The 48,246-nt window shown below is 72.8% G+C and carries 32 protein-coding genes; 10 read left to right on the top strand and 22 right to left on the bottom strand.

What is annotated here, in order from left to right; translation table 11 throughout:
* Positions 1 to 167: 167 nt before the first annotated feature.
* The 5 genes from ACFWI4_RS33675 to ACFWI4_RS33655 all read right to left on the bottom strand — a co-directional run bounded on the left by ACFWI4_RS33675 (position 168) and on the right by ACFWI4_RS33655 (position 9,261).
* The gene (locus tag ACFWI4_RS33675) at positions 168 to 3,107 is read right to left on the bottom strand and encodes a hypothetical protein (RefSeq protein ID WP_387204142.1); all 2,940 of its coding nucleotides are present in this window, start codon (positions 3,105 to 3,107) and stop codon (positions 168 to 170) included.
* Between the two features lie 2 nt (positions 3,108 to 3,109).
* Positions 3,110 to 4,957, bottom strand: coding sequence for an HSP90 family protein (locus ACFWI4_RS33670; protein WP_387204139.1), 1,848 nt, complete (start codon positions 4,955 to 4,957; stop codon positions 3,110 to 3,112).
* Between the two features lie 94 nt (positions 4,958 to 5,051).
* The gene (locus ACFWI4_RS33665; protein ID WP_387204136.1) at positions 5,052 to 6,038 is read right to left on the bottom strand and encodes a hypothetical protein; all 987 of its coding nucleotides are present in this window, start codon (positions 6,036 to 6,038) and stop codon (positions 5,052 to 5,054) included.
* A 114-nt stretch (positions 6,039 to 6,152) separates the two neighbouring features.
* On the bottom strand, positions 6,153 to 7,652 hold the full coding sequence (locus tag ACFWI4_RS33660) for a CAP domain-containing protein (RefSeq protein WP_387204133.1): 1,500 nt from the start codon (positions 7,650 to 7,652) through the stop codon (positions 6,153 to 6,155).
* 160 nt (positions 7,653 to 7,812) lie between these two features.
* Positions 7,813 to 9,261, bottom strand: coding sequence for a histidine kinase dimerization/phospho-acceptor domain-containing protein (locus tag ACFWI4_RS33655; protein WP_387204130.1), 1,449 nt, complete (start codon positions 9,259 to 9,261; stop codon positions 7,813 to 7,815).
* Positions 9,262 to 9,413: 152 nt separating this feature from the next.
* Here ACFWI4_RS33655 and ACFWI4_RS33650 point away from each other — a divergent pair, with 152 nt between their 5' ends.
* Genes ACFWI4_RS33650 through ACFWI4_RS33630 form a run of 5 tightly spaced genes read left to right on the top strand, consistent with a single transcriptional unit; the run spans position 9,414 to position 14,929 of the window.
* Positions 9,414 to 10,043 (top strand): hypothetical protein, encoded by a 630-nt coding sequence (locus tag ACFWI4_RS33650; protein WP_387204127.1) that lies wholly within the window; start codon positions 9,414 to 9,416, stop codon positions 10,041 to 10,043.
* Positions 10,044 to 10,048: 5 nt separating this feature from the next.
* Complete coding sequence (locus ACFWI4_RS33645; protein WP_387204124.1) at positions 10,049 to 10,831, top strand: ABC transporter ATP-binding protein; 783 nt, start codon at positions 10,049 to 10,051, stop codon at positions 10,829 to 10,831.
* Positions 10,818 to 11,480: an ABC transporter ATP-binding protein gene (locus tag ACFWI4_RS33640; RefSeq protein ID WP_387204121.1), complete on the top strand. Its 663-nt coding sequence runs from the start codon at positions 10,818 to 10,820 to the stop codon at positions 11,478 to 11,480. Before ACFWI4_RS33645 ends, ACFWI4_RS33640 begins: the two co-directional genes overlap by 14 nt.
* Complete coding sequence (locus ACFWI4_RS33635) at positions 11,477 to 14,122, top strand: FtsX-like permease family protein (protein WP_387204118.1); 2,646 nt, start codon at positions 11,477 to 11,479, stop codon at positions 14,120 to 14,122. Before ACFWI4_RS33640 ends, ACFWI4_RS33635 begins: the two co-directional genes overlap by 4 nt.
* A 60-nt stretch (positions 14,123 to 14,182) precedes the next feature.
* Entirely contained in the window at positions 14,183 to 14,929 is a 747-nt protein-coding gene (locus ACFWI4_RS33630) for a response regulator transcription factor (RefSeq protein WP_387204115.1), read from the top strand.
* 90 nt (positions 14,930 to 15,019) lie between these two features.
* Here the strand turns inward: ACFWI4_RS33630 and ACFWI4_RS33625 are convergent, their stop codons facing one another.
* From ACFWI4_RS33625 to ACFWI4_RS33605, 5 genes are all read right to left on the bottom strand, one after another.
* Positions 15,020 to 16,516 carry an MFS transporter gene (locus ACFWI4_RS33625; protein ID WP_387204112.1) on the bottom strand — a complete coding sequence of 499 codons (1,497 nt, stop codon included), beginning with the start codon at positions 16,514 to 16,516 and terminating at the stop codon, positions 15,020 to 15,022.
* 116 nt (positions 16,517 to 16,632) lie between these two features.
* Positions 16,633 to 18,168, bottom strand: coding sequence for a hypothetical protein (locus ACFWI4_RS33620; RefSeq protein ID WP_387204109.1), 1,536 nt, complete (start codon positions 18,166 to 18,168; stop codon positions 16,633 to 16,635).
* 58 nt (positions 18,169 to 18,226) lie between these two features.
* The gene (locus ACFWI4_RS33615; protein ID WP_387204106.1) at positions 18,227 to 19,801 is read right to left on the bottom strand and encodes a serine/threonine-protein kinase; all 1,575 of its coding nucleotides are present in this window, start codon (positions 19,799 to 19,801) and stop codon (positions 18,227 to 18,229) included.
* Positions 19,798 to 21,555: an FHA domain-containing protein gene (locus ACFWI4_RS33610; RefSeq protein ID WP_387204104.1), complete on the bottom strand. Its 1,758-nt coding sequence runs from the start codon at positions 21,553 to 21,555 to the stop codon at positions 19,798 to 19,800. Before ACFWI4_RS33610 ends, ACFWI4_RS33615 begins: the two co-directional genes overlap by 4 nt.
* An 8-nt stretch (positions 21,556 to 21,563) precedes the next feature.
* Positions 21,564 to 23,003, bottom strand: coding sequence for a hypothetical protein (locus ACFWI4_RS33605; RefSeq protein WP_387204101.1), 1,440 nt, complete (start codon positions 23,001 to 23,003; stop codon positions 21,564 to 21,566).
* Positions 23,004 to 23,480: 477 nt separating this feature from the next.
* On the opposite strand from ACFWI4_RS33605, the gene ACFWI4_RS33600 reads away from it, so the two are divergent.
* Positions 23,481 to 24,293, top strand: a complete 813-nt coding sequence (locus ACFWI4_RS33600; protein ID WP_387204098.1) for a metallophosphoesterase family protein — start codon at positions 23,481 to 23,483, stop codon at positions 24,291 to 24,293.
* 492 nt (positions 24,294 to 24,785) lie between these two features.
* Positions 24,786 to 29,057, top strand: a complete 4,272-nt coding sequence (locus ACFWI4_RS33595) for a discoidin domain-containing protein (protein WP_387204095.1) — start codon at positions 24,786 to 24,788, stop codon at positions 29,055 to 29,057.
* A 105-nt stretch (positions 29,058 to 29,162) separates the two neighbouring features.
* Here the strand turns inward: ACFWI4_RS33595 and ACFWI4_RS33590 are convergent, their stop codons facing one another.
* The 3 genes from ACFWI4_RS33590 to ACFWI4_RS33580 are packed head-to-tail and all read right to left on the bottom strand — an operon-like array spanning position 29,163 to position 34,655.
* Complete coding sequence (locus ACFWI4_RS33590; protein WP_387204092.1) at positions 29,163 to 30,722, bottom strand: mucoidy inhibitor MuiA family protein; 1,560 nt, start codon at positions 30,720 to 30,722, stop codon at positions 29,163 to 29,165.
* Positions 30,723 to 30,728: 6 nt separating this feature from the next.
* On the bottom strand, positions 30,729 to 32,828 hold the full coding sequence (locus tag ACFWI4_RS33585) for a DUF4139 domain-containing protein (RefSeq protein ID WP_387204089.1): 2,100 nt from the start codon (positions 32,826 to 32,828) through the stop codon (positions 30,729 to 30,731).
* Positions 32,829 to 32,864: 36 nt separating this feature from the next.
* Entirely contained in the window at positions 32,865 to 34,655 is a 1,791-nt protein-coding gene (locus ACFWI4_RS33580) for a helix-turn-helix domain-containing protein (protein ID WP_387204086.1), read from the bottom strand.
* 143 nt (positions 34,656 to 34,798) lie between these two features.
* Here ACFWI4_RS33580 and ACFWI4_RS33575 point away from each other — a divergent pair, with 143 nt between their 5' ends.
* A complete protein-coding gene (locus ACFWI4_RS33575; RefSeq protein WP_387204083.1) occupies positions 34,799 to 36,196 on the top strand; it encodes an MFS transporter in 1,398 nt (465 codons plus the stop codon).
* Between the two features lie 32 nt (positions 36,197 to 36,228).
* A complete protein-coding gene (locus ACFWI4_RS33570) occupies positions 36,229 to 37,914 on the top strand; it encodes a tannase/feruloyl esterase family alpha/beta hydrolase (RefSeq protein WP_387204080.1) in 1,686 nt (561 codons plus the stop codon).
* Between the two features lie 154 nt (positions 37,915 to 38,068).
* On the opposite strand, the gene ACFWI4_RS33565 is transcribed toward ACFWI4_RS33570, so the two are convergent.
* The 9 genes from ACFWI4_RS33565 to ACFWI4_RS33525 form a co-directional block, all read right to left on the bottom strand.
* Positions 38,069 to 39,787, bottom strand: coding sequence for an acyl-CoA dehydrogenase family protein (locus ACFWI4_RS33565; RefSeq protein WP_387204077.1), 1,719 nt, complete (start codon positions 39,785 to 39,787; stop codon positions 38,069 to 38,071).
* A gap of 66 nt (positions 39,788 to 39,853) precedes the next feature.
* The gene (locus ACFWI4_RS33560; RefSeq protein WP_387204074.1) at positions 39,854 to 40,456 is read right to left on the bottom strand and encodes a PadR family transcriptional regulator; all 603 of its coding nucleotides are present in this window, start codon (positions 40,454 to 40,456) and stop codon (positions 39,854 to 39,856) included.
* A gap of 259 nt (positions 40,457 to 40,715) precedes the next feature.
* The gene (locus tag ACFWI4_RS33555) at positions 40,716 to 41,030 is read right to left on the bottom strand and encodes a DUF3040 domain-containing protein (protein ID WP_387204071.1); all 315 of its coding nucleotides are present in this window, start codon (positions 41,028 to 41,030) and stop codon (positions 40,716 to 40,718) included.
* A gap of 67 nt (positions 41,031 to 41,097) precedes the next feature.
* A complete protein-coding gene (locus ACFWI4_RS33550) occupies positions 41,098 to 41,571 on the bottom strand; it encodes an Asp23/Gls24 family envelope stress response protein (protein ID WP_387204145.1) in 474 nt (157 codons plus the stop codon).
* Positions 41,572 to 41,764: 193 nt separating this feature from the next.
* Positions 41,765 to 42,223: an RrF2 family transcriptional regulator gene (locus ACFWI4_RS33545; protein ID WP_385407943.1), complete on the bottom strand. Its 459-nt coding sequence runs from the start codon at positions 42,221 to 42,223 to the stop codon at positions 41,765 to 41,767.
* A gap of 46 nt (positions 42,224 to 42,269) precedes the next feature.
* A complete protein-coding gene (locus ACFWI4_RS33540) occupies positions 42,270 to 43,559 on the bottom strand; it encodes an acyl-CoA dehydrogenase family protein (protein WP_387204068.1) in 1,290 nt (429 codons plus the stop codon).
* Between the two features lie 530 nt (positions 43,560 to 44,089).
* The gene (locus tag ACFWI4_RS33535; RefSeq protein ID WP_387204065.1) at positions 44,090 to 44,524 is read right to left on the bottom strand and encodes a hypothetical protein; all 435 of its coding nucleotides are present in this window, start codon (positions 44,522 to 44,524) and stop codon (positions 44,090 to 44,092) included.
* 158 nt (positions 44,525 to 44,682) lie between these two features.
* A complete protein-coding gene (locus tag ACFWI4_RS33530) occupies positions 44,683 to 46,095 on the bottom strand; it encodes a hypothetical protein (RefSeq protein WP_387204062.1) in 1,413 nt (470 codons plus the stop codon).
* Positions 46,096 to 46,230: 135 nt separating this feature from the next.
* Positions 46,231 to 47,478: a cytochrome P450 gene (locus ACFWI4_RS33525; protein ID WP_387204059.1), complete on the bottom strand. Its 1,248-nt coding sequence runs from the start codon at positions 47,476 to 47,478 to the stop codon at positions 46,231 to 46,233.
* 426 nt (positions 47,479 to 47,904) lie between these two features.
* On the opposite strand from ACFWI4_RS33525, the gene ACFWI4_RS33520 reads away from it, so the two are divergent.
* The gene (locus ACFWI4_RS33520; protein WP_387204056.1) at positions 47,905 to 48,108 is read left to right on the top strand and encodes a hypothetical protein; all 204 of its coding nucleotides are present in this window, start codon (positions 47,905 to 47,907) and stop codon (positions 48,106 to 48,108) included.
* The last annotated feature ends 138 nt before the right edge of the window (positions 48,109 to 48,246 follow it).

The raw sequence follows: 48,246 nt of genomic DNA, 5'->3' as shown, positions 1-48,246 counted from the left end.
GACGCGCCTGGCCGGACAGGTCCTGGTGGCACCCCACCGCCCCGCCGCGATCCACGGCGACGGGGAGGCTCGGCGCCGTGAGGGCGCCGCGCCCTGTGGGCGGGCGGTCCGTTCACTCCGCCCTCGGCCCGGGAACCCGATCCCGCCCCTCCGGTTCCGCCGTCGTGTCAGGCCTCGTCGCGCAGGCGTGAGGCCAGGGCGTTGAGCGGCTCGGCCTCCGCGGTGTGGCCGTCGGCGGTCAGGAGGGCCGTCGCCGCGTCGAGGCGGGCGAGGGCGGGGGAGACCCGCTCCAGGTAGACGCCCTCCACGGCGCCCGCGAAACGGACGCACTCGGCCCACTCGCCGGCCCGCTCGTCCTCCGGTCCCGGCTCGCCGAGCAGCGTGATGGCCTTCTCCAGCGCGGCCAGCGCGGCCTCGTACTCACCGGCGTAGGCGTTCACCCGCCCGTACTCGTAGGCGAGGGCGGAGTCCAGGGAGCGGCCCCGTGCCTCGTACTCCGCCTCGCGGGCCTCGTCGGCGATCCGGCCGGCGTCGGCGAGGAAGGCCAGGGCGTCCGCCAGACCCTCCGCACCGCTCTGCTGGGCCCGGAGACGGGCGAGTTCGCGCAGGCAGTTGCTGAGCTGTTCGTGGCGCGGTGCCCGCGCGTGGGCGGCGAGCGCCTGGGCGAGGGCCTCACGGGCGGGCCCGAACTCGCCGCTCTCGCCCAGGAGTACGGCGGCCTCGGCGGCGATCATGGCATGGCTTCCCGGGTCGTCGTCCCAGCCGGCCGACTGGGCCGCGAGGGCGACGAGTTCCGCCGTGGCGGCCTTGAGGTCCTCGCCCGCGTGCAGTGCCCGGGCCCGGATCAGACGCAGCTGGGCCAGCAGCCGGTCGTCCAACTCTCCTGCCACGACGTCCGGTTCGGCCATCAGGGAGTCGAGCAGGGCGATGCAGTCCTCGACCCGGCCGAGGTCGAGGCTGAGCTGGGCCGCGTTGCTGTACGTGCAGTACGCCTCCGTGCGGCTGCCGTGGCGCAGGTCCAGCTCAGCCGAGCGCGTCAGATGGCGCAGTGCCGCCTCGGGGCGGCCCAGCCGCATGCAGACCTCGGCCAGGTGACCCTGGAGGCGGCTGGTGTCGACGGTCCGGGCCGGCCAGTCGGCGGCCAGCCGTACCGCCTCGCTCAGGCTCGCGTGCGCGGCCTCCGCGTCCCGCAGACCGATCTGGAGCCGCCCTCGCAGGCCGAGCGCCCGGGGCAGGTGCCAGGCGGGGCCGTCCTCCCGCAGCCGGCCCACGAGCTCGTCGACCGTGGTCACGGCGGTCGGCAGGTCGCCGGCCAGGGCGTGCGTTCCGGCGCGGAGCAGCAGCCCGCCCGACACCTGCCCGGCGATGCCGTGCCGGGTGGCGAAGTCGACCAGCAGGTCCACCTCGGGGAAGACCGGCGCGGCGTGCTCCTCGCTTCCCGAGCTCTGGAGGCGCAGACCCAGAGCGGTGGCCCGCAGGCGCAGCAGCCGGGCTTCGTGGACCGGCGTGAGGCCGGGCGTCTCCTCGTGCAGGGCGACCATGGAGGCGTGCGCGGCGGTCAGCGCGGCGGCCTTCGCCCCGGCCCCGTCGTCGACGCCCCCGTCGTCGACGCCCTCGGCGGCGGCGAGCAGAGCGCAGGCACGGGCGAGCGCCGCCTGCCCGGGAGCCCCGGCGTCGTCGTAGAGACCCGCCGCCTCCTGGTACCGGCTCTCGGCGGTCGCGAACTCGTCCTTGTCGCCAGCCCTGTTGGCCTCCTCGTCCAGCAGGTCCGCGCGGAGCAGTACGAGGGGGCCCACCTCCGGGTCGTCGGGGTGGGCGTAGTCGTCGGCGGCGGTCAATCCGCGGAGGCGGGCCCAGAGGGCCGGTGCCTCGGGGTGTCCCTGGTCGTCCAACGCCCGCGCCCGCAGGATCAGTTCGGTGAGCGACTCGGGTGCCCGGGCCGTCGTACGGGTGGCGGGCGCGGCGGCCGGGAGGGCCGTGGCGAGGTCGTCGAGGCTGCGGGGGCGCAGGGTCAGCTCCAGCGTGTCCAGGAGCGGGGCGGCCTCGATCCGGGCCCTGCGGCGGTCGCCGTGGGCGGTGGTTCCGTTGCGGGCGTCGAAGCGGGCGGCGAGGTCGTCGGCGCGGACCGCGACCTCGGCGCGCAGGCCGGCCACCGTCCAGGTGCGGCCCGGGTAGCCGACGGCGGGCAGTTCGCCGTGACCCAGCCGCTCCACCCGCCGCAGCAGGACCTCCACGCCGGTGAGGAAGTCGAGTGTGTCCCTGGGGGAGTCGACGTCCTCGAACAACCCCCGGTTCTCGGCGAGCAGTTCGAGCCCGCGGGCCTCGTTGCCGGTCAGCGCGCAGAACTCCAGGTGACGGCCGACCTCCCCGGCCATCGACGGGTTGCGGCGGCAGGCGCGGTATCCGGCGAGGTGCAGCTCGACGGCCCGCTCGACGGCGCCCGAGCGCAGCAGCGGCAGCAGCGCGTGCGAGACGGAGCGGGCCGGTTCCTCCTGGCAGGAGTCCTTCCCGGCCAGGACGGGTTCCCAGACGCGCAGGGCACGCTCGTCGTCGCCCGCGCCGAGGTGGTACAGGGCGCGCTCGCAGATCTCGCAGGCCTCGCAGTCGCTGAGCCGGGTGCGCGGGCGGCCCGCCCACAGTTCGAAGGCGAGGGCGGTGTCCTCACCTATGTGTGCGGCGAGTTGGTACGCCTGCCCGTAGTACGGCTGGAGGCCGAGGTCCGCCTTCTCGTAGCGGTCGCGCATCTCCGACTGCCACTGGCGCAGGCTGGCCAGCGGGATCTCGGGAAGCGCCAGCAGAGCGTTGGCCACCCACTTGAACCGCCAGAACAGCGTGTGGCGCAGGCGCTCGTCGAAGACGTCGGGCTGCTCGTCGAACAGGTTGAGCAGACGGGCGAAGACGACGGGCGACTTCCGGGGTTCGGAGCCGTAGGTGTACGCCTCCTGGAGTTCGAGGAGGGCCTGGATCAGGGGTACGGGCTCCGCGAACTGCTCGGCCGCCTCGACGAGTTCCTCGGCGGTGACGGTGCGGGTGCGGCCGTAGGGGCGCCGGTCGTTCTCCTGGAGGGCCTTGAGCAGCTCGTCGGTGGTCTGGGGTGCGGTCGGCATCGTCAGCTGTCCTTGCGGAGGGCGTGGGCGAGGAGGTCGAGGAAGGAGCGGTTGATGAGGCTCGACTCGGCGGGCCTGAGCGGGCGCCTGGACAGCATCGCGGCCTGCCCGTAGAGCGCTTCGGCACTGGTGCGGGCCAGCTCGGGCTCGGTGATGGTGACGGCGGTGCGGACCAGCGGATTCAGCTGGTTGAGGATCAGCTGGGCCCGCGGGGCCTCCTGCCGCAGTGCGCCGAGGATGTCTCCCCACACACCGCCCTCCTGCTCACGGGCGAGCTGGGAGCGGGTGCGCTCGTGCCGTGCCTCGCGGCTGTCGACCAGGAGCGCGGGCGCGGAGGCGGGCTGGAAGGTCCGCAGGGCGACGTCGCAGTCGAAGACGGCGAGGGCGTCACGGGCCTGGGCGAGATAGGCCGCCGCGGCCAGTTCGGTCTCCCGGTCGACGGGGTCGAGGTGGGCGGTCAGCGTCGCCGGGTCGAGGTCCGCGACGCTCGTCCCCGGCCTGACCTCCGGGAGCCGGTGGACCAGTTCACGGTCGTACGTGTAGCCGCCGTTGACGACGCCGAGGCCCGCGGCGGAGGCGATCGCGGCGACCTGCCGGAACTCCTCCACGCTCGACGTCACGAGCACGGTCCGGTGCGTCCGCGCGAACTCGTCCAGCGTCGCGTGACCGTCGGTGGTCTCGAACGGCAGCCACGGCAGCAGCATCCGCAGGATCTCGTCGTCGTGCACCGCGAGCGACTTGACGGCCAGATGGTGGGCCTGGAGGAAACGGGCGAGCAGGTCCGGGTCGCTGGCGGCGGCCCGGGCGATCCAGTCGCGCAGCCGCTCGGCCAGGGCGTCCCGGACGGCGGCGAGGGTGTCGTCCTCGTACAGGGCCTCGCGGGACGCCGTCGGGCGCAGGCTCTCGGCGTCCACGACACAGCGGACGAAGAACGCCCACTCGGGCAGGATCTCCTCGGCCTGCTCCGACAGCAGCATGCCCTTGACGTGCACGCGGTGTCCGTGGCGGCGCCCGGCGGGCACGGTCTCGGGCAGGACGCAGGCGATGCCCTTGAGGCCCACGGCCGGCAGGTCCAGCTCGATCGTGTCCAGCGGCTTGAAGCCGAAGACCCGCTCGCCGTAGGCGGCCAGGGCGCGTGAACGGGCACCGGGAGTGGGATGGGCGCCGGCCCAGGGCGCGGGCTCGGGGTTGACCGGCGTTCCCGTGCCGCCCGTACCGTCCGTGAAGGTCACCGGATGGCGCAGCAGGGAGCCGAAGTGCCGTGCCAGCGCATGGACCTGCGGGGGCCGGGTCCACTCGCCGGCATCGGCGCGCGGTGTCAGGGTGACGGTGGTGCCGGGACGGGGGCGGGCGGACGCGGGCAGGGTACGGACGGTGTAGCTGCCGTCGCCGCGTCCCCGCCACTCCACGGTGGGAGCGTCGGGCGTGCGGGCGGAGCGGCTCAGGACGTGGATCTCGTCGGCGACCAGGAAGCACGACAGCAGACCGATCCCGAACTGGCCGATGAAGTCGGCGCGTTGCTCGGCGATCTTCTCGGCTCGCTTGCTGCTGCGCCCGATCGTGGCGAGGAAGGTGTGCACGTCGGCCTCGGTGAGACCGACTCCGTCGTCCTCGACCCGAACCTCCGAGCCGTCGGCGTACAGCCGGATGCCGAAGACCTCGGCCGGGGTGTCCGGTTCGAGCGAGTGCCGGGCGGTCAGCGCGTCCACCGCGTTCTGGAGGAGTTCGCGCAGATAGACGCGGGGGCTGGAGTAGAGGTGGTGGGAGAGGAGGTCGACGAGGCCGCGCAGATCCACCTGGAAGGTGCGGTCGTCGCCGGCCGGGATCGCGGAGGTGTCGGGCAGTGTCATCGGGCAGTCCACAGGGGAGAGGAGGCGGATGGCGGGCTCGGCGCGGATGGCGGGCTCGGCGCGCGCTCGGGCGCGCGGCGGGATCGGTGGGGGCTCAGACGCGGCGGAGGCCGAGGGCGAATCGCTGCTCGGGATCGGCGAAGTAGGTCCACGGCCAGCCGGTGTAGGCGCCGTCGAGCTCCTGGAAGACGCGGCCGGCCGTGTGGCGTTCCCCGGCCAGGGACAGGGCCATGGCGAAGAGGTTGAAGTCGTGCTGCCAGCCCGGCCGTCGTACGTAGGCGGGGTGGAGGATGCTGTGCTCGGCGGCCTTGCTCAACTCCTCCTGGATCGCGGGGTCTTCGAGGCATCCCCGGCGCTCCGACTCGACCCGGTCCTCGATGTGCGCCATGGCCACCACGCAGCCGAGACGGTGACCCTGCGGGGCGCGTCCGATTGCCTCGCGCGCGAACGTCAGCGCCTGTCCGGGCTCGCCGCCCCAGCGGGGCTGCAACTGCGACACCCACTCGATGTGGGTCTCCAGGTCCAGCGGGTCGCGGCGCAGCGCCGCGTCGAGCCGGGTCTCCTTCACGGCGGAGGACAGCGACATGCCACGGGCGGAGGTCATGAGCCGGCGCCAGGGGGTGATCCACTCCGGGCGCAGCTCGGCGGCCTCAAGCAACTGCTCCTCCCCGATGAGGAGTCGCTCGTGGAAGACGCGCCACTGGTCCTGCGTGACGTCCACCGCGCGGGCGGTCGTGCGCGCCTCCCAGCCCCACTTGACGTGGCGCGTTCCGGATATCAGGAGCGCCGTCGCCCGGTGCTCCTTGTCCTCCTCGACGGCCTTCCCGATCCAGTTCTGCACGCCGTCCAAGTCGCCCAGTTCGGCGAGGACCTGATGGTCACGGCCCGGATCGAACGGGGCCAGCGCCGCCTTGACCGCCTCCCAGTCGCCGTCCTCGGCCGCGCCGACCAGCGCGCACACCCGCACGTCTCCGAGCGTGCGCAGCGTGTGCATCCCGTTCCTGCCTCTGCGCAGCACCGGGAGCGCGTACGGATCCGCCGCCGTCCGCCCCGCATTTCTGCCCAAAAGCTTGCCCCACATGCCGTGCCCTCCCCTGGTCCCGCATGATCGTTGCGTGCAGCATAAACGGCACCGCTGACACCGTTGCCACAGAGTTTTCACAGGCGTTTCAGGGGAGCCGGCCGGCCGCGTGTCCTACTTGGCGACGGAGAAGGACCAGCGGATCGTCTCCTTCTGGGTGACGACGGTCGCGCTGTACTTCGCCCCGCGCTTGAGCGGCTTGGCCGGGACGACCACGGCCGCGTTGTAGAAGTCCAGCTCGTCCCTCACCTGTGCCTTGGTGCCCGCATTGGTGTTGCGGTAGGTGTCCGAAGTGAACGAACACACCGGCACCTTCTTGCCGTTCTCGGTGAGGGTGACACTCCGGAGCTTGGGCTTGTAGCCGACCAGCCGCTTGTCGAGGCCCTCGAAGCCCGGATCGCCGACGGTGACCCACAGGGGGGTGCCGGACTTCCCGGCCGCGTAACCGGTGCAGGCCGTGTACGGCGAGGGCGTCTCGTTGGGCCCGTTGGTCTCGTAGGCGGGCAGCACCTGCCCGTTGCCCGGGAACATCTGGACACGGTTGTTCCGGTACAGGATCGCCTCGGCCGCGTGGTTGCCGTACAGGTAGACGTCCTCGGCGGTGTAACCGCCGGAGCGGTAGGTGCCCATGCCGACCACGGCCTCGCGCTTGCTGAGCAGGTCGATCGAGTGGAACGGGGCGGTGGACAGGCCCTCGACGCTGAGCTTGGCGAGGTCCGTCTTCGCCGGAACCCCGGTCTGGAGGGCGATCAGTGAACCCTGGGCCACGTCGTTGCCCTTGGCGCTGTAGTAGGGCTTGCCCGCGGTCTCGCAGTGGCACATGACGTGGTTGACCGCCATGTAGCGGGCGTGCAGCGCCGCGTCCTTGTTCGCCTGCGCGTCCCAGGCCACGGGACCGGCGCCGGCCTTCGCCCGGAGCGCGTTCAGCGTGGTCAGCCACGCCGGTGCCGTGCCGGCGACGTGGATCCGGACCGTGTTGCTCACGGTCGCGGCGAGACCGTAGTCGGGCTGCGCGATAGTGCTGAGGCGGAACTCGTAGTCGCCCGTCGCAGGCGCCCACAGGAGCGCCTGCTTGTAGTAGTACGCGGTGCCGTCGACCGTCGACCAGGTGGTGCCGCCGACCCGTCGGCGCTGCAGCACGCCGTTCAGCTGATAGGTGCTGACGCCCTTCAGCTTGGCGTACTGCGCCTGGTACGGCGCGGTGGTGGCCGGGGTCAGGGTGAGCGTCGGCTTGGGGGGTATGAAGACCGGCCGGATCTCGGTGGACGTGACGAAGTCGCCGTCCGCGTCGAGGACGTCGACCTCCAGAAGGGCGTTGCTCTTCAGCGGGAAGGCGATGTCGGCGGCGCCGGCCTCGTCCGTCGTCCCGGTCAGCGGGCTGTCCGACTCCCATTCCGCGAACACCGAGACGGTGGCGCCGGGTACGGGGGCGCCGGTGCTGGTGTCGACGACGACCGCGTGGACGCCGAACGTGCCGCCCGCGGCCAGCGCCGTGGTCGGGCCGGTCGCGGTGACCTTCCAGTCCGCCTCGTCGGCGACGGCGGTGCCGGCTCCGGCGAACGGCGCGAGCAGGCCGATGCCGGCGGCCGCGATGAGGGTTCGTCTCAGGCGCATCGGGTCACCCCGGCGGGTATCACGCGGTCTGCGCGAAGGTGCACGTGTCGTCCTCGTGGATGAGTTGTGATGGTTCGATGGAGAGGTTCCTATCAGAGGTTTTCGGCCATGATCAAGAAGCGGGGGCCGAACCTGGCGGGACTCCTGGGCGGGACGGCCTCTAGCGGGCGGGATCCTGCCCGCCGTCCCGGCCATCGCTGCCGTCGCCGTCCCGTCCGTTCCCGTAGTACTGCCGGTCTTGCTCCTCATGCCCGTCCTGCCGCTTCCCGCCGACCTCGCCGCCCTGTTCGCCCCGGCGGGTCCGGCCGCCCTCGGTGTCCTGGCCGATGGGGACGAGGAGCACGAACGTGGCCGGATCCGCCCGGGTCACCGAGAGCCGTCCGCCGAACGAGACGGCCAGGTCACGGGCGAGCGCCAGCCCGATGCCGGTCCCGGAGCCCCCGCCCGAGTGTCCGCGGTCGAACACCCTCGCGGGATCCCCGTCGATGCTTCCCTCGTCGGCCACGTCGAAGGCGAGGGCACTTCCCAGATCGCGCGTGCCGATCCGGACCGTGCCGCGCCCGTGGACCCTGGCGTTGTCGAGGAGGATGCCGAGCACCTCGGAGACGGGCCCGCCGGGCACACGTACATCCGTGGGCACGTCATCGGCCGAACTCACCAGGCGTCTGCCCTCCCGCGCCAGGAGCCCGTGCCACCGTTCGGCCGTCTCCCGGACCACCTGGTGCGCCGGAACGCGGGTCGCGGCCGAGAGGGCCCAGCCGTGCGGGCGGGACAGACGCAGCAGCTCCTCCACCGTCCGGTGCAGACGCTGGGTCGTGGCCAGGGCCTCGGACACGACCGGCCGCAGAGCTCTCGTGTCGTCCTGGTCGAGCCCCGCCTCCAGGGCGAGTTGCAGCCCCGCGAGCGGGGTACGCAGCTGATGGGAGGCGTTGCCCGTGAAATCGCGTTCTTGACGCAGCAGTTCGGACAGACTGTCGAGCATCTCGTTGTGGGTGCGGGCGACCCGGTCGATCTCGGGGATGCTGCTCCCTTCGGCCCGCCGGGACAGATCGCCCTCGGCGACGGCCTCGCAGTGGCGTGACAGGTCTTCCAGCGGGGCTGCCAGCACCCGCGCCTGACGACGGGCGACGAGGACCGCGACACAGACCGCCACCAGGGCCACGCCCAGCAGCACGCCCCAAGCCGCCAGGACTCGGCGCTGCACCGCGCCGGCAGGCGAGGACGCCCGGACCACGCCGATCACCCGCTCGGCGTGCGAGACCGGCACGGTGACGACGATCTGCCCGTCCTCCCCGCTCCGGACCGGCTTCCCGTCCAGCGCCCGCCGGACCGCGGTGTCACCGGCCGCCGGACCGTCGCCCGCGCGCAGCCGGGCCCGCGGGTCGTACAGGCCCAGACGTCCGCCGCGCGGGGGAGAGGGCAGTTCGACGGGGTCGCCGGTGGCGTAGTCGGGGCTCACGTGCACCGCGCCCGCCAGTGCCGCTCGCTCCAGTGCGTCCCGCTGCGCCGTGTAGAGCGACGACCGGATCACCAGTGCCAGGGGAGTGGCGAGGAGGACCACGGCGACCAGTGCGGTGGTAAGGGCCACGCGCACCACTCGCTGTCTCATGGCTTCATGATGCGGGCCCGCCGCCCGGTCCGACGCGACGCGGCGCGGCTTTTGCCTCCGTCTAACCCTCGCCGGCCGGAACGTTAACCCGTCGGTCCCTAGCGTCGCTGTCATGGCCGGCGGACACGGCACGCAGGAGAGAGGCAGCAATCATGGGACGAAACACACGGGCGGCCGCGGCCGTCGCGGTGACGATCGCCGGAGCGGCGATCGCCGGCTGTTCCGGCTCCGGCGCGCACGGCTCGCCGCCGACGGCCTCCACGGCGAACAGGGCCGGGCAGGCCCAGGCCGCGCCCACCGAGTCCAATCCGCCCGGCGACATCCCCGACAACCAGGTCTACGTCCCCTACCGGCCGGCCGGCGGCTCCTTCAACGGCTTCACCGTGAAGGTCCCCGAAGGCTGGGCACGCACGGTCAAGGGCGACACCACGACGTTCACGGACAAGCTGAACACCGTCACCGTCACCTCCGCGCCCGCCTCCGCCGCGCCGACGACCGCTTCGGTCAACGCCACGGTCGTTCCGGAACTGCGCGCACGGACACCGAAGTTCGCCGCCCCGAAGGTCTCCGAGGTGACCCGGCACGCCGGACACGTCGTTCTGCTGACCTACCAGGGCGACTCGGCCAAGGACCCGGTCACCGGCAAAGTGGTGCGGGACGCGTTCGAGCGGTACACCTACTACCGCTCGGGCCACGAAGTGAACGTGACCCTGACCGGCCCGGTGAACGCCGACAACGTCGACCCGTGGCGCATCGTCAGCGACTCCGTCACCTGGCGGTGAGACGAGTGACCGGAACCCCGCGCGCCGCCAACCGCCCACGCCCCCCGGACGACGAGGTCCTCACCGCCCGCGAGCTGTACCGCTTCTACCGAGCCGGCGAGGAGGAGACACTCGCGCTGCGCGGGGTGTCGCTGGCGGTGCGGCGCGGCGAGACGGTTGCGGTGGTCGGGCCCTCGGGGGCGGGCAAGTCCACCCTGCTGGCCTGTCTCGCCGGGCTCGACGAGCCCTCCGGAGGCGAAGTCCGCGTCGACGGCGTCCGCATCAGCCACCGGCCCGAGACGGAACGGTCCCGACTCCGGGCCCTCCACATCGGTGTGCTGCTCCAGACCCGCAATCTGCTGCCGCATCTGAGCGTGCGCGACAACATCCGGCTGCCGCAACGGGCGAGCGGCCGCAAGCCGGCCGTGACGGCCGACGACCTCCTGGCGCAGGCGGGGATCGGCGAGCGGGGCCGCGCACTGCCCCGCCAACTGTCCGGTGGGGAACTCGCGCGCGCCGGACTCGCCGTCGCCCTGGCGAACTCGCCCGCCGTACTCCTCGCGGACGAACCGACCGGTGAACTCGACGGCGAGACCGAACAACTCGTGCTCGCGATGCTGCGGCAGCGGGCGGCTGAGGGCTGCGCGGTGCTGATCGTTACGCACAGCGCGGAGGCCGTCCGGGTCGCCGACCGGGCCATCACCCTGGACGACGGCAAGGCCACCGACACCTCGACATCCGTAACCACCGACACCTCGACATCCGTAACCACCGCCACTTCGGGAGGAGTTGAGGATGCAGACCGATGAGTCACTCGTGACCTGCACCGACACGGCCCTCACCTTCGGCCGGGACGCTCGGGCGGTGGTGGCGGTGCACGGAGCGAACCTGACGATCCGTCCCGGCGAACGGCTCGCGATCGTCGGATCGTCCGGCTCGGGCAAGAGCTCCCTGCTCCATCTGATCGCCGGGCTCGAACGAGCCACCACGGGAACCGTCACCCGGGCCCCGGGCCTTGAGCCGAGTGACATCGGGCTCGTCTTCCAGAACGACAGCCTCATCCCCGCGCTGAACGTGGCCGAGAACGCCGCGCTCCCCCTGATCCTTGCCGACCGCCCCGAGAACGAGGCCCGGCGGACCGCTCTCGCGGCACTCGCCCGGGTCGGCGTCCGGCACCTGGCCGACCGGCTTCCCGAGGAGATCTCCGGAGGCCAGGCCCAACGCGTGGCCGTCGCCCGCGTCCTGTCCCAGGCCCCCCGTCTGATCCTCGCCGACGAACCCACCGGCCGCCTCGACCACGCCAGCGGCGCCCGCGTCCTGGACGCCCTGCTGACCACCGCGGACCTCGCGCGGGCCGCGCTCGTCGTCACGACCCACGACCCGTCCGTCGCCGCGCGGCTCGTACAGCGCCGCACCATGCGCGACGGCCGACTGCTCGCACCGGAGGAGACGTCATGATCACCGCATGGGCGAAAGGCCTGACCCGTCACCGCGCCGGACGGCTCCTGGCCGCCCTGGCCGGCGTCGCCCTGGCCGTCGCCCTCGTCGCGGCCCTCGGCTCCTTCCTCACCGCGTCGCAGGCGACCATGACCCAGCGAGCCCTGCGGTCGGTGGCCGTCGACTGGCAGGTCCAGGTACAGCCCGGCGCCGACCCGAACACCGTCCTGTCCCTGGTCCGCGGAACCCCCGGCACACGGACGGCACTCCCGGTCGGCTCCGCCCGCACCACCGGCTTCAGCGCCCAGGCGCACGGCAGCACCCAGACCACGGGGCCCGGAATCGCGCTCGGCCTGCCCGACGGCTACCGCGACCGGTTCCCCGACGAGATCCGCACCCTCACCGGCTCCCCGACGGGCGTCCTGCTGGCCCAGCAGACCGCGTCCAACCTGCACGCGGCCCCGGGCGACACCATCACCATCGGGCTCCCCGGAGTCGGCCGCCGCCAGGTCACCGTGAACGGAGTCGTCGACCTGCTCCAGGCCGACTCCCTGTTCCAGACCGTCGGCGCGCCCAGCCAGTCCCAGCCCACCGCGCCACCGGACAACGTCGTCCTCCTGCCCGCCGACCGGTTCGCGGCGCTCACCCACGGCGCCACCGCGACGACGACCCAGATCCACGTCGCCCGCGACCACAGCCACCTGCCCGCCGATCCCGCGGCCGCCTTCACCACCGTCACGGGCGCCGCCCACCATCTGGAGGCCCACTCCACGGGCACCGCGCTCGTCGGCGACAACGTCGGAGCCGCCCTGGACTCCGCCCGCCAGGACGCCCTGTACGCGCAGGTCCTCTTCCTCTTCCTCGGCGTCCCCGGCGCCGTCCTGGCCGCAGCGCTGACCGCCGCCGTCGCCTCGGTCGGCGGTGACCGCCGCCGTCAGGAACAGGGACTGCTGCGCCTGCGCGGACTGCGCCCCGGGCAGATCACCTCGCTCGCGGCCCTGGAAGCCGCCCTGATCGGCCTGCTCGGCGGCCTCCTCGGACTGGGCACGGCCGCCCTCACGGGACATCTGGCCTTCGGGGCCGCGTCCTTCGGCGCAGGTACCGGCACCTGGGCGATCTGGTACGCGGTGGCCTTCGCCCTCGGGGCCGCGGTGGCGGCCGGAGCCGTCCTCATCCCCGCCCTGCGTGATCTGCGTACCGTCACCGTGACCGACACCCGCAAGGAGAACAGTGCCCGGCGCAACCCGTGGTGGATGCGCTACGGCCTCGACCTCGCCCTGCTGATCGGTTCGTGGCTGGTCTTCCGCGCCTCCTCCGGCAACCAGTACGCGCTGGTCCTCGCGCCCGAGGGCGTCCCCACCATCTCCGTGTCGTACTGGGCCTTCCTCGGCCCCGTACTGCTGTGGATCGGCACCGCCCTGCTCGTGTGGCGCCTGACCCTGCTGGCCCTTCACCACGGGCGGCCCGCGCTGGCCCGGCTCGCCCGCCCCCTGACCGGGAACCTGGCCGGCACCACCGCGGCCACCCTCTCGCGCCGAAGCCGCACGCTTGCACGATCGGTGGTCCTGCTCGCCCTCGCCGTCTCCTTCGCCGTGTCCACCGCGGTCTTCAACGCCACCTACCAGCAGCAGGCCGAGGTCGACGCCCGGCTGACCAACGGCGCCGACGTGACCGTCACCGAACCTCCGGGCGCCCACACACCGCCGAGCGCGGCAACGGCCCTGCGCGTCGGGGGCGTACGGCACGTCGAGCCGCTCCAGCACCGCTTCGCCTACGTCGGACCCGACCTTCAGGACCTCTACGGGGTCCGCCCCGACACCGTCACGCGAGCGACCTCGCTCCAGGACGCCTACTTCGCCGGCGGGACCGCGCGGCAGCTCATGCACAGCCTGGCCCAGCGCCCGGACAATCTCCTGGTCAGCGAGGAGACCGTGCACGACTTCCAGCTCCGTCCCGGCGACACCCTCAACCTCCGCGTCCAGGACGCCCGGACGAAGGCCCTGCGCACGGTGCCCTTCCACTACGCCGGGGTCGTCAAGGAATTCCCGACCGCCCCCAAGGACAGCTTCTTCGTCGCCAACGCCTCCTACATCGCCAAGACCACCGGCAGCGACGCGGTGGGCGCCTTCCTCGTCGACACGGGCGGCAGCGGGCAGCGGCAGATCGCCGCCCACCTGCGGTCGCGGCTGGGCAGCAGCGCGACCGTCACCGACCTGACCCAGACCCGGGGCACCGTAGGCACCAGCCTGACCTCCGTCGACCTGGCCGGCCTCACCCGTATCGAACTCGTCTTCGCGGTCCTGCTGGCCGCCGGAGCCGGAGGACTGGTCCTCGCCCTCGGACTCGCCGAACGGCGCCGCACCTTCGCCATCGCCACCGTCCTCGGCGCGACGAGACGGCAACTGCGCGGGATGGTCCTCACCGAGGCGCTCCTGCTGGCCGCGACCGGCCTGGCCACGGGCGCACTCATCGGCTGGGCCCTGTCGCAGATGCTCGTCAAGGTCCTCACCGGTGTCTTCGACCCCCCGCCGGCCACCCTCGCCGTCCCGGGCGCCTACCTCGCCCTCACCGGGATCGCCGCCGTGACCGCCGTACTGGCAGCGGCCCTCAACGGCATCCGCACCTCCCGGCGCCCCGCCGTGGAGGAACTGCGCGACCTGTGAACCACGCCCCGACGACCCGAAACGCTCGAAGAGATCACCGAGGGACCTAGGCTGTCGACCATGGGCACGTCCACGGCACCGGACCGGAACCGCCTGCGCGTACTCGTCGTCGAGGACGACGCAACCATCGGCCACCACCTGGAGACCGGCCTGCGCGGCAACGGCTACGCCGCGACCTGGATGCGCACCGGAGCCGCGGCGCTCACCGAGGCCGGCACCTCGTCCACGTCCTCGTCCACCTCCTACGACGCCGTCCTGCTCGACCTCGGACTGCCCGACATCGACGGACTGGACGTCGCCCGGGACCTGCGCGCACGCTTCCCCGACCTGCTGATCGTCATCCTCACCGCACGCACCGACGACATCGACATCATCGCCGGTCTGGAGGCGGGCGCCGACGACTACCTGGTCAAGCCGTTCTCCCTGACCGTGCTGCTCGCCCGCCTGCGCGCCCATCTGCGCCGACGAGCCGTCACACCCGCCGAGCAGACCCCCGTACGGCTGCACGACCTCGTCGTCGACGCGAAGGCCCGCCGCTGCACCCTCCACGACGAGGAGATCACCCTGCGGCCCAAGGAGTTCGAGCTGCTGGCCATGCTCGCCCGGCACCTGGGAGAGGCGGTCGCACGCGAGACCCTGATGGCCGAGGTATGGGACGAGAACTGGTTCGGCCCCACCAAGACCCTGGACGTGACGATGGCCGGCCTGCGTCGCCGCCTCGCCCGGGCGGCCGAGACGGCGGCGCACCCGTGCCGGCTGCCGCGGATCGTCACGCTCCGGGGCCACGGCTACCGGCTGGAGCTCTGACGGCGGCACCCGGAGAAGTCCGTCCGACAGCGGCGGGGACCTCGGCTCCTGCACCGAGGTCCCCGCCGTTTCCGCGCATGGCGCGGGCGGTCAGCCACGGCGTACCGCTTCCTTCGCGTCGCCCTCCTCGTCGCCCCGCCGGACCGGTGCCGGGGCCCGGTCCGGCTCGGGGTGCGCCCGGCGTACGCGCAGGTCGGCGACGGCCAGGAGCAGGGCGATCACACTCATGCCGACGGCGGTGAGCAGTCCGAGCTGAATGGCCGTCACGGAGTGGCCGTGGGGGACCTGGTGCGCGAAGTACACCGCGCCGACCACGGCGATGCCGGCCGCCGAGCCGATGCGCTGCCCGGTCTGGAGCACCCCGCCGGCGGCGCCCGCGCGCTGCACGGGGACCCGGGTCAGGGTGAGCGTCGTATTGGGCGAGACCGTCAGACCCGAGCCGATCCCGCCGACCACCATGGGCAGGGCCGTGGCCCACCCGACACTGGACAGCGGCACAAGCTGCACCGCCACGACCACCCCCAGCAGACCCACCACCACCGCGAGCAGCCCGAACACGACCAGTTTGCGGCCGTGGCGCATGACCAGCCGGCCCCCGAGTGCGGCGCCGACCGCGGACGCGGCCGCGAACGGCAGCACCGACACACCGGCCGCCAGCGCGCTGTATCCGGCCGTGTTCTGGAGGAACAAGGAGTAGACGAAGAAGACCGTCGTGAACCCCGCGAAGTACGTCAGGCTGATCAGGGACCCGAGCGTGAAGGAGCGCAGGGAGAACAGGTCCAGATCGACCAGCGGGGCCCGCCCGCGCAGCTTCTGACGTCCCTCCCACACCCAGAACGCGATCAGCAGCAGGGCGGCCACCGGCAGCAGGGCCCACTTCAGCCGTCCGGTCCACTGCTGTTCCTGGACCAGGGGAAGCATGAGCGCGAGCACGGCGGCACCGAGCAGCAGGACACCGAACGGGTCGAACTCCTCCCGCCTCCCCGTCGACGGGAAGCGGGGCAGCAGGCGCAGTCCCGCGGCGAGCGCGGCCACCCCGATGGGCAGGTTGACGAAGAACACCCATCGCCAGCCGTCGTCGGTGCCCACGGCGTCGATCAGGACACCTCCCACCAGCGGGCCGGCCGCCGTCGAGACCCCGATGACACTGCCCAGCAGACCGAACGCCTTCGCGCGCTCCGCGCCCTGGAACATCTGCTGGATCAGCCCCGAGGTCTGCGGGGCGACCAGACCCGCCGCCGTGCCCTGGACCAGCCGGAACAGCACCAGCCACGCGGCACTGGGAGCGAGCCCGCACGCCCCCGAGGCCAGCGTGAACAGCGCCAGTCCCACCAGGAACGCCTGGCGCCGCCCGCGCATGTCGCCCAGCCGGCCCGCCGGGACGAGCACCAGCCCGAAGGCCAGGGCGTACCCGGAGACCACCCAGGACTGCGCGGCCTCCGAGGCGGCCAGCCCGTGCTCCATCGAGGGCAGCGCCACGTTCACGATCGAGGTGTCGAGCAGCGAGATGAAGCCCGCCGTCAGACAGACGGCGAGCGCCTTCCACCGTCGCTGGTCGGGGGCGGGCGGGGCTTGGACAGTGGTCATGGGGTCACGCTAAGCAGCCACCCCGCCCAACGCCTGGAAGGAGCCGTTCCGCGCGCGTCGTAGCGGCCGTCGGACGTGGCGGCAACGGAGGTGACCGGGCCCGTCGAGAGGGTGTGTCAGGAGCAGGAGTAGTCGAACGTCGCCTCCGCTTCGGGCAGCGTGTGCCGCTGCGCTATCCGCAGGCGGGCGGTCCCCCGGAAGGCGCCGGGACCGCGGACCGTCCAGCGGAGGTGCACGGTGACCCTGTCCTGGCCCCGGCGGGCCGTGCGGACGAGCTCGCCGGAGTCGGTGCCGTCGCTGCGCAGCCAGCGGTACGTCACCGGGCCGCCCCGGCCGTCGGTGGTGATGACGCCGACCAGATCGGCGGTCTGCCCGCAGTGCAACCGTGCCGCGGGCGCCCGGACCTCGACGGCCGTGACCGTCGGGGCGGGGGAGGGGCGGAGCAGCAGCCAGAGGAGGACGGCCGCGGCGGTGAGGAAGGCGGTCGTGGCGATCCGGGTTCCCCGTCTGCGACGGCGGGGGCGGCGGCCGCCCGGTGGCACGGGTGCGAGTACGGGTGCGGTGTGCCACTGGGCGCGGAGGGCGTCCTGGTCCTCGGCGGGGATTCCGGGGCCGAAGCGCAGGACGATCTCGCCGTCGCTCTCGCCGCCCGGGGTCGGCGCAGCCGAGGGGGCGACGGGGGTACGAAGGCGCTTGCCGAGGACGGTGGCCTGGTCGTCCGAACCGGTACGGGTGCCCGTGCGCGTACCTGAGCCAGTGCCAGTGCCAGTGCCAGTGCCTGTGCTTGTGCTTGTGCTGGTGTGGGGGCGGGTGCGGCTCGGCAGGGTGAGTCGGTCGTTCGGGGCGGCAGGCCCGGGGTCGTCCACCGGCGGGACCGCGTCCCCGGGACCCGGCGTCGGTGCGGTGGTGGGCTCCGTGGCCGCCACGGCGGCCGCGGCCACCGCCGCGCGGAGCTCCGTATGGCGCAGAAAGTCCGCCGGGAGCGCCGCTCGTCCGGCGGCCAGCGCGGCCCGGGCCGCCGCGAGTCCCTCGGAACGGGCGAGGGCGGAGCAGCGCGCGAACAGGGCGGCCGCGGGGGAGCCGGCGACCGCCCAGGCCTCGGCCAAGGCGCGGGACAGGTCGGCCCAGGCCGCGAGGTCGGCCTCGCGGCGCCCGGAGTCCGGCGCGTCGCCCAGGACCGTGCCCAGCGCGGCCTCGGAGAGCAGGGCGACGCCGTCCGGGGCGAGGACGACGGCCTCCGGGGCCAGTGCACCGTGGGCGAGGCCGGCCGCGTGCAGGGCGAGCAGGGTCTGCGCGGTCTCGTTGAGGACACTGGCCGCGCTGCCCGCGTCGGGGCCCGGATCGCCGAGGGCGAGCAGGTCCGTGAGCGTGGGGGCCGGTGGCCGGGCGGTGATCAGCCACACCTCGCCCGCTTCGGCGACCAGGTCGACCGCGCCGAGCACCCCGGGCAGCCGGAGCCTCGCGACGGCGAGCACGGCCGCCGCGAGCCGTTCACGTGTGCCCTCCGGTGCGAGCAGGGCCCGGTCGACGCACAGCGCGCCGAGCTCGGACTCGCCGGACCCGGCCGGGAGCAGCGCGTGCCAGGTGCCGTGGCGGGAGTCCCGCGTCCAGCCCGACAGGGGGCGCCCGGCGACCGTGGTGGTTGTCGTCATGTGGATCCGTTCCCGCGCCGGTCCGCACGCGTCGTCGCTCGTCGGCCGGCGTCGTGGTTCAGCACGGCGGTGCGTCCAGGGAGGCTGTGCGCGGTCCGTTCGCTGCGGCCGGCGTGCTCGTGAGCGTGACCATCCAGGAACCCCGGCACGGGTGGTTGGAGAAGTCCGCCTCGAACGTCACCGCGTAGTGCGTACCGCCGGACAGCACCTTGGCCTCGTTGCCGTAGGGATCCGCGGGTGAGTCGACGTAGTAGTCCGCGGTGAGGGTCAGGGGCCCGGTCCCGGTGGTGTCGACGCCGACGTCGGCGATCAGCGTGCCCGGGGTCTGCCCCCGCTGCCAGGAACCGATGGTGATCGTGACCGTGCCGGCGGTCGGCTCGGCCGGGGGCGCGCTCGTCGGTGGCGTCGGCTCAGCGGACGACGCCGTACTCACGGAGACGGACGGCGAGGCCGACGGGATCCCCGGAGTGGTCGAGGGGGTGACCGACGGCGAGCTGCCGGCCGTGGGCGGGACGGCGGTCGGTGACCCGGACGACGAAGAGGCCGCGTCCGTGGGCGCGTCGGTCCCCGACGGAACCGAACTCGCCGTCGTCGTCGCCGTGTCGTGCGGGCGGGCCGCCACGGCCGTCGCCCCGCCCGCCACCACCGCCAGCGCGGCCGCCCCGACGGCGGCCTTCCACCCGCCGCGCTTCACCCGCTCCAGCAGGGTCAGGGCGCGGGCCGGAGCGTCGAGCGTCGCCGTCGCCGTGAACGGGAACAACAGGGCCAGCAGCGCGGTGAGTTCGGCAAGTCGGCGGCGGCCCCGTTCCTCCCAGCCGGCGCCGTACCCCTCGGTGGCGGAGCGTTCCAGCTCCGTGAGGAACGCCTCGATGCCCGGCCGGTCCGCCGGGTCCTTCGCCAGGCCTTCGCGCAGCAGTCCCCGCACCGCGTCGGGCACGCCCTCCAGAGGGACCGGAGCCCGCAGATGCTGCAACCGCAGCGCGCTCACGTCGTCGCCGGTGAACGGCCGGCGCCCGGTGAGGCACTCGTGGAACACGGCCGCCGCGGCGTACACGTCGCCCGCCGGTCCCGCCGGTTCGCCGTTCCACTGCTCGGGTGCCATGTAGGCGGGTGTGCCGGCGGCCTCGGTCTCGCGTCCGGCGCGCACCGCGATGCCGAAGTCGGCGAGCGAACTGGTGCCGTCGGCGCGGACCAGCACGTTCTCCGGCTTGTAGTCGCGGTGGACGACCCCGGCCGCGTGCGCCGCGCCGAGGCCGAGCAGCGAGCCCTTGAGCAGGACCAGGGCGGCCTCCGGGCCCGTCGCCCCGTGCCGGCGCAGCAGTTGGCGCAGGCTGACGCCGTTCACCGCCTCCATCACGATGGCGGCGCCCCCGCGCGCCTCGACGTACTCGTACAACCGCACCACGCACGGGTGCCGCACCCCGCCCAGCAGCCGGGCCTCGGCGCGGAAACGGACGAGGAACTCCCGGTCGCCGCGCAGGCGTTCACCGAGGTACTTGACCGCCACCGGTACCCCGGTCGCGGTGTGCCGGGCCAGGACGACCCGTCCGCCCGCCCCCTCGCCGAGGACGCGGACGGGTTCGTAGCCGGGAACGGCCCAGTCGCCGCCGGTCCCCTCCGGATCCTGTGTCACGCCGTTCCCTCCACGACCGCCCCCACCGCGGGCGAGGGCGCCGCTCCCTTCGCGTCACGTCGGCGCCGCGCACGGCGCGTCAGCCACCGCACCGGCGCGGACCACACGGGGAACGCCACCAGGGCGACCACGGCCGCCTCGATCACCGTGGTCCACCCAGAGGACAGTCGGCCGTCCAGCACGTCGCCGATCCGGGAGCGCCAGGCCATGAGCGCGAGGACGAGGAAGCCGTACGTGCCCACGACGACCGCGAGACCGTACGCGGCCATCCCCGCCTGCCGCGGTCCCGGCCTGCTGCCCGAACGCAGGTCCCGCCACAGCCCCTTGCGGAAGTACGCGCTCGCCTCCTCGCGCAGCCGCGGCACGCGCAGGGCGTCGGTCAGGGCCTGGTAACCGTCCAGCGGCATCAGGGGGTTGAAGTTGTAGAGGGTGTTCAGATAGAGGCCGAAGGCCAATTGGAAGAGGACGGCCGAGGCCGCTCCGGCGGGCAGGAACGCCGCTCCGGCCGCGCACCAGCCGGCCAGCGCCGCCGTGGACAGGGGACCGGACAGCGCGACGACGACCCGTGACCAGCGGGTGCCGAACCACATGTCGCTGGTGTCCACGAACGCGAACGGCATGCCCATCATGAACAGGAACCCGCCGCGCCTGACCTTGCGGCCGTACGACGTCACGGCCAGCGCGTGCGTCAACTCGTGGACGATCAGGGCGGACACGTATCCGGCGGCCAGGAGCACCGGGCCCCAGACGCCGGCCCCGCCGAAGTCCAGCAGGTGCTGCCGGCCCTGCGCGACGAAGAACGCGGCGAGGCCGCCGGCCACCGACAGCCAGACCAGGGCCACGCCGGTGCGGGTGAAGAAGCGCCAGCCGAAGGCCTGGTAGAGGCGGGTGACACTCCGGTCGAGGCCGGGGACCGAGATCTCCAGCTTCAGCAGCGCCCGGTACAAGGCCCGCCCGGCCCGGCGCCAGCCCCCGCGTTCCGTGTCCCCGGCGCGGCCGGGCAGGCCGCGCAGCAGGCCCGCGTCGGCGAACGCGGCGAGCGCCGCCTCGATGCGCGGCAGGGCCAGCTCGCCGAAGCGGTCGGCGTACGCGAACAGCAGGTCCCGTACGGTGTTCTCGCCGTCGACGGCGTGCCAGAGGAAGACCTCTCGCTCGTCCAGTTCCAGATAGACGCCGGTGCGCGTGTTGTTCAGCACCCAGCGGGCCTCCCCGCGGTCGGCGGGCAGCTGCTTGAGCGCCCAGCCGGAGCGGCGGCGGGGACGTACGGTCAGCGGACCGTTCGCCTCGGGCGCCGACTCCGCTGCCGCTGAGGGGAGTTGGGTGAACTGAGTGCCGACGACCTGGGTGCGCTGGCCGATGTGGGCCCCGCGGGGCTGCTCGAACACGAGGCGTACGTCGCCGACGGACAGCTCGGTGCCGTCGGCCAGGTGGGCCGCGCCGCCGTGCAGGTCGACGCCCGCGACGGCCGTGCCGTTGAACGAGTCCAGGTCCTCGATCCTGAAGCCCGACTCCGTGCGGACGATCCGGGCGTGGCGGCGCGACACGCTGGCGTCGTCCAGGACGACGTCGCTGTCCGTGCCCCGGCCCAGTGTGGTGACCGGGCCGGTGAGCGGGACGAGCAGGCCGGGGTCGTCGAGGCCGCGCAACTGGGGTGCGGCGTAGGACGTCGGTGCCGCGCCGCGGCGAAGCGTGCCGCAGTGCAGGCAGTACGGGAAGTCGCGCCGCACATGGACGCGGCAGGCGTGGCAGAGCATGCGCCGGATCAGCCCGCGCCGGAGCCGCTGAGAGACGTTCCGCCGGAGAAGCCGTTGTCGGTGCCGGTGGTGGGCGCGGAGGGGGAGAGGTGGGTGGAGATGCCGTCGAGGCCTGGGGTGTTCACACCGCCGCGCACATGCTCGGCGCCGCCGAGGAGACCCGCGCGGCCACCGCCGCCGTCCTCGCCGCCGCCGGGTTCTCCACCGCCGCCGGGCCGGCGTCCGGTGTTCTCCTGGCTGCCGCCGCCGCCGCTGCTGCCGTCGTCGCCGCCACCCGGTTCACCGCCGCCGCCGGGGCGCCGCCCGGTGTTCTCCTGGTCGCCGCCGCCGCTGCCGCCTTCGCCTCCGCCTGATCCGCCGTCGTGACCGTGGCCGCCGCCGTCCTCGCCGCCGCCTCCACCGCCGTCGCCCCCGCCGGAGCCGCCTTCGCCCCCGCCGCCGGAGCCGCCGTGACCGGAGCCGCTGTCACCGGTTCCGCCGCCGCCCTCACCGCCGCCTTCGCCGCCGCCGGGTCGGCGTCCGGTGTTCTCCTGGTCCCCGCCACCGCCGCCGCTGTCCCCGCCGCCCCCCTCGCCGCCGCCGCTGTCCCCGCCGCCGTCACCGCCCTCGCCGCGGTCGTGGATACCGTCGTGCCCGAAGTGGCCGGCGTCTCCGTGGCCTTCGCCACCGAAGCCGCCGCCGTCCCCCGCGTGTCCCCCGAAGCCGCCGAACCCGCCGTCGCCGAACCCGGACCCGAACCCGGACCCGGACCCGGACCCGGACCCGGACCCGGTTCCGCCGTCACCGAATCCGCCGGCCGCTCCGCCGTGCCCGAGCCCTCCGTCGACGCCGCCGTGCCCCAGTCCGCCGAACCCGCCGTCACCGAACCCGCCGCCACCGAACCCGGACCCGGCTCCGCCGTCACCGAACCCGCCGTCCACTCCGCTGTCGGAGCCCCCGGTACCGAACTCCCCGAAGCCACCGAATTCACCGAATCCGCCACCCGTCTCGGCAGGCGTCCCCCCGGTCAGCCCTCCGCCGAGGAGGCTTCGGGCGCCGGTGCCGGAGACGTCGAATCCGCCGACACCCTCGTGGCCGTCAGCGGGAACGGACAGGTCAGGGGCGTGGCCATCGGCTACATGGTCAGCGGAGGCATGGTCCCCGGACACGTGGTCGCCAGGCACATGGTCTCCGGACACATGGTCGGCCGGGAGATGCGGAACGTCGTGGTGCGTCAGCGCGTGTGCAGCGCCTCCGAAGAACAGGGACGACTTGGACAGGCGCGGGTCGAGCGCGGCCGGTCCACCGGTGGCGCCGGCCTCGACGCGCAGGGCGCGGAGCTCGCCGACCTGCGCCGAGGTCAGGCCCAGTCTTCGTGCCACCTCCTCGGTGTCACCGTCGAGTTCGGCCCTGAACGCCGGGTCGACGGCGAGGCGGGTCATGGCATCGCGAAAGGCGTTGTCGGTCATGTCCTCGGGTCTCCGTGGGTCTGCGTACGCTGCTGTCTGATCCCGGCGGAGCTGAGGATCCCCCTGGCCGGCGGCTGGTGCCGCTTTCCGGCCATCCCCACCGATGCCTGCACGGACGGTTATAAGGGGCGTGGCATGACCCGCGCAAGGCCAGGATCAGGGCACCCTCGGCGAATATGCCTCCGGAAGGATCTCTCCGCCGCCACCGGGCACCGAACAGATACGGCCACCGGCTGGGCGGTCGAGCCGGCCCGCCTCACCGGCCGGGGGACCGCCACGGCCGACCATCGCCGCTCGACGTCACGCCGACGACAGGAACGGACGACGCGCGGGCCCCTTCTTGATGCCGTCGGCCGGGGAAAGTAGCCTCGGCGCAGCGCCCTCGAACCCTGCTCGCGAACCGCTCAACCCGCATCGCGCACAGCTGACTTGACGTGCCGGCCGGACGCTCGGCCGACCGGACCCGGAAGGGCATCGATGACCGAGGCCGACGTCGAACTGCACGGTCCCGCGCGCGGGGAGGGGCCGCCACGGCGGTACGGGCCCGTCGCCGGTGTCGCGGTGCTCTCCGATGTCCACGCCAACATCCCCGCCTTCGAGGCGGTGCTCGCCGAACCGGACGTCGCGGCGGCCGACCTCGTCGTCCTCTGCGGTGATCTGACCTGGGGCCCTGAGCCCCAGGAGACGTACGAACGGATCGTCGCGCTGGGTGAACGGGCCCTGTGTCTACGGGGCAACGCAGACCGCTACGCCGCGCAGATCGGCACGGCCGCGCGGGTCGCCGACACCCCGCGTCAGTCGTGGATCGTCGACCGGCACTCGCCCGAGGCCATCACCTTCCTCGACCGCCTTCCGTTCGGGCTCGTCGTGGAGATCGAGGGGCTCGGGCCGGTGCACTTCTGCCACGGTTCACCGCGCAGCGACCACGAACTGGTCACACCGGGCACCCCGTCGGAGCGGTTCGCCGAGCTGTCCGCGGCCATCGACGCGCGGGTCCTGGTCACCGGACACTCGCATCTCCAGTTCGACCGCACGGTGTCGGGGCTGCGCAGCGTGAACCCCGGAAGCGTCGGGCTTCCGTACCACACGGGCGATCCGGGCACCGCCTACTGGGCGCTGCTGGGCCCCGGCGTCCGGCTCAGGACCACCCGCTACGACGTCGGGGACGCGGTCGCGCGCGCCCACAGGGCCGGAGACCCGGAAGCGGACCGCTACGCCGGCACCCTGACGAACGCACCCGATCCGGAAAGGATCGTCGCGGAGGCGGAAGAACTGATCTTCGTCAACTGATCTTCGTCAACTGACCGAGGATCCGCCTCAGTTCCCTCGCGACCTGTCCACCCGGGCGCCCGGCCAGGTGTTCCCGGCGCCGTGCCGTGACCTCTTGGCGGCCGCAACCCCTACGCAAAATCTTGCACCGCTTGCGCTCGCTTGCGCCGGGGTGGACGCAAGGCTTCCATCGGCGTGCGGTGAGCCAGGGGCGTGTGGTGCCTGCATCGGTGGTGCCGTTCGGTCGCGAGTCGTGTGAATCCCGTACTCGCCGTCGCCGCACGGGAGTTGATGGTGAAACTTGTCGCGTCCTGACCGTAGACGCGCTCGCACCGCTCTGCAATATTGCGATGAAACAATGCAAGAAGCTGCGCATGGGCCGCTGTCGGTGATGTCGCCGACCTGCACAGGCAGCCCTTGCCGTTCGGTCATACCGCGCCACCGCTCTGCACAGGAACGAGCCGACCCCGCCGCCCCTCCGGCGCGCGAACCTCCGCAGGGAGTGAACCCCGCATGACTCCATACCAGCCGAGATCCTGGAGACACCGCGCAGCGACCGCCGCGCTCGCCTCCATCGTCATGGTTCTGGGCCTGCCCGCCGTCGGTGCCCAGGCGGCCGGCGGACCCGACGCCGCCGCGGACGCCGCCACCAGGGCCGGCAGCGCCCGCGGCGCCCACACCGCCTCCAAGGTCACCGACGGTGACGCCGACACCTACTGGCAGGCCGGGAACAAGTCGGCCCAGTGGGTGCAGACCGACCTCGGGCGCACCGAGCGTGTCCGTGAGGTCGTGCTGCGGCTGCCCGCGCAGTGGCAGACCCGCAAGCAGACGCTGGCCCTCCAGGGCAGCGCCGACGGAAAGAGCTTCGCCACGCTCAAGTCGCGGGCCCAGTACGTCTTCGGCCCCGGCAACGGCAACACCGTGAAGGTCTCCTTCCCCGCGACCCTCGCCCGGTACGTCCGGGCCGACTTCAGCGCCAACTCCGTCGCCTCCACGGGACAGCTCGCCGAGATGCAGGTCCTCACGGCTGCCGCCTCGACCCCCAACCTCGCCCAGGGCAAGCCCTTCACGGAGAGCGGGCACGCCGACGTGTACGGCGCCGCCAACGCCGGAGACGGCAACCGCAGCACGTACTGGGAGAGCACCAACAACGCCTTCCCGCAGTGGCTCCAGGTCGACCTCGGATCGTCGGTCAAGATCAACCAGGTGGCGCTGAGGCTGCCGAGCGGCTGGCCGAGCCGCAGCCAGACCTTCAAGGTCCAGGGTTCGACGGACAACCAGAACTTCACCGACCTGACGGCCTCGAAGGCGTACACCTTCGACAGCTCCGACGACCAGTCCGCGACCATCAGCCTCGACACGGTCACGACGCGGTACGTGCGGGTGCTGTTCACCGCCAACACCGGCTGGCCCGCCGGTCAGGCCTCCGAACTGGAGGTCTACGGACCGGCCACCGGCGACACCCAGGCACCGACCGCGCCGGCGAACCTGGCCCTCACCGAGCCGGCCACCGGCCAGATCAAACTGACCTGGAGCGCGGCGAGCGACGACACGGCCGTCACCGGCTACGACGTCTACGCCAACGGGCAGCTGCGCGCGAGCGTCGCCGGGAACGTGCTGACGTACACCGACACCCAGCCGGCCGGTACCGACATCACGTACTTCGTGCGGGCCAAGGACGCCGCGGGCAACGTGTCCGCCAACAGCAACAGCGTCACCCGGCAGGGATCGGGCGGCGACACCCAGGCCCCGACCGCGCCCGGAAACCTCGCCTACACGCAGTCCGGCAGCGACGTGAAGCTCACCTGGCAGGCCTCCAGCGACAACGTCAAGGTCACCGGGTACGACGTCTACGCCAACGACCAGCTCCTCAAGTCCGTCGCGGGTGACGTCACGACGTACACCGACACCCCGTCGGCGGCGGCCACCGTCACCTACTACGTGAAGGCGAAGGACGCCGCGGGGAACACGTCGACGGCGAGCAACAGTGTCACCAGGGCCGGTTCGGGCACCGGATCCGACCTCGCCCAGGGCAAGCCCATCGAGGCGTCCTCGTACACCTTCACCTATGTGGCCGCCAACGCCAACGACGGCCAGATCGGCACCTATTGGGAGAGCGGGGGCGGCGCCTACCCGGCCACCCTCACCACCAAGCTGGGCGCGAACGCCGACCTCAGCCAGGTCGTCGTCAAGCTCAACCCGGACCCCGCCTGGGCGACCCGCACCCAGAACATCCAGGTGCTCGGCCGTGACCAGGACGCGACGGCCTTCACCAGTCTCGTCGCGGCGAAGGACTACACGTTCAACCCGTCGACCGGGAACACCGTGACCATCCCGGTCACCGGCGCCGCCGCCGACATCCAGCTCAAGTTCACGTCCAACTCCGGTGCCCCCGGCGGACAGGTCGCCGAGTTCCAGGTGATCGGCACACCGGCCGCCAACCCCGACCTCAAGGTCACCGGCATCACCAACACCCCCGCGGCGCCGGTCGAGTCGGACGCGATCAGCCTCACCGCGACCGTCACCAACAGCGGAACCAAGGCGGCCAAGGCCACCGACCTGAACTTCACGCTCGGCGGCACCAAGGCGGCCACGGCCGACGTCCCCGCCCTCGCGGCCGGCCAGTCCACGACGGTCACCGCGAGCATCGGCACCCGGGACGCGGGCAGTTACTCCCTCGGCGCCGAGGTGGACCCGTCGAACAAGGTGATCGAGCAGAACGAGGGCAACAACACCTTCACCCGCTCCGACGCCCTGGTCGTCAAGCCCGTCGCCAGCTCCGACCTGATCGCCGCCCCCGTCTCCTGGACCCCGTCCAGCGCCTCCGCGGGCGACAACGTCAGCTTCTCCGTCGCCGTCAAGAACCAGGGCTCCGTGGCTTCGGCCTCCGGCTCCCACAGCGTCACCCTCACGATCCAGGACGCGAACGGCGCCACCGTCAAGACGCTCACCGGCTCCTACAGCGGCACCATCGCGTCCGGCCAGACCACCGCACCCGTCGGCCTCGGCTCATGGACCGCGGTCAACGGCAAGTACACCGTCAAGACCGTCATCGCCCCCGACGACAACGAACTGCCGGTCAAGCGCGACAACAACACCACCACCCAACCCCTGTTCGTCGGCCGAGGCGCCGACATGCCCTACGACATGTACGAGGCCGAGGACGGCACGCTCGGGGGCGGAGCCAAGGTCGTCGGACCCAACCGCACCATCGGCGACACCGCGGGCGAGGCCAGCGGCCGCAAGGCAGTGACCCTCAACGCCACCGGCCAGTACGTCGAATGGACCACCCGCGCCGACACCGACACCCTGGTCACCCGCTTCTCCATCCCCGACGGAACCAACACCACCCTCGACGTCTACGTGGACGGCCAGTTCCTCAAGGCGATCGACCTCACCTCGAAGTACGCCTGGCTGTACGGCGACGAGACCGCGCCCGGCAACTCGCCGGGATCCGGGGCCCCGCGCCACATCTACGACGAGGCGAACCTGCTGCTCGGCAAGACCGTTCCGGCCGGATCCAAGATCCGGCTCCAGAAGGACGCGGCCAACACCTCCACGTACGCCATCGACTTCATCAACACCGAGCAGGCGACGGCGGCCCCGAACCCCGACCCGGCGGCCTACACCGTCCCGGCAGGCTTCACCCAGCAGGACGTGCAGAACGCCCTCGACAAGGTCCGGATGGACACCACCGGCAAGCTCGTCGGTGTCTATCTGCCCGCCGGTGACTACGACACCTCCAGCAAGTTCCAGGTCTACGGCAAGGCCATCAAGATCGTCGGAGCGGGACCGTGGTTCACCCGCTTCCACGCCCCCTCCTCGCAGGAGAACACCGACATCGGCTTCCGCGCCGACTCCACGGCCAACGGCTCGACGTTCGCCGGCTTCGCCTACTTCGGCAACTACACGTCCCGCATCGACGGCCCGGGCAAGGTCTTCGACTTCGCGGGCGTCGCCAACATCACCATCGACAACATCTGGGCCGAGCACATGGTGTGCCTCTACTGGGGCGCCAACACCGACAGCATGACCATCGAGAACTCCCGCATCCGTGACACGTTCGCCGACGGCATCAACATGACGAACGGCTCCACGGACAACCACGTGACCAACAACGAGGCCCGCGCCACCGGCGACGACAGCTTCGCCCTGTTCTCCGCCATCGACGCCGGAGGCGCCGACGAGAAGAACAACCTCTACGAGAACCTCACCTCGACCCTGACCTGGCGCGCGGCCGGCATCGCCGTCTACGGCGGCTACAACAACACCTTCCGCAACATCCGCGTCGCCGACACCCTGGTCTACTCGGGCATCACGATCTCCTCGCTGGACTTCGGCTACCCGATGAACGGCTTCGGCACCGATCCGACGACCATAGAGAACGTCTCCCTGGACAGAACGGGCGGCCACTTCTGGGGCTCCCAGGTCTTCCCCGCCATCTGGGCGTTCTCCGCCTCGAAGGTCTTCCAGGGCATCCGCGTCAACGACGTCGACATCGACGACTCCACCTACGGAGGCGTCATGTTCCAGACCAACTACGTAGGAGGACAGCCCCAGTTCCCGGTGAAGGACACCATCTTCACCGACATCTCCATCACCAACTCCAAGAAGAGCGGAGACGCCTTCGACGCCAAGTCCGGATTCGGCATCTGGGCCAACGAGCTGCCCGAGCCCGGCCAGGGTCCCGCCGTCGGTGAGGCCACCTTCCACAACCTGCGGATGAGCGGCAACGCCCAGGACATCCGCAACACGACCAGCACCTTCAAGATCAACGTCAACTAGCCGGCACCCGGCACCGAAGGGAACGAACAGCAGGGAACGGCAGGAGGCCGCCTCCGTGATCCATGGGGGCGGCCTCGTGCTGCCGGTGCGACCCGACGCGGCCCGTCAGAGGCCGGTGACCTTCCCGCTCGCGGAGACCTCGTAGACCAGGGTCACCGTGCGGCGCCCGCCCGGTGCCAGGCGCACGTCCCAGCGGGCGATGCCGTCGGCGTCGACCTCGTCGGGCTCCGGCGCGCACGCCTCCTTGCGCAGCCGTACCTCCACGGCCGAGACCTCGGAGACCGGGATCCGCTCCCGCAGCGAGACGACCTGTTCGCCCTGTTCCCCGGGGGCGGAGAAGCGCGACAGATGGAGCCGGACCGTGCGGGTGACGACGGTCCGCTGGGTCAACGAGGTGGTGTCCCTGGTCTCCTCGGACCGACGGACCACCCGGTAGTCGTCGTGGCTGCCGAAGGCGAGCTCGACGGGAGCGCCCGGGGCGGTGAAGCCCAGCGTGCCCCGGCCCGTGAACCCGCTGTCGCGGACGAGGTCCACGGGCCCGGCCAGCAGGGCGTGACCGGACGCGTTGTCGAACCGTACGACCCGTGTGACCAGCGGCGAGAGCTCCGGCGACGAGGCGTACTCGCTGCGCGCGGCACAGGTGACGGCGGAGAGCGGGACTCGGTGCGCGCGGCCGTCCGTGGGCACCGAGACGGGCACGGGGGAGTGCAGCACACGGGCCTGACCGCCGTCGTCCACCCCCGGCAGTCCGAGGACGGGAGCGGGGCCGATCTCCGCGATCTCCTCCTCCCGCAACTCCACGTCCACCGTGCGGCGTTCGGCGGCGGTGCGATCCGTGAGCGTGAGCCGGTCCTCGGTGAGCCGCGGCGGTTCGCCGGCCCGCGCCGACCGGGCCGTCGAGAGCGTCAGGCGCACGTCCGACCAGTCCTCGCCGGTGCGCTGCCAGACCATCGCGTCGGTCTCCAGGGTCAGCGAGTCCCCGTCGAGCACGGCCCGGTACGCCGGGCGCCACAGCGCGCACGGGGTGAGATGGCTCAGACGCAGCCGCGCCGGACCGGCCTGGGCGGCCTCCACGGTCAGCTCGACGTGCCCGAGCAGTTCGGCGGGCTGTTCCTCGGCGAGTTCGAGTGCCCTGTAGGTGTCCGCGATCTCGGTGGAGACGGCCTCCGACTCGGCCTCCACGGCGCGCAGTTCCTCGCCGTGGCGGTCGCGTTCGCCGTCGACGCGGTCCAGTTCGCGGGTCCAGCGGCCCTCGTCCGTCTCTCCGGACCCCGCTCCCTCGGCGATGTCACGGAGCAGGTCGGTGGCGAGGCGGCCGAGGGCCTCGAGACGGGCGCGCAGCCGGTCGCGGCGCCTGCCCAGGGCGAGTTGCTCGCCCTCGAGCTCGTGCAGGCGCAGCCGCAGGGCGGAGTCGTCGCTCGCGGGCAGCGGCCCGTGCGGTGTCCAGGCGCGGACGATCCGCACGTCGAGGACGGTCGCCGGGTGGTCGCCGGTCAGTTCGGCGTGCAGGGTGCGGTCGACCGCGAGCGCGCTGACCGGTCCGAGGCGCAACTGCTGCACTCCGGCGCTCAGTTCGAGGTCGGCGGTGCGCTCGATCTGGGCGCGGTCCTCCAGACAGACGACGGCGGTGACCGGCAGTGGGATCGGCTGGGGGTGCGTGGGCATGGTGGGTCAGCTCCTGCGGTTGCCGCCGACGATGGCCTTGGCGGCCGGGACACGGATCTCGTAGCCGCCGTCGAGGGCGGTGGTGCCACCGGCGGGCAGGTCCACCCGCCAGACGCGGGTGCCCGGCGCGAGGCTGTCGGGCCCGGTGTCCTGCCCGGGTGTCGTCCAGTCGGCCCGCTCCTCGATCCGGACGTCCGCGTGGGAGGTCACCGGTACCTGTTCCTGGACCTCGACGGTGACGGGCCGCGCGAGGCGGTTGGCCAGTTCGACGTGCACCTGATGGTCGAGCACGGTGGTGCTGCCGCGCAGGCCGGAGGTCGACTCGCGCAGGTTCGTCCGCCGGGTCACCTGGATGCCCTCGGCAGGCCCGAGGCCCATCCGGCGGACACCGCCGGGGGCGAGGGTGGGCAACGCGGCGGTCAGCAGGAACTCGTCGTCGACGGTGACCTCCACGGGACCGGCGAGCAGCGCCTGGTCGGTGGCGTTGGAGAGGACCAGGGTGGCGTACGTCGTCTGCTCCACCGCCGGGACGCACAGGTACTCGGTGCGCAGTCCGACCGGGATCTCGGTCACCGTGACCGTGTGCCAGGTTCCGTCCGAGGGGATGTCGGTGCGGGCGGCGGCGTCGAAGCGGTGGTCGAAGGAGCCGGCCGACTCGCGCGGCCGTACGGCGTGTCCGGGCAGGGGCAGCGACGACACCGTCTCGGCGCGCCTGCGGTATTCGACCGCGACGGGGTCGAAGGGCGTGTGCGGGAACAGCCTGCCCCGGCTGTCCGTGCGCGTGTCGGGTCCGGACAGGACGAGGGCCGCGTAGTCGAGCTCGGTGTCGCTCGGGAGCGGCGGACCGGCCGCGACCGGCGCGGCGGGCGGCTGCGGGGGCGGCGGGGCGGACCGGCCGGGGGCCGAGGGCGCCAGGGCGGCGGGCGCCCCGGCACGCCGGGAGCGGGCCGAGGGCGCGCCGCCGGGGCCCGCACCCACGGGCTGCTGGGTGTCGGGCAGGGCGCCCCCGAAGGGGCCCGCCGCGGCACCGGGCGCCGGGGGCGGTGCCATGGGCGCCGCGAGCGGCATGCCGTACATGGCGGGTGCCTGCGGCGGCGGTGGGACGGGTCCTGCGGAGGCCGCGGCCACGGGTCCGGCGGCCACGGCACCCCCGGCCGCCGGCCTGCCGGTCACGGCCGGGTGGGGGCCGGCGCCGTCGTACCCGGCGAACAGGTCGGCGAGCCCCTGCGGCGGCTCGCGCCAGCCCGAGGGCGCCGGGGCGCTCTGCCGCCGTCCGACCCGCAGGGAACGCAGCCGGGGCAGGTCGGTGCGGCGGCGCAGATCCGCGGTGGCCAGGGCGACGCGGACCCCGGTCCAGTCCTCCCCGGTGCGCTGGGCGACCGAGGCGCGCAGGACCAGGGTGCCGGAGTCGTCGCCCTGACGGTGGCTCAGACGGTACGCGGGCACCCAGACGGCCCCCGGCACCCCGTACTCCAGCTCCAGTTCGACGTCCCCGGATCCCTCCAGGGTCAGGACCGCGCAGACCGTGGTGTCGACCTTCGTGTGCCGCGCGTCGGTGGAGGCGTGACTCCAGCGGTCCAGGGCGATCGCGAACGCGTGCTCGGCGAGGCGCAGTTCCTCCTCCAGCTCGACGAGGCGCGCGTGCAGGTTCGTGAGCCGCTCGTCGACGAAGTCCGCGAGGCGCAGCCACGCGTCGACCGGGGTGGTGCGGTGCGGGTCGTCCCTCCTGCGGGCCGGCGGAACCGGACGCAGGGCCGCCACCTCGGCGATGAGGGCCTCGTGCCGGTCACGGCGGGCCTGGGCGGCGGCGGAGACATCCCGCAACCGCTCCATCTCGCGCCGCAGGGCGTCGGCCGAGCCGTCGGCGGACGGTTCGGCGTCCACCTCCACCCGTACCTCGGTGACCCGGACGCCTTCGCCGCCGACGGCCTTGGCGCGCAGCGAGTCCGGGTCCATCGACCGGGGCAGACCCGCCACCCGCACCCTGCCGTCCGGCGGTACGGTTCCCCGGGCGACCCGGCTGCACAGGGCGCCCTGCGCGTACACCACGACCGCGTCGAGGACCGAAGTCCAGCGCCGCGTTCCCTCGGATTCCTCGTACGTCATGTGCTCAGCCCCCGTCGTGTCCGTGCCCGACGAAGCCTACGCGGTCGCGATCGCCCTGAGCTGGTGCAGCCGCAGGCCGAGCCGGAGTTCCAGGTCGTTCTCGCGGCGCCAGTCGACGCCGAGGACGCTGTCGGCGCGGTCCAGCCGCTTGAGGAGCGTGTTCACGTGCACGTACAACGCCCGCGCGGTCGCCGCCACGTTGGCGCGGTGGACGTAGTAGGCGCTGAGGGTGTCCACGAGATCGGTGCCCCGCCGCCGGTCGTAGTCGAGCAGCGGGCCGATGGAGTCGGTGATGAACCGGTCGAGTTCACCGGCCCGTTCGGTGTCGAAGATCAGGGCGTACAGGGCGTACCGGCCCGTCATGGCGCCCAGGTCGGTGTGCCCGATCGCCCGCATCACGGCGGCGCAGCGGCCGGCCAGGGAGAAGGCGCGCGACCAGTCGTGATGGACCACCCGTTCCCCGACGACGGCGACCGGACCGCCGAGGGCGCGGCGCAGCCGACGGTGGACCTCCTCGACCGTACGGTCGTCGTCGGTGCTCGGCAGGATCATCGTGGCCCTGCCCAGATGCTCGCCGGCCAGACCGGAACGGTCCCGTGCCACGTCGTGCAGCCGGCGGGCGAGTTCGGTCGATGACAACGTTGCCGAGTCCGCCACCAGGACCAGGTCCAGGCGGTCGGCGACGATGCCACGGGCCCGGGTGCGGGCGCGCTGGGCCGGGCTGATCCCGGGCCCGCCGACCATGAGGTCGGTCAGGAGCTCTCCGCTCAGACGCTCGCCCGCCTCGGCGACCGCACGCTCCTTGAGGATCAGCAGCCCCAGGATGTGGGTGGCCCGCTCCAGCGTGCGCAGCTCCGTGTCGTCCGGCCCGCCGTGTCCGGCGACCGCCTCCCGGCTCCACACCAGCGCGCCGAGATAGCTGTCGCCCGCCTGGAGCGACGCGACACTGCGGACGACCCCGGCCGCGTCCACCGAGGTCGTGCAGCGGCCCGAGCGGCGCGCCCTCTCGACGGCGTCGGCAAGGCCGGAGTCGGGGGAGGTCCGGCACGGACGTGACACCGACTCCCGGCACACCAGGGCCTCGCCGGACCGGTCCAGGAGGCTGACGCTTCCGCCCAGTTGGTCGGCGAGGAGCTGTGTGACGTCGTCCGGTGTCCCGCCCCTGAGCACCACGCCGGTCAGGGCCTCGTGGAGCGCCTGGACCCGTTCCACGACGGCCATGTGCTCCTCGATCTTTCCGTAGGCGATCCGCAGTTCGTTCAGGGCGCTTCGACTCGCCTCGTAGAGACGGGCGTTGTCGAGGGCGACCGCGGCGTGGTCGGCGAACGCGCGCAGCAGCGCGATCTCGTCGGCGTGGAAGGCCCGTTCGGACCGGTCCGCGGCGAACAGGGCGCCCACCGCCCGTCCCCGGACGACCAGCGGTACGCCGAGGAGCGCGACGAGCCCTTCGGCGGTGACCAGACGGTCGAAGTCCGGATCGTGCTCGATGAGGGTCGCGCCCGCGTAGCGGCTCACCCAGTGCGGACTCGACGAGGCCAGCACCTTGCCGCCCAGCCCCACATCCGCGGGTATGCACGCCGCTAGGAAGGCGGCGGACACCGTTCCCCGCGACGCCCTGACGGACAGCCGGCCGTCGGGGCCGACCAGCGAGAGATAGGTGAAGTCGGTACGGATCAGATCGTGCGCGTGCCGGACGATCGACTGGAGGACCTCGTCGAGCTCGCCCAGCGCCGTCAGCGACTTGGCCGTCTCGTACAACGACGCCAGTTCGCGCTGGCGACGCGCGAGCGAACACCACCCTGCTCCGCCACCGGGGTCGCTGACCACAGAGCCATCCTCCTCGGGACGAGGTGGAAAAAAGACCCACCGAATCGGCAGCAGGTGTGGGTGAAGCACACCTCAACCACAGCGCAACGGCGCCCTAATGTAACCGCGATCCCCTGCCACCGCTATGGACGAAGGCGGCACCCATGGCAACTCCGCTCACCCAACCCGAAGGGCAGTCCGGCAGCCTCCCCAGCGCCGGTACGCCCCAGCCCCAGACCCGGCGCCGAGCCTCCCGCAGGCTGCTGGCCGCCGGGCTCATCGCCAGCTCCCTGGAGTGGTACGACTTCTTCCTCTACGGCACCGCGGCCGCGCTGGTGTTCCCCCATGTGTTCTTCCCCCACTCCTCGGCCCTGACCGGAACGCTCCTCGCCTTCAGCACCTTCTGGGCGGGCTTCGTGGCGCGTCCCATCGGCGGGGTGCTGGCCGGGCACCTAGGTGACATCCACGGACGCAAGCCGGTCGTCGTCACCTGCCTGGCCGTCATGGGCGCCGCCACGTTCCTGATCGGCTGCCTCCCCAGCGCGTCGACCGCCGGAACGCTGGCCCCGACCCTGCTGGTCGTCCTCCGCTTCGTGCAGGGGCTCGCGGCCGGTGGTCAGTGGGGCGGCATCATGCTCCTGCTCACCGAGTCCGCCGGTCCCAAACGCCGGGGCTTCGCCGGGACGTTCGGCCAGACCAGCGTCCCCGTCGCCGTGATCGTCTCGAACCTGATCTTCGTGGCCGCCAGCGGTCTGATGCCGGACGACGCCTTCCTCAGTTGGGGCTGGCGCATACCCTTCCTGGTCAGCGTCGTGATGTTCGTGGTGGTTCTCTATATCCAGACCAAGGTGGAGGACACACCGGAGTTCCGCGAGCTCCAGCGCGAGGCGGCCCAGCCGGAGAACGCGGCGGCCCGCGCCCCGCTGGCCCAGGTCGTGCGCGACAGATGGAAGACGATCCTGCTCGGCTGCGGTCTCCTCTCGGCCACCAACAGCCTCTTCTACGTGAGCATCTCCGGACTCCTCAGCTACGGCACCCATACGCTCGGCATCGCGCGCAACCCGCTGCTCGCGGTCGTCCTGACCAGCTCCGTGGCCATGCTCGTCGTCCTCCCCTGGTCCGGCCACCTCTCGGACAGACTGGGCCGGCGGCCCCTGATCCTGATCGGCGGCCTGGGAGTCGCGGTCTGGGCCTTCCCTTACTTCGGGCTCATCGACACCGCGTCGCTGCCGCTGATCTTCGTCGCGGTCACGGTGGGTTTCCTGTTCCAGTGCCTCACCTACGGCCCCATCGCGAGCTTCCTCGGCGAGCTCTTCCCGCCCGGCGTGCGCTACTCGGGCGCTTCGCTGGCCTACCAACTGTCCGCGATCGCGGTCAGCGGCAGCACGCCCTTCCTCATGACGGCACTCATCGCGAAGACCGGGAGCACCCTGCCGGTCGCCGGCTACATCATGGCCATGGGGCTGATCACGACCGTCAGCGCGTGGTTCCTGCCCGAGACGAACACCGCCGAGGTCCGAGCCGCTCCGGACGCCGTCCCCGGCACCCACCTCTACCGATGACACGCCACAGGAGCCGCCGGAAGGAGCCGTTCGTGAACGCGAAACCCGTACGGAGCGCGAGCATGCGCCGGTTGATCGCGCCGGGCGCCCTGCTCCTGCTGGCGGGCGCGCTCCCCGTCCTCGGGGCCGGACCCGTGGCGGCGACCACCGCGCCCCGGGCCGGCCACTCCGCGACCGTGCCGGAGTGCGCCGGCCTGGCCGGCATGTCCATCCCGGCGTCGGCCATGAGCCTGCCGACGACCGGCGGCCGCGTCGAGTCGGCCTCGGTCACGACCAGCCTGATCGGCGCCGAGAGCATCACGTACTGCCAGGTCGACGCCGCCCTGTTTCCCGTCGATCCCGCCGCGCCCGACATCAGGATGCGCGCGGACCTGCCGTACGACTGGAACCGCAAGGCGATGATGTTCGGCGGCGGCGGCTTCAACGGCACCATTCCCGACCTGGCGGAGAACGTGCCGTTCGGTCCCACGGACCGGCCGGTGCCGCTGGCCCGGCGCTACGCCACCTTCGCCAGTGACTCGGGGCACCGGCAGAGCCCGGCGGCGCCTCCGTCACTGGACGGTTCGTTCGGTGTGAACGACGAGGCCCTGGACAACTTCGCCGCCGGCGACGCGCTCAAGAAGACGCGTGACGCGAGCCTGTTCCTCATCCGGCACGCCTACGGGACGAACCCGGCCGAGGTCTACTTCTCGGGCGGCTCGACAGGCGGGCGGGAGGGTCTGGTCGTCGCCCAGCGCTGGCCGCGGGCGTTCGACGGCGTCATCTCGGCCTTCCCTGCCTGGAACAACCTCAGCGAGGGCCTGGACCTGGGGTATCTGGCGCAGGTGCTGTCCCGCCCGGGCGCCTTCCCCGGACCGGAGAAGCAGACACTCCTCTACGGCAGCGTCATCGCCGCGTGCGACTCTCAGGACGGCGTCGCCGACGGCGTCGTCTCGAACCCCGCCGGCTGTCACTTCGATCCGCGTGTCCTGCGCTGCCCCGGTGGCGCCGACAACGGTCCCGGCTGTCTGTCGGATCCGCAGATCGGCGCCGTCGTCGCCATGTCCTCACCGTTCAGGTGGCCGTACCGGATCGCCAGCGGCGAGACCGGGTACCCGGGCTTCCCGTTCCTCTCGGGGGCGGACATGAGGACCCCGTTCCTCGGCTTCGGCACCACGGCCCCGGCCGACCCCATGCCGGTGACCAGCGGCTACGGGTTCCAGTACTGGGACCAGTGGGTCAAGTACTTCCTGACCAGGGACCCGCACCACAGCGCCCTCGACGTGGATCCCCGGCATCCCGGCGCGTGGCTCGACCGGATCAGCCGGCTGTCCACGGTCGAGGACCGCAACGACGCGGACCTCCGCCCGTTCGCCCGCGCGGGCGGCAGACTGATCCTGCTCCACGGCGCGGCGGACGAACTCGTCTCCCCGCGCTCCACGAGCGACTACTACGAGCGCGTACGCGGCCTCCTGGGCCCCAAGGCGACCGGCGCGTTCCTGCGGTACTACGTCGTGCCCGGCGCGAACCACGCCAACTTCGGCACGCCGGCGTTCGCGGCCGCCTGGGACTCGCTGACCGCGCTCGAAGACTGGACCGAGCGGGGACGGGCGCCCGTGAACCCGGTCGTGTCGGACGCGCTCCACCACCGCACACGTCCCCTGTGCCCGTACCCGCGGTGGCCCCGCTACCGGACCGGCGACCCGGACGACGCCGCGGCCTTCGTCTGCGCACCCTGACGAGGACGCCGATCACCTGCCGGGCGGGCCGTCCCACGGCCCCCCCGGCCCCCCGCCCCCCGCGGGGGGCCGGCCCCCCCCCCCCCGCCCCCCGCGACCGGCCCACGGCGGGGGCCCGGCCCCCGCCGCAGCGCACGGCCGTGTGTCGCCGCCGCTACAGGGACATCTCGTACGCTCCGGACAGCGCCTCGACCTGCTGCCAGATCAGGGCCGAACGCGCCTCGTCCACGACGGGACGCCGGATCGCGCCGAGCGCCCAGGCCTGCTGCGGCTCGGTGGCCGAGTCCTTGCCGTGCAGTTCGACGCAGTGCCCGGAGAAGTCACGCACCAGTACCGAGAACAGCTCGTCCAGCACGGACTCGTCGAGGTCCGTCAGCTTCGCCTGCTCCAGGATCAGCTGCCCGTGCACCACCAGCGCGAACAACTGCCCCACGGAGAGCAGGAAGTCGAGGTCGCGGCTCTGCGTCTCGTCGGGGGCCGTCGTGGTGACGAACTCGCAGAGGGCGTCGGCCTGTTCACGGAAACGGGCGACGTTCGGGACCTCGGCGTAGGCGTCGTAGGCGGCGCGCCAGTCGTGGAAGCGGACGGAACCCAGGCCGCGGGCCGGTCCCTGCCGGAAGAGGAAGTCGTCGTCGGCCGCGTCGAGCCGGGTCGGCACGGCGGGCGCGTCGATCGGGTCCAGCAGGTGGTTGCGCATGAACTTGAGGATCAGCGCGAGGTTGACGTGGACCGTGCCCTCCAGCTTGGGCAGGCCCCGGATCTCGATCGCCGCCTGGGAGAAGTAGTTGTCCTTCTCGAAGCCCTTGGCGGCGATGACGTCCCACATCAGGTCGATGACCTTCTCGCCCTCCGTGGTCACCTTCATCTTCGTCATCGGGTTGAAGAGGAGGTAGCGACGGTCCTCGGGACCGGCCGAACGGAAGTAGTCGACGGCACGGTCGCTGAACAGCTTCATTCCGACGAGACGGACGTACGCCTCCGCCAACTCCCGCCGCACATGCGGGAAGACGGTGACGGGACGGCCGTAGAGGATGCGGTTGCTCGCGTGGGTGACGGCCTCGTACATCGCGTGCTCGCAGATGCCGATCGAGGCGGTGCAGAGGTTGAACTTGCCGACGTTGACGGTGTTCAGGGCCGCGTCGAAGGCTGCGCGGCCGGTGTGCAGGACGTCCTCGGGGGCGACCGGGTAGTCCTCCAGGCGGAACTCGCTGACGAACTTCGAGGAGTCGACGACGTTCTGCACCAGGTGGTACGCCGGGTGGCGGCTGTCGGCGGCGAAGAAGACGTAGCCGTCCGGGCCCTCGACGTCGGTGCGGCGGCCGAACACGGAGACCAGGCCCGCGGCGTTGCCGTTGCCGATGTAGTACTTGGAGCCGGTGGCGCGGAACCCGCCGTCGGCGACCGGTTCCAGGAGCATGTCCGTGGAGTAGATGTCGGCGCCGTGGGCCTTCTCCGACAGGCCGAACGCGAAGACCTCGCCCTGGTTGAGGAGGTCCGCGGCCCGCGTGCGGGCCTCCCCGTTGCCGCTCTGCCAGACCGGGCCGAGACCGAGGATGGTCACCTGCCACGCGTACCAGTAGTCGAGGCCGTAGAACCCGAGGATCTCGTTCAGGGCGGCGATCCGGGCGGTGTCCCAGCGCTGCTCCTCGTCCGTGGCCGCGGAGGCCGGCGTGAGGAACGTGGCGAACAGGCGCTCCTTGGCGGCGAAGGCGAGGAAGTCACCGAGCCACGCACGGGTGCGGTAGTCCTCGATCAGTCGGCGCTTGCCGCGCTCCTCGAACCAGTCGACGGTGGCGCGCAGCAGCCTGCGCGTCTCGGGGTCGAAGTGCGCCGGGTCGTAGGTGCGCGGGTTGAAGAGCAAGGGGGTGGTCACGGGGGTCCGCCTTCCGGGGAACGGGGATCGAGGGTTGCCGTACAGGAGGTGAGAGCGAGGGGTGGCTCAGGGCGACGGCTCCGGGCGGCCGCCGTGCGGGCCGTCCGGGGCACCGGCCGTCGCGGCCAGGGTGTGGAGCGTGGCCAGGACGTCGTCCAGCCAGGCGATCGTCATCCGCTCGTACGCGATGCCGCCGCGCAGGACGACGTGCTGCAACTGCTGACCCGCGTCGAGCGGCGCGGGGGCGTCGGGACCGGTGAAGTCGCGGTGCTCCCCGGCGAGATAGCGCGCCAGTCGGTCGCCGTGCGCCCGGTGGTGCCGCTCCACCTCGTCGACGAGCGCCGCCGGGTCGTCGAAGGCGGCGCCGCGGATCTTCACCGCGAGGTCGTGGCGCAGGCTCTCCGGCTCGATCGGCTCGTGCAGCCATCGGGAGAGGGCGGTGCGGCCGGGGGCGGCGACGGAGTACTCCTTCTTGTCCGGCCGCCCCTGCTGCGGCACTTCGCGGACGGAGAGGACGCCCTCGCTCTCCATGCGCTTGAGCACGCGGTAGATCTGCTGGTGCGTGGCGGTCCAGAAGTGGCCGATGGACCGCTCGAAGCGCCGGGCCAGCTCATAGCCGGAACCCGGCTTCTCCAGCAGGGAGACGAGGATCGCGTGTTCGAGCGCCATACCGCACAGCTTTCTATGCAACTCGTTGCATAGACAAGCGCAGTCGTGCGGGTGAGACGCGGCTCACCCGGGGCGGACACGCCACGGCGCCCGCGCGGTACGGGTGCGAGGGCGTCGTGAGGTGTGCGGGCGGGCACCCGCTCGGCGCTACGAGTGGTGCTTGCCGCCGCCGGTGTCGCGGTCGGAAGGGCGGAGGTGGTGCCGCGGTCGGAACCAGGGACCCGGTGTCGTGGTCGGAACCGCGGAGCCGGTGTCGCGGTCAGAACCACGGCGTGAAGGGGCCCGAGGTCCTGATCCACCTCGCCAGCAGTCTCACGGTCTGCACGGCGGTGAGCGGCCACAGCACCGCGAAGCACCAGAGCAGCGCGGCGTTCGAGGTGCGGATGCCGATCACCGCGACGGCCACCGAGCACATCAGCAGCAGCACGACCAGGAGGGGCAGCCGGCGCCCGCCGGACGGGCGGGGTGGCCGCATGGGGTCGTCGTCCTGCCGCAACGCCTCCTCGATCTCCGCGAGCGCGGCGTGTTCACGCGCCGTGAGAGGGGCACCGTCCGCGTGGTCCTTGTCGTCCACGGCGACACACCTCCTGAGAGTTGCGGCGGCGGCCGCCGGGGCGGGCCCCCGGCGCCCGGGCGGCGGGTCACGTCACCCGGGGGCCGTCCTGCGATTCCTCGTCCGGTTCGTCCGGCAGACGCACGTCGCCGACGGCGACGTTCACCTCCACGACCTCCAGACCGGTCATGCGCTCGACGGCGCCGATCACGGCGACGCGCATGTCGGCGATCACGTCCGTGATGGGGTACCCGTACTCGACGACGACGTCGAGATCCACCGCGGTCTGCCGTTCGCCGACCTCGACGCTCACACCGCGGGTCTGGCCGGGGCGCCCGGCGGGCACCCGGTCGCGGACGGCCCCGAGGGCCCGGGTCATGCCGGTGCCGAGGCCATGGATTCCCGGCACCTCGCGCGCGGACGCCGCCGCGATCTTGGCCACCACGCCGTCGGCGATGGTGGTCCGTCCCTTGCCGCCCGGATCGCCTGTGCCGGTGCGCCGGCCGGTGGCCGCGCCCGGTGCGTTTCCGGTGGTCGCGGAGCGGGTGGTCAGGTCCGTCATCAGGACCTCCTCGGTCTGCCGTACGGACACCTCGCGTGGCGCCCAGGGGACGGCCCCTGCCGCCTCAGCCATCGTCACACGAATGGCTCAATTCATGCCATCCGGGGCGAATCGCCCGACGCTCGACGCGGGGCCGTCATGGCGTGCGCGCCGCCGGGCCGCGGGCGAGGGGTGGGGGTGGGGTCCCGTCTTCTCAGGGGTTGGCCCAGGCTCCCGGAGCGTCGGTCAACGCGCAGACCTCGGGCGGCAGTTGGGCCGAGGCCACGTCGGCCAGCGAGACGCCTTCGAGGATCTCGCGCACATTGGACCGCAGCGCGATCCACAGGGGAAGCAGTGACTGGGCGGGGCCGGTGTAGGAGAGGTCCGGGGGGCGGACCCCGCGTACCGAGACGAGCGGTCCGTCCACGGTGCGGATGACGTCGGCGATCGTGATGGACGCGGCGGGCCTGGCGAGGCGGTAGCCGCCGTTGCCGCCGCGCTGGCTGAGCACGAGACCGCCCCGGCGCATGTCGTTCAGGATGCCTTCGAGGAACTTGTGCGGGATGTCCTGCGCGTCGGCGATCGCCTCGGCCTTCAGAGGCCCCTCGTCCCGGACCGCGGCGAGCTGTAGCGCGGCACGTACCGCGTAGTCCGCCCTGGCTGAAATCCGCATGTGCGCAGTATTCCGTACCGCCGCGCCCGTTTCCACGCTCTCCCGGTCACACGGGGAGGACGAACGGGGGGTGCGCGCCGTTGAGGAAGTAGTCCCCGACGTCACGCAGCCGGTGGCCGACGGGCTCGTACAGGGTGTGGGTCCTGGCATTGCGCCAGAAGCGGTCGAAGCCCAGCCGCGAGGACGCGGAGCGGGCGCCGATGACTTCCAGGGCGCGGCCGGTGGACTCCTGGGCGGCCCGGGACACGGCGGCCTCGGCCATGGCCACCAGGACGGAGATCTCCGCGTACTCGTCGTAGCCGAGGTCCGCGCCGCGTGCCAGTCCTCCCTGCACGGCCCGCACCGCCTGCTCGGTGAGTGCCGAGGCGGAGCGGGTGAGGACGGTGAGTTCTCCGTGCAGCGTCAGGATCCGCGGGTCCGAGGGGGAGCCGACCGGCCAGGCGGGGTGCCAGAGCGACTGGCCCGCCCTGCTGTATTCGCGTACCTCGGTGAGTACGCCCTCGGCGATGCCGAGGAGGAGCTGGGCGGAGAGGAGGCGGCCGACCGGGGAGGTGAACGCGGTCCGCGGGGAGAGGACGTCCTCGTCCGCCGACAGGGATCCCAGTACGCTGCCGGCGGCGACCGGCACGGCGTCGAACTCCACGCTGCCGCCGGCCGCGAGCCGCTGGCCGAACGCGTCCGAGCCGCCCTCGATCCGCACACCGGGATGGGCCGCGTCGACCACGACGGCGAAGGGCTCGCCGGTGTCGCCGCGCTCGCCCCGTACGGCGAGACGGTCGGCGACCAGGACCCCGGTGGCGTAGCTCTGCCGGCCCTCCAGGACGTAGCCGCCGGCCTTCCTGGTCAGCCTCAGCGGCGGCTCCTGGCGGGCGAGGCCGCCGCCCCACAGGAGAGGTTTCCTCGTGGCGCGCCGCACGGTCTCGGTGGCCCGGGGCGAGTCGGCGAAGGACAGGGCGCTCCACGACAGGAAGTAGTGACAGCCGAGGAGTTGGCCGATCGCGGCGTCGGCGGCGGAGATCTCGCGGACGACGGCGTAGGCGGTCGGCCAGTCCGCGCCGCCTCCTCCGGCGTCGGCCGGAACCAGGAGGGTCAGCAGTCCCGCCTCGCGCAGCCGGGACACCTCGTCGAAGGGGGTCTTGCCCGCCTGCTCCCTGCTCACCGCGTCCGTGGCCAGGTCCTCCGCCGTCTCGCGGGCCGCGCGCAGCCAGTACGCGTGATCGGGGCCGCCGGCGTCCGGGGCGGGCTCGATCGGGCCGGGTCCGGGCCGGTCGGCGGCGGGATCGGCTCCGTGGCCGGCATCGGGGCCGGTTCCGGACGGCGCGGTGGCAACGCCCATGATCATGTTTCCTCACGTTCGGCGGCAAGGTGCCGGGTCGGGAGTCTGGAGCCCGTCGGGCACGCCCGCGGGGTACATGCGCCGTACGGGTGACGAACCGGGCGCCGCCGGGTCCTGCCCGGCTCGGGGACCTCGGCGGATGCGCCTGGTCACCTGGAGGGGAAGCGGAGGGCGGCACCCACGCGAGATGCGTGCGCCGCGCAGGCTACGCGCCGGGACAGACCGCGCTGGCGACGCGACCGAAGTCGACGTGCCGACGGCGGACCAGTCGCTGCTGCGTGGGGGGCATGTACATCATCCTGCGCAGCCGCCGGACCTCCGGTCAATGCTTTCCTAGTAAATCGATAGGAAATAGCGAAGCGATGCAGCCACGAGCCAAGGCGGAGCCTGCGTCCCTGACACGCCCGCCGGTGCCGCCAACACCGCGGAGGGCCACCGGCGGGCGCGCCAGGGGGAGTTGCTCAACGAGGAGGGATGATCACCGGACGGATCGGGTCATCGGACCGAGCCGGTCATCGGGGGCGGACCCGTCACCAGCCGGAGTCGGCCTCGATGCGTTTCAGGAACTCCCGCTCCTGTTCGCGTTCCCGGTTCCGGGCCCGGACCTCCGCGCAGAAGGCCTCCAGCGCCTGCGGATCGGAGGCGAGTTCATCGTCCACGACGGTACGGGAGCCGTCGCCGACCTCGACGACCTTCTGATCCATGCGGCCGGTGCGTCGAATGCCCGTGAGAATCAGCCACTCCTCGATGACGGCCGGGGTGAGTTCGACGTCCAGGCGACGTGTGTACGGAGGTTCGTCCGGACCGGCTGACTCGGCGATCGCCCCCAGCAAGGTGAAGGTCAGGACACGCAGGTCCGCGTACTCCTTCGGGTCCATGATCTCCTCGAGCGAGTCGAGGTAGACCCGGGCGAGTTCATCCGCTCCGGGGCCGGGGGTCGCGTCGCTGCTCGCGTGATCGTGCAAGAAGTCTCTCTCTCATCGGTTCCGTCCCCTTGGGGCATCGACGGACACGTCGGCCGACGCGGGGTCCGCCCCATCCTGCCGCAGGGAGCCGCCGGTCCCGTGCCGAGACCTGTCGATCCCACACCGACGCCCGCCGGTCCCGGTGCGGTCCACGGTCCTCAACCGCTCAGCCCCGCCTCCCGCCTGCGGTGGCGCAGCACGTAGTCGCTGAAGAGATGGCGGCTTCGGTCGAGCAACTCTCCTACCTCTTCCCTGTCTTGCTTCCGTATGTCCGGCGACGGATGCCAGCACTGCGCCGACTGCGCGGCCCAGGTGCGCAGTTTGGGGTCCGGGTCCTCCAGCAGCCCGACCGCCGCCCGCAGCGCCGCGAGGTCGCCCATCGCGTCGAGCAGCCGGAACGCGCCGACCCGAACGTGCCGTGGCCGTTCGGGACCGGTGCGTTCCAGGAGCCGGTCGGCCGGCAGGTTCCTCGCCCCGGGCAGCAGAGCGAGCACCGTCTCGCGGACGACTCCGGGGGCGGGGTCGTCGAGCAGCGGCAGTACCTCCCGCACGTCCACGCGCTCCAGGACCCGTAGCCCCGCCACGGCCCGCGCCCGAACCCCGGCCGCCGGGTGCGTCAGCAGCGGCCGCAGCAGCTCGGCGTCCGTGCCGTCACCGCATTCGGCCAGCCCGATGACCGCACCGGGCGACGGCTCCGGGCCGCCCGCAGGGGTGAACCGCCGCCGGTACCAGGCCACCGGATCACCTCCGTGCTGCCGTACGACATAGCGGGCGCAGGCCCGCACGAGGGCGGACCCGTCGGTGAGGAACGCCTCCGCGCGCTCCGGCCGGCCCGCCCGCCGCAGTCCGGTGACGCCGGCCGCGCGCGTTCGCGGGTTGCGCGCGGACAGCAGCACGGGCAGCACGTCCTCGTACGCCGTCCCCTCGTCGTCCAGGGCGGCCAGGGCCGCTGTGGCGCACAGGTCCTGGACGACGGCGTCCGTCTCCCGGACGGCGGCGCGCGCCAGTTCGGCGGGACGCAGCAGCCGGTCCTCGACGGCCAGCCGGTACGCGAACCGCCGCACGGCACGGTCCGGATCGGCGAACAGCACGGCGAACTGCTCCCGGGTCGCACCGCGCAGCATCCGGCCCAGCAGCTCGGCGCCGAAGGCTCCGCGCTCGCGGAGCCCGATGCGCAGAAGCAGCGACGCGAGGCCGACGGCGGAATCCGTACGCAGGGTCTCGCGCAGCACCTGCCTGGCGTGCTCACGCACGGGGCCGGCCCAGTCGGCGCAGCGGATCACGACGAGCGGCAGCAGGCCGGGGTACCGGGCCGCGCGGCTCAGCGCCTCCTGGCGGATCCGCCCGTCGCGGTGGCCGAGGGCGAGCGCGAGGCCGGACTCGTCGAGCCGATCCAGGCCGGAGAGCAGCGGGGCGATCGTGGATCCGTCCGGCCGGTACCAGGCCACCGCACGCGCCGCCGCGTCCAGAGCGATCCAGTCACCGGCGCAGGCGACGAGCGTCTCCCGGAGCGAGGCCCCCGCCGCGAGGAGGGCGACCGCGTCCGCCCCGGTGTCCGTGTCCTCGGTCATCCCCACTCCTCCGGCCATCGATCGAGTGATCGTACGGCGCGGAGTCAACGCAGGTCATACGGTTTACGACCGTCGGCCGCCAGGTCCCGGCGGGGTCCGGTTCCGGCACCGGGCTCCTCGGCGTCCGCCCCTGCGTCAGGCAGATCCGCCCGGCTGGACCGGGAGTCCGGCCAGACGTCGGTGCAGATAGCCGCCGCCCCAGGTCAGTTCGTCCAGCGGGACCGCCGGCTCCAGACGGTGCCAGCGGCCGAGTACGGCGGTCAGGGCCACCGTGAGTTCCAGGCGGGCCAGCGCCGATCCGGGACAGTAGTGGGGGCCGAGTCCGAAGGACAGGTGACGGCCGGCCGTGGCCCGGTCCGGGTCCAGGGTGCCGGGATCGGCATGGCACCGCGGGTCGTGGTTGGCCGCGGCCACGGAGAGCAGGACACCGCTGCCCGCAGGAATCACCGTGTCCCCGAACCGCACGTCCTCCAGCGCCACCCGCTTGGTGCTGAAGGGGCCGGGGGTGTCCCACCGCAGCAACTCGTCGACCGCGCGCGGAATCCGTGACGGTTCCTCCCGCAGGGACTCCTGTACGTCGCGGTGGCCGAGGAGCGCCACCACGCTCATCCCGATCGCCTGCACGGTGCTGTCGAAGCCGGCCAGCAGCAGCATCGCGAGGAGCGAGGCGACCTCGTCCTCGGCCGCGCCGCCCTGCTGGTGCCAGGCCGCGAGGACGCGGGACACGACGTCCTCACCGGGGTCGGCCTCCCGGCGGGCCATCTCACCCCGGACGAAGGCGTCGATCCGGACCACGCTCTCCTCGACCTCGCGGGCGGAGCGGCCGGTCTTGTCCGCGAGGAGCGCCACCGGCTCGTACAGCGCGGCCCGCTCCGCCTCCCGTACCTCGAACACCTCGCACAGCGACCGGAAGGCGAACGGCCGCGCGAAGGCCTCCATCAGCTCCACCGGTCCCCGCCCCCGTGCGGCGTCGGCCGCGTCGAGGAGTTCGGCGGCGGCCCGCTCGATGCGTTCGCGGTGGGCGGCCATGCGGGCCGGGGTGAGGGCGGGTGTCGCCAGGCGGCGGATCCTCGTGTGGTCCGGCGGGTCGTAGTTGACCAGCGTCACGTCCAGGGCGCGCCGCCGCACGCCCGGGTCCGGGACGCGGCCCCCGCTCAAGGAGAGCCGGGGATCCATGAATCCGGCCCGTACGTCCTCGGCACGGGTCACGAGCCAGGCCGGGCGTCCGGCGGGCGTTCTGACCCGGGCCACGGGGCACGTCTCCCGGATCTCGGCCAGAGTCTCCTCAGGGCGGGCCAGGAACGCGGCCCCCAGCGGCTCCGGCAGCCGCTGCCGGCCCGCCGGTGCGGGCGGGGCGGCCGGGGCGACGGGCTCGGTGTCCATACGGAGGCGTCCTCTCGCGCTCGCGGAGTGTGCGGCGGCCACCGTAGGAACGGCCGGTTCCCCGCCGGTTCACGTCCGGTGCGATTCCGGTATGCACGGGGACGGGGACGGGGACGGCGTTGGTGTCGGGGCCGATGTCGGGGTCGGCATCAGGGTGGGCCGGGATCGGCGTCCGCGGCGCCCCGGGCGTCGCCGACGGCACCGGCGCAACCGTGCCCGTGCCCGTAACCGCGCCGATGTCCCTTCCCGCGCCCGTGGCGCCGTGCCCGCGGCCGTGCGCGCCACGGGTTCCCCCGCCGCCCACCAGCGGTTTCACCGGACGCCAACCGGCAGTGAACCGGTGTCGAACCCCGGCCTCCTAACTTCCTGCCGGTCGGCACTCCGCTGCCGCCAACCGTCCCAACGCCCGTCGTATGGAGGACCATCATGGCCGAGAACGTCGAGCCCAACGAAGAGACCACCGAGACCCCCGCGGAGGAGACTCCCGAGGTCGTCGCGCACGCCGCGTCCAACGTCGCCTGGTGCGGGGTGCACCAGGAGTCGTCCGTCGACGAGCCCGAGGTCGTCGCGCACTCCGAAGAGGGCGAGGACACCCCCTGGTGCGGCATCCACCAGGAGCACAACGCCTGATCGGTTCGCCACCGGCGCGGTCCTCCCGGTCGCGGGGGCGCCGGTCGGCGCCCCCGCCCGGGCGGGGCCGCCCCCCCGTGACGCCCCCGCGCCGGGGGGTTGCCGGGCCGGTGCGCAGAACGGCGCCCGACCCGCCGC

It is taken from the genome of Streptomyces sp. NPDC127038, from assembly GCF_042725875.1.
GTDB lineage: Bacteria > Actinomycetota > Actinomycetes > Streptomycetales > Streptomycetaceae > Streptomyces.
This window is presented reverse-complemented; position numbering and strand designations above follow the sequence as displayed.

Bases quoted from the DNA above. Each gene is read 5' to 3' on its own strand.
- ACFWI4_RS33650 (WP_387204127.1), top strand. From the start codon at position 9,414: ATGGGACGAAACACACGGGCGGCCGCGGCCGTCGCGGTGACGATCGCC.
- ACFWI4_RS33545 (WP_385407943.1), bottom strand. From the start codon at position 42,223: ATGCGGATTTCAGCCAGGGCGGACTACGCGGTACGTGCCGCGCTACAG.
- ACFWI4_RS33525 (WP_387204059.1), bottom strand. From the start codon at position 47,478: ATGGACACCGAGCCCGTCGCCCCGGCCGCCCCGCCCGCACCGGCGGGC.
- ACFWI4_RS33610 (WP_387204104.1), bottom strand. From the start codon at position 21,555: ATGCTCTGCCACGCCTGCCGCGTCCATGTGCGGCGCGACTTCCCGTAC.
- ACFWI4_RS33625 (WP_387204112.1), bottom strand. From the start codon at position 16,516: ATGACCACTGTCCAAGCCCCGCCCGCCCCCGACCAGCGACGGTGGAAG.
- ACFWI4_RS33675 (WP_387204142.1), bottom strand. From the start codon at position 3,107: ATGCCGACCGCACCCCAGACCACCGACGAGCTGCTCAAGGCCCTCCAG.
- ACFWI4_RS33605 (WP_387204101.1), bottom strand. From the start codon at position 23,003: ATGACCGACAACGCCTTTCGCGATGCCATGACCCGCCTCGCCGTCGAC.
- ACFWI4_RS33530 (WP_387204062.1), bottom strand. From the start codon at position 46,095: ATGACCGAGGACACGGACACCGGGGCGGACGCGGTCGCCCTCCTCGCG.
- ACFWI4_RS33540 (WP_387204068.1), bottom strand. From the start codon at position 43,559: ATGGGCGTTGCCACCGCGCCGTCCGGAACCGGCCCCGATGCCGGCCAC.
- ACFWI4_RS33595 (WP_387204095.1), top strand. From the start codon at position 24,786: ATGACTCCATACCAGCCGAGATCCTGGAGACACCGCGCAGCGACCGCC.
- ACFWI4_RS33585 (WP_387204089.1), bottom strand. From the start codon at position 32,828: ATGACGTACGAGGAATCCGAGGGAACGCGGCGCTGGACTTCGGTCCTC.
- ACFWI4_RS33660 (WP_387204133.1), bottom strand. From the start codon at position 7,652: ATGCGCCTGAGACGAACCCTCATCGCGGCCGCCGGCATCGGCCTGCTC.
- ACFWI4_RS33560 (WP_387204074.1), bottom strand. From the start codon at position 40,456: ATGGCGCTCGAACACGCGATCCTCGTCTCCCTGCTGGAGAAGCCGGGT.
- ACFWI4_RS33620 (WP_387204109.1), bottom strand. From the start codon at position 18,168: ATGACGACAACCACCACGGTCGCCGGGCGCCCCCTGTCGGGCTGGACG.
- ACFWI4_RS33665 (WP_387204136.1), bottom strand. From the start codon at position 6,038: ATGTGGGGCAAGCTTTTGGGCAGAAATGCGGGGCGGACGGCGGCGGAT.
- ACFWI4_RS33520 (WP_387204056.1), top strand. From the start codon at position 47,905: ATGGCCGAGAACGTCGAGCCCAACGAAGAGACCACCGAGACCCCCGCG.
- ACFWI4_RS33575 (WP_387204083.1), top strand. From the start codon at position 34,799: ATGGCAACTCCGCTCACCCAACCCGAAGGGCAGTCCGGCAGCCTCCCC.
- ACFWI4_RS33640 (WP_387204121.1), top strand. From the start codon at position 10,818: ATGCAGACCGATGAGTCACTCGTGACCTGCACCGACACGGCCCTCACC.
- ACFWI4_RS33590 (WP_387204092.1), bottom strand. From the start codon at position 30,722: ATGCCCACGCACCCCCAGCCGATCCCACTGCCGGTCACCGCCGTCGTC.
- ACFWI4_RS33600 (WP_387204098.1), top strand. From the start codon at position 23,481: ATGACCGAGGCCGACGTCGAACTGCACGGTCCCGCGCGCGGGGAGGGG.
- ACFWI4_RS33630 (WP_387204115.1), top strand. From the start codon at position 14,183: ATGGGCACGTCCACGGCACCGGACCGGAACCGCCTGCGCGTACTCGTC.
- ACFWI4_RS33550 (WP_387204145.1), bottom strand. From the start codon at position 41,571: ATGACGGACCTGACCACCCGCTCCGCGACCACCGGAAACGCACCGGGC.
- ACFWI4_RS33670 (WP_387204139.1), bottom strand. From the start codon at position 4,957: ATGACACTGCCCGACACCTCCGCGATCCCGGCCGGCGACGACCGCACC.
- ACFWI4_RS33655 (WP_387204130.1), bottom strand. From the start codon at position 9,261: ATGAGACAGCGAGTGGTGCGCGTGGCCCTTACCACCGCACTGGTCGCC.
- ACFWI4_RS33635 (WP_387204118.1), top strand. From the start codon at position 11,477: ATGATCACCGCATGGGCGAAAGGCCTGACCCGTCACCGCGCCGGACGG.